The organism is Streptomyces sp. NPDC048349, from assembly GCF_040651925.1.
Lineage (GTDB): Bacteria > Actinomycetota > Actinomycetes > Streptomycetales > Streptomycetaceae > Streptomyces.
Map to the genome: position 1 here is coordinate 1 of NZ_JBEZLA010000048.1, position 55329 is coordinate 55329.

At 73.2% G+C, this 55329-nt stretch carries 55 protein-coding genes, 1 pseudogene and 1 riboswitch (1 of these 57 only partly in view); of the genes and pseudogenes, 22 read left to right on the forward strand and 34 right to left on the reverse strand.

Features of this window, described 5'->3' with window-relative positions; translation table 11 throughout:
- Positions 1-83: 83 nt before the first annotated feature.
- Positions 84-596, reverse strand: coding sequence for a rhodanese-like domain-containing protein (locus AB0D44_RS24240; protein WP_362594590.1), 513 nt, complete (start codon positions 594-596; stop codon positions 84-86).
- Positions 597-690: 94 nt separating this feature from the next.
- On the opposite strand from AB0D44_RS24240, the gene AB0D44_RS24245 reads away from it, so the two are divergent.
- Positions 691-1137, forward strand: coding sequence for an Lrp/AsnC family transcriptional regulator (locus tag AB0D44_RS24245; protein WP_362594592.1), 447 nt, complete (start codon positions 691-693; stop codon positions 1135-1137).
- On the opposite strand, the gene AB0D44_RS24250 is transcribed toward AB0D44_RS24245, so the two are convergent.
- The 3 genes from AB0D44_RS24250 to AB0D44_RS24260 all read right to left on the reverse strand — a co-directional run bounded on the left by AB0D44_RS24250 (position 1127) and on the right by AB0D44_RS24260 (position 6015).
- The gene (locus AB0D44_RS24250) at positions 1127-4138 is read right to left on the reverse strand and encodes an SMC family ATPase (protein WP_362594594.1); all 3012 of its coding nucleotides are present in this window, start codon (positions 4136-4138) and stop codon (positions 1127-1129) included. The genes AB0D44_RS24245 and AB0D44_RS24250 overlap by 11 nt on opposite strands.
- Positions 4135-5304 (reverse strand): exonuclease SbcCD subunit D, encoded by a 1170-nt coding sequence (locus AB0D44_RS24255; RefSeq protein ID WP_362594596.1) that lies wholly within the window; start codon positions 5302-5304, stop codon positions 4135-4137. Before AB0D44_RS24255 ends, AB0D44_RS24250 begins: the two co-directional genes overlap by 4 nt.
- A gap of 84 nt (positions 5305-5388) precedes the next feature.
- Positions 5389-6015 carry a YigZ family protein gene (locus AB0D44_RS24260; protein WP_362594598.1) on the reverse strand — a complete coding sequence of 209 codons (627 nt, stop codon included), beginning with the start codon at positions 6013-6015 and terminating at the stop codon, positions 5389-5391.
- Positions 6016-6200: 185 nt separating this feature from the next.
- Here AB0D44_RS24260 and AB0D44_RS24265 point away from each other — a divergent pair, with 185 nt between their 5' ends.
- Positions 6201-6605: a CoA-binding protein gene (locus AB0D44_RS24265; RefSeq protein ID WP_362594600.1), complete on the forward strand. Its 405-nt coding sequence runs from the start codon at positions 6201-6203 to the stop codon at positions 6603-6605.
- A 68-nt stretch (positions 6606-6673) separates the two neighbouring features.
- Here the strand turns inward: AB0D44_RS24265 and AB0D44_RS24270 are convergent, their stop codons facing one another.
- Positions 6674-7255 carry an XRE family transcriptional regulator gene (locus tag AB0D44_RS24270; protein ID WP_362594602.1) on the reverse strand — a complete coding sequence of 194 codons (582 nt, stop codon included), beginning with the start codon at positions 7253-7255 and terminating at the stop codon, positions 6674-6676.
- Positions 7256-7360: 105 nt separating this feature from the next.
- Between AB0D44_RS24270 and AB0D44_RS24275 the strand changes: the two genes are divergently transcribed.
- Positions 7361-8227, forward strand: coding sequence for a DMT family transporter (locus AB0D44_RS24275; RefSeq protein ID WP_362594604.1), 867 nt, complete (start codon positions 7361-7363; stop codon positions 8225-8227).
- Here AB0D44_RS24275 and AB0D44_RS24280 read toward each other — a convergent pair.
- Positions 8224-9159: an acyltransferase gene (locus tag AB0D44_RS24280; RefSeq protein WP_362594606.1), complete on the reverse strand. Its 936-nt coding sequence runs from the start codon at positions 9157-9159 to the stop codon at positions 8224-8226. The genes AB0D44_RS24275 and AB0D44_RS24280 overlap by 4 nt on opposite strands.
- 131 nt (positions 9160-9290) lie before the next feature.
- On the opposite strand from AB0D44_RS24280, the gene AB0D44_RS24285 reads away from it, so the two are divergent.
- Entirely contained in the window at positions 9291-9842 is a 552-nt protein-coding gene (locus AB0D44_RS24285) for a gamma carbonic anhydrase family protein (RefSeq protein ID WP_362594608.1), read from the forward strand.
- A gap of 92 nt (positions 9843-9934) precedes the next feature.
- Here AB0D44_RS24285 and AB0D44_RS24290 read toward each other — a convergent pair whose 3' ends face one another.
- The 4 genes from AB0D44_RS24290 to AB0D44_RS24305 all read right to left on the reverse strand — a co-directional run bounded on the left by AB0D44_RS24290 (position 9935) and on the right by AB0D44_RS24305 (position 14131).
- Positions 9935-10609, reverse strand: a complete 675-nt coding sequence (locus tag AB0D44_RS24290) for a DedA family protein (RefSeq protein ID WP_362594610.1) — start codon at positions 10607-10609, stop codon at positions 9935-9937.
- A 58-nt stretch (positions 10610-10667) separates the two neighbouring features.
- Positions 10668-13181: a glycoside hydrolase family 3 C-terminal domain-containing protein gene (locus AB0D44_RS24295; RefSeq protein WP_362594612.1), complete on the reverse strand. Its 2514-nt coding sequence runs from the start codon at positions 13179-13181 to the stop codon at positions 10668-10670.
- A gap of 115 nt (positions 13182-13296) precedes the next feature.
- Positions 13297-13497, reverse strand: a complete 201-nt coding sequence (locus AB0D44_RS24300) for a type II toxin-antitoxin system VapB family antitoxin (RefSeq protein WP_362594614.1) — start codon at positions 13495-13497, stop codon at positions 13297-13299.
- Between the two features lie 181 nt (positions 13498-13678).
- The gene (locus AB0D44_RS24305) at positions 13679-14131 is read right to left on the reverse strand and encodes a DUF4442 domain-containing protein (RefSeq protein WP_078904414.1); all 453 of its coding nucleotides are present in this window, start codon (positions 14129-14131) and stop codon (positions 13679-13681) included.
- 96 nt (positions 14132-14227) lie between these two features.
- On the opposite strand from AB0D44_RS24305, the gene AB0D44_RS24310 reads away from it, so the two are divergent.
- Both AB0D44_RS24310 and AB0D44_RS24315 read left to right on the forward strand, forming a co-directional pair.
- Positions 14228-15256 carry a hypothetical protein gene (locus tag AB0D44_RS24310; RefSeq protein ID WP_362594616.1) on the forward strand — a complete coding sequence of 343 codons (1029 nt, stop codon included), beginning with the start codon at positions 14228-14230 and terminating at the stop codon, positions 15254-15256.
- A 70-nt stretch (positions 15257-15326) separates the two neighbouring features.
- Positions 15327-16571: pseudogene (locus AB0D44_RS24315) on the forward strand (MFS transporter); the annotation flags it as partial.
- 36 nt (positions 16572-16607) lie between these two features.
- On the opposite strand, the gene AB0D44_RS24320 reads toward AB0D44_RS24315, so the two are convergent.
- The 4 genes from AB0D44_RS24320 to AB0D44_RS24335 all read right to left on the reverse strand — a co-directional run bounded on the left by AB0D44_RS24320 (position 16608) and on the right by AB0D44_RS24335 (position 20751).
- Positions 16608-17399, reverse strand: a complete 792-nt coding sequence (locus tag AB0D44_RS24320) for a fused MFS/spermidine synthase (RefSeq protein WP_362594696.1) — start codon at positions 17397-17399, stop codon at positions 16608-16610.
- Positions 17400-17466: 67 nt separating this feature from the next.
- A complete protein-coding gene (locus AB0D44_RS24325) occupies positions 17467-18312 on the reverse strand; it encodes a patatin-like phospholipase family protein (RefSeq protein ID WP_362594618.1) in 846 nt (281 codons plus the stop codon).
- A 136-nt stretch (positions 18313-18448) separates the two neighbouring features.
- The gene (gene tuf / locus AB0D44_RS24330) at positions 18449-19630 is read right to left on the reverse strand and encodes an elongation factor Tu (RefSeq protein ID WP_362594620.1); all 1182 of its coding nucleotides are present in this window, start codon (positions 19628-19630) and stop codon (positions 18449-18451) included.
- 404 nt (positions 19631-20034) lie between these two features.
- The gene (locus AB0D44_RS24335) at positions 20035-20751 is read right to left on the reverse strand and encodes a DNA alkylation repair protein (protein ID WP_362594622.1); all 717 of its coding nucleotides are present in this window, start codon (positions 20749-20751) and stop codon (positions 20035-20037) included.
- 49 nt (positions 20752-20800) lie between these two features.
- Between AB0D44_RS24335 and AB0D44_RS24340 the strand changes: the two genes are divergently transcribed.
- The 5 genes from AB0D44_RS24340 (at position 20801) to lnt (ending at position 24902) form a co-directional block, all read left to right on the forward strand.
- The gene (locus AB0D44_RS24340; RefSeq protein WP_362594624.1) at positions 20801-21529 is read left to right on the forward strand and encodes a VTT domain-containing protein; all 729 of its coding nucleotides are present in this window, start codon (positions 20801-20803) and stop codon (positions 21527-21529) included.
- A 48-nt stretch (positions 21530-21577) separates the two neighbouring features.
- Complete coding sequence (locus AB0D44_RS24345; RefSeq protein ID WP_362594626.1) at positions 21578-22456, forward strand: undecaprenyl-diphosphate phosphatase; 879 nt, start codon at positions 21578-21580, stop codon at positions 22454-22456.
- Positions 22457-22569: 113 nt separating this feature from the next.
- Positions 22570-22746: a hypothetical protein gene (locus AB0D44_RS24350; protein ID WP_361766639.1), complete on the forward strand. Its 177-nt coding sequence runs from the start codon at positions 22570-22572 to the stop codon at positions 22744-22746.
- A gap of 70 nt (positions 22747-22816) precedes the next feature.
- Entirely contained in the window at positions 22817-23284 is a 468-nt protein-coding gene (locus AB0D44_RS24355) for a nuclear transport factor 2 family protein (RefSeq protein WP_362594628.1), read from the forward strand.
- Positions 23285-23336: 52 nt separating this feature from the next.
- Positions 23337-24902, forward strand: coding sequence for an apolipoprotein N-acyltransferase (gene lnt / locus AB0D44_RS24360; protein ID WP_362594630.1), 1566 nt, complete (start codon positions 23337-23339; stop codon positions 24900-24902).
- Here lnt and AB0D44_RS24365 read toward each other — a convergent pair.
- Positions 24847-25752, reverse strand: coding sequence for a Gfo/Idh/MocA family oxidoreductase (locus AB0D44_RS24365; protein WP_362594632.1), 906 nt, complete (start codon positions 25750-25752; stop codon positions 24847-24849). The two genes, lnt and AB0D44_RS24365, sit on opposite strands and share 56 nt — an antisense overlap.
- Before the next feature lie 84 nt (positions 25753-25836).
- On the opposite strand from AB0D44_RS24365, the gene AB0D44_RS24370 reads away from it, so the two are divergent.
- Both AB0D44_RS24370 and AB0D44_RS24375 read left to right on the forward strand, forming a co-directional pair.
- Positions 25837-26364 carry a DinB family protein gene (locus tag AB0D44_RS24370; RefSeq protein ID WP_362594634.1) on the forward strand — a complete coding sequence of 176 codons (528 nt, stop codon included), beginning with the start codon at positions 25837-25839 and terminating at the stop codon, positions 26362-26364.
- A gap of 72 nt (positions 26365-26436) precedes the next feature.
- A complete protein-coding gene (locus AB0D44_RS24375) occupies positions 26437-26976 on the forward strand; it encodes a hypothetical protein (protein ID WP_362594636.1) in 540 nt (179 codons plus the stop codon).
- Between the two features lie 17 nt (positions 26977-26993).
- On the opposite strand, the gene AB0D44_RS24380 is transcribed toward AB0D44_RS24375, so the two are convergent.
- The 8 genes from AB0D44_RS24380 to AB0D44_RS24415 form a co-directional block, all read right to left on the reverse strand.
- Positions 26994-27506: a hypothetical protein gene (locus tag AB0D44_RS24380; protein ID WP_362594698.1), complete on the reverse strand. Its 513-nt coding sequence runs from the start codon at positions 27504-27506 to the stop codon at positions 26994-26996.
- A 95-nt stretch (positions 27507-27601) separates the two neighbouring features.
- Entirely contained in the window at positions 27602-28270 is a 669-nt protein-coding gene (locus AB0D44_RS24385) for a uracil-DNA glycosylase (RefSeq protein WP_362594700.1), read from the reverse strand.
- A gap of 100 nt (positions 28271-28370) precedes the next feature.
- Complete coding sequence (locus AB0D44_RS24390; protein WP_362594638.1) at positions 28371-29954, reverse strand: ABC transporter substrate-binding protein; 1584 nt, start codon at positions 29952-29954, stop codon at positions 28371-28373.
- Positions 29955-30106: 152 nt separating this feature from the next.
- Positions 30107-30871, reverse strand: a complete 765-nt coding sequence (locus AB0D44_RS24395) for an SDR family oxidoreductase (protein ID WP_362594640.1) — start codon at positions 30869-30871, stop codon at positions 30107-30109.
- A gap of 28 nt (positions 30872-30899) precedes the next feature.
- A complete protein-coding gene (gene fabG, locus AB0D44_RS24400) occupies positions 30900-31661 on the reverse strand; it encodes a 3-oxoacyl-ACP reductase FabG (RefSeq protein ID WP_362594642.1) in 762 nt (253 codons plus the stop codon).
- A 121-nt stretch (positions 31662-31782) separates the two neighbouring features.
- The gene (locus AB0D44_RS24405) at positions 31783-32166 is read right to left on the reverse strand and encodes a DUF3037 domain-containing protein (protein WP_362594644.1); all 384 of its coding nucleotides are present in this window, start codon (positions 32164-32166) and stop codon (positions 31783-31785) included.
- On the reverse strand, positions 32163-33008 hold the full coding sequence (locus AB0D44_RS24410; RefSeq protein ID WP_362594646.1) for a HipA family kinase: 846 nt from the start codon (positions 33006-33008) through the stop codon (positions 32163-32165). Before AB0D44_RS24410 ends, AB0D44_RS24405 begins: the two co-directional genes overlap by 4 nt.
- An 18-nt stretch (positions 33009-33026) precedes the next feature.
- Positions 33027-33641 (reverse strand): cysteine hydrolase, encoded by a 615-nt coding sequence (locus AB0D44_RS24415; RefSeq protein WP_362594648.1) that lies wholly within the window; start codon positions 33639-33641, stop codon positions 33027-33029.
- A gap of 75 nt (positions 33642-33716) precedes the next feature.
- Between AB0D44_RS24415 and AB0D44_RS24420 the strand changes: the two genes are divergently transcribed.
- Positions 33717-34190, forward strand: a complete 474-nt coding sequence (locus tag AB0D44_RS24420; protein ID WP_362594650.1) for a pyridoxamine 5'-phosphate oxidase family protein — start codon at positions 33717-33719, stop codon at positions 34188-34190.
- On the opposite strand, the gene AB0D44_RS24425 is transcribed toward AB0D44_RS24420, so the two are convergent.
- Positions 34187-35095 carry a LysR substrate-binding domain-containing protein gene (locus AB0D44_RS24425; RefSeq protein WP_362594652.1) on the reverse strand — a complete coding sequence of 303 codons (909 nt, stop codon included), beginning with the start codon at positions 35093-35095 and terminating at the stop codon, positions 34187-34189. The two genes, AB0D44_RS24420 and AB0D44_RS24425, sit on opposite strands and share 4 nt — an antisense overlap.
- A gap of 74 nt (positions 35096-35169) precedes the next feature.
- On the opposite strand from AB0D44_RS24425, the gene AB0D44_RS24430 reads away from it, so the two are divergent.
- Positions 35170-36135, forward strand: coding sequence for a DMT family transporter (locus AB0D44_RS24430; protein ID WP_362594654.1), 966 nt, complete (start codon positions 35170-35172; stop codon positions 36133-36135).
- Positions 36136-36177: 42 nt separating this feature from the next.
- Here the strand turns inward: AB0D44_RS24430 and AB0D44_RS24435 are convergent, their stop codons facing one another.
- Positions 36178-37512 (reverse strand): aminotransferase class I/II-fold pyridoxal phosphate-dependent enzyme, encoded by a 1335-nt coding sequence (locus AB0D44_RS24435; protein WP_362594656.1) that lies wholly within the window; start codon positions 37510-37512, stop codon positions 36178-36180.
- Positions 37513-37547: 35 nt separating this feature from the next.
- Here AB0D44_RS24435 and AB0D44_RS24440 point away from each other — a divergent pair, with 35 nt between their 5' ends.
- Positions 37548-38255, forward strand: a complete 708-nt coding sequence (locus AB0D44_RS24440) for a pyridoxamine 5'-phosphate oxidase family protein (protein WP_362594658.1) — start codon at positions 37548-37550, stop codon at positions 38253-38255.
- Here the strand turns inward: AB0D44_RS24440 and AB0D44_RS24445 are convergent.
- Both AB0D44_RS24445 and AB0D44_RS24450 read right to left on the reverse strand, forming a co-directional pair.
- Positions 38237-39304, reverse strand: a complete 1068-nt coding sequence (locus tag AB0D44_RS24445; protein WP_362594660.1) for an EamA family transporter — start codon at positions 39302-39304, stop codon at positions 38237-38239. The two genes, AB0D44_RS24440 and AB0D44_RS24445, sit on opposite strands and share 19 nt — an antisense overlap.
- Positions 39305-39630: 326 nt before the next feature.
- On the reverse strand, positions 39631-40611 hold the full coding sequence (locus AB0D44_RS24450; protein ID WP_362594662.1) for an EamA family transporter: 981 nt from the start codon (positions 40609-40611) through the stop codon (positions 39631-39633).
- A gap of 173 nt (positions 40612-40784) precedes the next feature.
- On the opposite strand from AB0D44_RS24450, the gene AB0D44_RS24455 reads away from it, so the two are divergent.
- The gene (locus tag AB0D44_RS24455; RefSeq protein WP_362594664.1) at positions 40785-41213 is read left to right on the forward strand and encodes an SRPBCC family protein; all 429 of its coding nucleotides are present in this window, start codon (positions 40785-40787) and stop codon (positions 41211-41213) included.
- A 100-nt stretch (positions 41214-41313) separates the two neighbouring features.
- Here AB0D44_RS24455 and AB0D44_RS24460 read toward each other — a convergent pair whose 3' ends face one another.
- Positions 41314-41934 (reverse strand): PadR family transcriptional regulator, encoded by a 621-nt coding sequence (locus AB0D44_RS24460; RefSeq protein ID WP_362594666.1) that lies wholly within the window; start codon positions 41932-41934, stop codon positions 41314-41316.
- A gap of 278 nt (positions 41935-42212) precedes the next feature.
- Between AB0D44_RS24460 and AB0D44_RS24465 the strand changes: the two genes are divergently transcribed.
- Positions 42213-43523, forward strand: a complete 1311-nt coding sequence (locus tag AB0D44_RS24465) for a S8 family serine peptidase (protein WP_362594668.1) — start codon at positions 42213-42215, stop codon at positions 43521-43523.
- Positions 43524-43857: 334 nt separating this feature from the next.
- Entirely contained in the window at positions 43858-44679 is an 822-nt protein-coding gene (locus tag AB0D44_RS24470; protein WP_362594670.1) for a PhzF family phenazine biosynthesis isomerase, read from the forward strand.
- Positions 44680-44691: 12 nt separating this feature from the next.
- On the opposite strand, the gene AB0D44_RS24475 is transcribed toward AB0D44_RS24470, so the two are convergent.
- The gene (locus tag AB0D44_RS24475; protein WP_362594672.1) at positions 44692-45513 is read right to left on the reverse strand and encodes a CPBP family intramembrane glutamic endopeptidase; all 822 of its coding nucleotides are present in this window, start codon (positions 45511-45513) and stop codon (positions 44692-44694) included.
- 58 nt (positions 45514-45571) lie between these two features.
- Complete coding sequence (locus tag AB0D44_RS24480) at positions 45572-47095, reverse strand: glutamate-cysteine ligase family protein (protein WP_362594674.1); 1524 nt, start codon at positions 47093-47095, stop codon at positions 45572-45574.
- 524 nt (positions 47096-47619) lie between these two features.
- On the opposite strand from AB0D44_RS24480, the gene AB0D44_RS24485 reads away from it, so the two are divergent.
- Positions 47620-48255 (forward strand): hypothetical protein, encoded by a 636-nt coding sequence (locus AB0D44_RS24485; protein ID WP_362594676.1) that lies wholly within the window; start codon positions 47620-47622, stop codon positions 48253-48255.
- Positions 48256-48527: 272 nt separating this feature from the next.
- On the forward strand, positions 48528-48734 hold the full coding sequence (locus AB0D44_RS24490) for a DUF5999 family protein (protein WP_285444628.1): 207 nt from the start codon (positions 48528-48530) through the stop codon (positions 48732-48734).
- Positions 48735-48819: 85 nt separating this feature from the next.
- Here the strand turns inward: AB0D44_RS24490 and gcvP are convergent, their stop codons facing one another.
- Entirely contained in the window at positions 48820-51714 is a 2895-nt protein-coding gene (gcvP, locus tag AB0D44_RS24495; RefSeq protein WP_362594678.1) for an aminomethyl-transferring glycine dehydrogenase, read from the reverse strand.
- Positions 51715-51909: 195 nt separating this feature from the next.
- Positions 51910-52008: riboswitch (glycine riboswitch) on the reverse strand.
- Between the two features lie 112 nt (positions 52009-52120).
- On the opposite strand from gcvP, the gene AB0D44_RS24500 reads away from it, so the two are divergent.
- Positions 52121-52486: a PRC-barrel domain-containing protein gene (locus AB0D44_RS24500; RefSeq protein WP_362594680.1), complete on the forward strand. Its 366-nt coding sequence runs from the start codon at positions 52121-52123 to the stop codon at positions 52484-52486.
- Positions 52487-52557: 71 nt separating this feature from the next.
- On the opposite strand, the gene AB0D44_RS24505 is transcribed toward AB0D44_RS24500, so the two are convergent.
- The 3 genes from AB0D44_RS24505 to AB0D44_RS24515 form a co-directional block, all read right to left on the reverse strand.
- Positions 52558-54012: a DNA polymerase IV gene (locus tag AB0D44_RS24505; protein ID WP_362594682.1), complete on the reverse strand. Its 1455-nt coding sequence runs from the start codon at positions 54010-54012 to the stop codon at positions 52558-52560.
- Between the two features lie 43 nt (positions 54013-54055).
- The gene (locus AB0D44_RS24510) at positions 54056-54694 is read right to left on the reverse strand and encodes a MerR family transcriptional regulator (protein WP_362594684.1); all 639 of its coding nucleotides are present in this window, start codon (positions 54692-54694) and stop codon (positions 54056-54058) included.
- A 189-nt stretch (positions 54695-54883) separates the two neighbouring features.
- Positions 54884-55329: the 3' portion of a bifunctional nuclease family protein gene (locus AB0D44_RS24515; RefSeq protein ID WP_007262890.1), read on the reverse strand. Its footprint extends 28 nt past the window's final position; only the last 446 of its 474 coding nucleotides appear in the window; its start codon lies off the right edge, out of view — the gene reads right to left on this strand; its stop codon occupies positions 54884-54886.

Here is a 55329-nt window from a genome sequence, read left to right on the forward strand (position 1 = left end):
CGCGCACCCCACGCTCGGCCCCGGGCCCGCCGCGCCGGGCCCCCCCCCCGGGGGGGCGGCCCTTCGCGGGTCGGGGCGGCGGTTCAGCAGCCGCAGTCGTCCGAGTCGGTGGGGGCGGTCAGCGGGTCGGCCTCGGCGCGCTGCCGGCCGCCCTGCCAGGTCTCGACCTCGAAGCCCTCGCGGATCCAGTACTCGATGCCGCCGAGCATCTCCTTGACCTGGAAGCCGAGTTCGGCCAGGGCCAGTGCGGAGCGGGCGCCTCCGTTGCAGCCCGGCCCCCAGCAGTACGTCACCACGGGCACGTTCTTGTCGAGGAGCCGCTCGGCCTGTTCGGGGATGAGCGCGGTGGGCAGGTGGACGGCGCCGGGTACGTGGGCCTGGTCCCAGGAGGGCGTGGAGCGGGAGTCGACCAGCTGGAAGCCGAGGTCGGCGCCCTGTTCGCGGTGGGCCTTGAAGGCGGCGGCGACATCCGACACGTCCGCGTGGAAGGCGAGGCTCGCCGCGAAGTAGGCGGCGGCCGCGGCCGGGGAGGCCGGGGCCACCCGCAGAACGGGGTTGGCGGCGGTCGCGGGAGAGGTGTTCCGTGTCGTGGTCATGGCTCAGAATCTACGATCTGTTGAACCAGGCGGACAGGGGATTTCCCCGGCCTTTTGCTTGTCCGGCCGGGGAAATCCCTGCTAGACCTCCGGCATGACCGACTATTCCCCTGACGCCACCGACTGGCGGATCCTCGAGGCCCTCCAGCGGGACGGCCGCGCCAGCTTCACCGAGCTCGCCCGCTCCGTCTCGATGTCCGCGAGCGCCGTCACCGAGCGGGTCCGCCGCCTCGAGGAGGTGGGGATCATCACCGGCTACACGGCCGTGGTGGACCCGGAGAAGCTCGGCAAGTCGATCCTGGCCCTGGTGCGGCTGCGCTACCCGCACGGCAACTACAAGCCGTTCCACGACTTCCTGGAGGCCGCCCCCGAGATCCTGGAGGCGCACCACGTCACCGGTGACGACTGCTTCGTCCTCAAGGTCGCCGCACGGTCGATGGGGCACCTGGAAGAGGTCACGGGCCGCATCTCCGGTCTCGGCTCGGTGACCACGAGCATCGTCTACTCCTCGCCCCTGCCCCGCAGGCCGCTCAGTCCGTGAGCCCCGCCGTGCGGTGGCGCACCACCGAGCCCGCGCGCTGTTTGACGATCTCCAGCTGTGCCTGCACCCGGGTCCGCAGGTCGGCCACGTGGCTGACGATGCCGACGCTGCGGTCCCGCTCGCGCAGCGAGTCCAGTACGTCGAGCACCTCGTCCAGCGCCTGGTCGTCGAGGCTGCCGAACCCTTCGTCGATGAAGAGGGTGTCCAGGCGCATGCCGCCCGCTTCGTCGGTGACCACGTCGGCCAGGCCCAGCGCGAGGGCGAGCGAGGCGAAGAAGGTCTCGCCGCCCGAGAGGGTGGCGGTGTCGCGTTCGCTGCCGGTCCAGGCGTCGACCACGTGCAGCCCGAGACCGGACCGGCCCCGTCCGCTCGCCCTGGCGTCGGAGTGGACCAGGGTGTAGCGGCCGCCGGACATGCGCAGCAGCCGGACCGTCGCGGCGGCGGCCACCTGCTCCAGCCGGGCCGCCAGTACGTACGCCTCCAGCCGCATCTTGCGCTCGTTGTCGGCGGAGGTGCCGGCGGTCAGTCCGGCCAGCCGCGCCACCCGTTCGTAGGCCTCGCGCAGCGGGCCCAGGGCGCGCAGTTCCTGCTCGGCCTGCCGGGAGAGCCGGTCCAGCTCCGCGCAGCGGACCCGTGCGGCGTCGAAGGCCGACCCGGCCGTACGGAGCTTCGCCGCGGCCCGGGCCGCGTACGCCTCGGCCCGCTCCGGTTCGGCCGGGGGCAGGGCTGCGGCAGCGGCCGTGTCGGCTTCGGCGAGGCGGTCCGCCAGCATGGCTTCTTCTGCCTGCCAGGTGTCCATCCGGCGCTGGAGGGCGGTGCGTTCGTACTCGGGGAGGACCGCGGCGGCAGCGGCCTCGACGGTGTCGAAGCCGGCCTTGAAGGCGGCATCGGCGAGCTGGTCGTCGGCCTCCTTCAGCCGGGCGGCGGTGGTCTCGGCGCGGCGCAGCGCGACCGCGGCCGCCGACACCATCCGGACCCGGTCCTCCAGGGTCCGGGCGCGGGCCGCGACGGTCGGCGCGTCGGCCCGTACGAGGGCGAGCTCGGCCTCCAGCGCGGCCTGCTCCCGGTCGAGTTGCTCGCGGTGGGAGGCACGGGCGGCGGCCCGGCGCTCGGCGTCGAGCCGGTCGGCGCTGCGTGCGGCGTGCTCCCGCTCGGCGCGGGCGAGCTGCTCGCGGGCCGCGTGGAGTCCGGCGGCCGTGGCGTGCGCGGCGGCGTGCCGGGAGCTCAGGTCCGCGGTCAGGGCGAGGAGTTCGGCGGTGGTGGCGTCCCCGGCGGCGGCCGCGGCCTCGGCGCGGGCCTGCTCGTCGGCGGCCAGGCGGCGCTCGACGGCGGCCCTGGCTTCCTCGGCCCGCTCGAAGCGTGCGTGGGCGGCGTCCTCGGCGGCGCGGTCCACGTGGCCGGGGGCCGGGCGGGCCGGAGCGGGGTGGTGCGACGATCCGCAGACGGCGCAGGCCTCGCCCGCCACCAGCGCTTCGGCGAGCTCGGAGGCGATCCCGCGCAGCCGGGCCTCCTTGAGCTCCAGCCAGCGCTCGCGGGCGGCGGCCGACTCCTCGCGGGCGCGCAGCAGTTCGGCCGCGGCGCGTTCCGCGGCGGCCGCCAGCTCGTCGCGCCGCCGGGCGGCGTTCAGCTGGAGCCGGGCCGGCTCCAGCCTGCCCGCGAGCTGTTCGGTCAGGGTCGCGGCCTGCTGGGCGGCGTCCGCGCGGGCCAGCAGGGCCGCCCGGGTGGCCTCCCAGCGCTCCAGCCACTCGGCGGACTCCCGGTGCTGCTCCTCGGCGGCCCGGGACTCCCGTTCCAGATCGGCCCGCTCGCGGCCGATCTCCGCGCTGCGCTGCTCGGCCCGCCGGGCGGCGCCCAGCGCGCCCAGCTCCTCGCGCAGCCGCTGCTCCTCGGCGGCCAGTTGCCCGGTTCCGGCCTCCTGCAGCGATACCGGGAGGGCTGCGCGGGCGGCCGTCTCCGCGTGCGCGGCGGCCAGGTGCCCGGCGGAGGCCGCGCCGCGCAGCTCCAGGGCGGGAGCCACCAGGGCGCCGCGACGGGCCCGGTCCAGGAGGGCGCGCACCCGCTCCCGCTCGGGGGCGGCCTCGGCGAGGGCGGCGACCCGGCCGGCGGTCTCCGCGTGGCGCCGCTGGAGCCGGTCGAGTTCCCGCGCGTCCTCGGCGGCCCGACGGGCGGCGGCGTACCGGCCCTCGACGGCGGCGAGGGCCCACTCGGCGACGGTGAGCCGTTCGCGCGCGGAGCAGCGCGCGACGGCGGCCCAGGCCCGCACGGCCCCGGCGAGTCCCGGGTCGCCGGGCTGGTGCCGGGGCAGCGGCCAGGCCCGCAGGTCCGCGCTGTCACCGGCGGCCTGGGCGAGCCGCTGGGCGGTGTGCAGCACCTTTTCGTCCCCGGCGCGCACGTTGGCCTCGGCGGCCCGGCGGCGTTCGCCGAGCAGGGCCTCGACGGCGGCGAAGCGGCGGGTGTCGAAGAGCCTGCCGAGGAGCCGGCCGCGGGCGGCCTCGTCGGCGCGCAGGAACCGCGCGAACTCGCCCTGCGGCAGGAGCACCACCTGGCAGAACTGCTCGCGGCTCATCCCGAGCAGCTGCTCGATCTCCTCGCCGATCTCCTGGTGGGAGCGGCTGAGCGGCTGCCAGCCCTCGGCGGTGTGCTCGCGCAGCAGGCTCTGCGCCTTGTCCTTGGTGGTGCCGGTGCCGCGCTTCTTGGGGCGGTCCTGTTCGGGACGCCGGGTGATCTCCAGGCGGCGGCCGCCCGCGGTGAGTTCGAGGGTGACCTCGGTCGGGGTGTCGGCGTCCGCGTGGTCGCTGCGCAGGCTGGTGCCGGGGGCCTGGCGGGCGCCGGGGACGGAGCCGTACAGGGCGTAGCAGACGGCGTCCAGGACGGAGGTCTTGCCGGCGCCGGTGGGCCCGTGCAGCAGGAAGATCCCGGCTGCGGACAGGGCGTCGAAGTCGATGTCCTGTGGCTCGGCGAAGGGGCCGAAGGCCGTGACCTTGAGCCGGTGCAGCCTCATCGGTGGGTCTCCTGAAGGCTGTCGCCGGCCCGCACCTCGTCGAAGGCGCCCTGCAGGACGGCCCGTTCGGCCTCGTCCGGCTGGCCTCCGCCGCGTACGTGGGCGACGAAGTCCTCGGCGATCTCCTGGTCGCTGCGCCCCTTGAGCCGCTGGGCGTAGGAGACGCCGGTCTCCTCTTCGCGGCCCTCGGGGTCGAAGGCGAGGCTGAGGGTGTGCGGGAAGCGGGCGGCGAGCCGGGCCATGGGGTCGTCGGGGCGGACGGCGTCGGTGAGGGTGGCCTCGATCCAGGAGTCCTCGTGCCGGGCGTGCGCCGGGTCCGCCAGCAGGTCTTCCAGGGGCCCGCGCAGCCGGGCCAGGGGCCGCGGTACGGGGGTGTCGATCCGCTCGGCGGCGGCGATCTCGCCGTCCCCGCCCAGTTCGATCAGCCACATGCTCTTGCGGTGGTCGGCTTCGGAGAAGGAGTAGGCCAGCGGGGAACCGGAGTAGCGGACCCGTTCGTTGATCGTCTGACAGCCGTGGAGGTGGCCGAGGGCGGCGTAGTCCACCCCGTCGAAGACGGAGGCGGGCACGGCCTCGACCCCGCCGACGGAGATGTCGCGCTCGCTGTCGCTGGCCTGCCCGCCGGTGACGAAGGCGTGGGCGAGGACGATGGAGCGGGTGCCGGGCGCGCGGGCGGCGAGGTCGGCGCGGATCCGGTCCATGGCCGCGCCCAGCACCGCCTCGTGGCTCACCTTCTCGGCGTCGAACTCGTCCTTGACCAGGGCTGGTTCCAGGTAGGGCAGCCCGTACAGGGCCACCTCTCCGTGTGCGTCGGCCAGCACCACGGGGTCGGCGCAGCCGGCCGGGTCGGTCCTGAGGTGGATCCCGGCCCGGTCGATCAGTCCGGCCCCGACCCCGAGCCGGCGGGCGGAGTCGTGGTTGCCGGAGATCAGCACGGTGGGCACCCCGAGCGCGGCGAGCCGGTGCAGGGCCCGGTCGTACAGGTCGACGGCGGGCAGCGGGGGCACGGCCCGGTCGTAGACGTCCCCGGCGACGAGGACGGCGTCGACCTCGCGCTCGCGGACCGTCTCGACGAGGTGGTCGACGAAGGCGGCCTGGGCGCCGAGCAGGTTCACGCGGTGGAACGACCGGCCGAGGTGCCAGTCGGAGGTGTGCAGGAACTTCACTTGCCGGCCTCGCCGCACATGCCGTCTCCCCCTGGTGGTCTCCCGCTCGTGAACCCCTCTACGCTAACGCCTCCGCCGCGCCCCTCAGGGCGCGTACGTCTCGCCGCCGAGGGTGAGGGTGGCGCTGCCCGCCGTGGTGTCGGCGAGCCAGGCCTCGAAGGCGGGCAGGTCCGCCTCCGGGAGGGCGACCTCGATCTCGACCGCGGCCCCGTAGCGCAGGTCCACCACGGTCCGGCCGGTGGAGCGCAGGTCGTTCTGGGTCTTGCCGGCGCGCTGGTGGTCGACGGTGACGGTGGCCAGCCGGTAACGGCGCCGGGTGACGGTGCCGAGCGCGTCCAGGGCCTCGCCGACGACTCCGCCGTAGGCCCTGATCAGACCGCCGGCTCCGAGCTTCACCCCGCCGTAGTAGCGGGTGACGACGGCGACCGCGTAGCGGATGTCCCGGCGCATGAGCATCTGCAGCATGGGCACCCCGGCGGTGCCACCGGGCTCCCCGTCGTCGCTGGCCTTCTGGACGGCCGCGTCGGCGCCGACCACGTACGCGAAGCAGTTGTGCGTGGCGGTGGGGTGCTCCTTGCGGATGCGCGCGACGAAGTCCTGCGCCTCCTGCTCGGTCGCGGCGGGCGCGAGCGAACACAGGAAGCGCGAGCGGTTGATCTCGGACTCGTGCACGCCCTCGCGGGACACCGTCACGTACTGGTCTGCCTTCACCGCTCCACCCTACGGGGAATCGGACATGTGTCCTTTCGGTTGATCCTGCTGAGCGCGGGGCCACGAGGCCCGCAGGGCGGAGGCTCGCGCGCTGAGCGGGCCCGAAGAGGCATGATCCCGCAGAGCACGATTTTCCGAAGAGCAGGGCCCGCAGAGCGGGGTCCGACCAGCAGGAGGCGGCACACGTGTACGGCGATCCGGCGACCATCCGCAAGATCCTCACCGAACTGGGCGACACCTGGGCCGTGGTGGGCCTCTCGAACAACCGCAACCGGGCGGCCTACGGGGTGGCCCGCGTCCTCCAGCAGTTCGGCAAGCGGGTCGTCCCCGTCCACCCCAAGGCGGAGACGGTGCACGGGGAGCCCGGGTACACCTCGCTGGAGGCGATCCCCTTCAAGGTGGACGTGGTGGACGTCTTCGTGAACAGCGAGCTGGCGGGTCCGGTGGCCGACCAGGCGGCGGCACTCGGCGCGGACGCCGTCTGGTTCCAGCTGGGCGTGATCGACGAGGCGGCCTTCGAGCGCACCCGCAAGGCCGGCCTGACGATGGTCATGGACCGCTGCCCGGCGATCGAGATCCCGGCGCTCTAGCCGGCGGCCCCAGGTCGTCTCTTTCGGATCTTGCCAGCGCGGGTCAGGCACGATCCGAAAGAGACGGCCTAGACGGGCGCGGAGACCGGCGGCACCGATACGGCGAGGGTCATCTCCATCGGCACGGAGCCGTCGTTGCGGTAGCCGTGCGGGAGGTTGGCCTCGAAGGCGGCCGCGGCACCGGCCGGTACGAGGAAGCGCTCCTCGCCGACCAGCAGGGTCAGCTCCCCCGCCGTGACGTGCAGCATCTCGATGGTGCCGGCGGGGTGGGGGGCGGATTCCGTGGCCTCGCCCGGCACCAGGTGCCAGGTCCACAGCTCCATCGGCCCGCGCTCGTCGGTGCCGATCAGCATCGTCGTCGAGCTGCCCGCCTCGCTCGACCAGATCCGTACCGTCCGGTCCGGCGGGACGATCCGTACCTGCGGGCCGCGGCCGTGGTCGAGGAGCGTGGAGATGCTGACGCCGAGCGCGTCGGCCAGCTTGACGGTGGTGCCGACGCTGGGGTTCGTACGGGCCTGCTCGATCTGGATGATCATCCCGCGGCTCACTCCCGAGCGGGCCGCGAGGGAGTCCAGCGTGAAGCCGCGCTCTGCGCGCCACCGCTTGAGGTTGCGGGCGAGTGTCTGGGTGAGCTGTTCGAGATCCGACACATTCCGTCCAATATTTTGGATGACACAGTCCAGTAGAGTGAACTACCGTGCGGAGTCTTCGATGCTGCACTCCACCGTTCACCGCACTGTACTGCGAGGCCTGCCATGACCGCCCTCTTCGCCTTGGCCACCGCCGTACTGTGGGGCCTCGCCGACTTCGGCGGCGGGCTGCTGACCCGCCGGATACCGGCGCTGACGGTGGTGGTCGTCTCGCAGGTCGCCGCCGTCCTCGTGCTCGGCGCGGTCGTCCTCGGCACCGGGGCCTGGCGCGAGGCAGGGCCGCAGCTGTGGTTCGCGGTCGGGGCGGGCCTGGTCGGACCGGTGGCCATGTTCAGCTTCTACAAGGCGCTGGCACTCGGACCCATGGGCGTGGTCTCCCCGCTCGGCTCCCTCGGCGTCGTCGTGCCGGTCACCGTGGGGCTGGTGCTGGGCGAGCGGCCCGGCCCCGGGCAGTTCGCGGGCATCGCCGTGGCCGTCGTCGGCATCGTCCTGGCGGGCGGCCCGGAACTGCGGGGCGCGCCCGTCCAGCGGCGGGCCGTCGTCCTCACCCTGATCGCCGCGTTCGGCTTCGGCGCGGTGATGGCCCTGATCGCCGAGGCCTCCGCCACCGTGACGGGGCTGTTCCTGGCGCTGTTCGTGCAGCGGGTGACCAACGTCGCCGTGGGCGGCGCCGCCCTGTGGGTGCGGACCCGGCGCGGCACCCCCGCACTCCCGTCGGGCACCGGCCCGCGCGTCCTGTGGGGGCTGATGCCCGCGCTGGCCTTCGTCGGCCTCGCGGACGTCGCGGCGAACGGCACCTACTCGATCGCCGCGCAGAACGGCCCCGTCACCGTCGCCGCCGTGCTGTCCTCGCTCTACCCGGTGATCACCGCGCTCGCCGCCTTCGCCGTACTGAAGGAGCGCCTGCGCCCGGTCCAGGCGGCGGGCGCCGGCCTCGCCCTGGCAGGCACGGCCCTGCTGGCCGCAGGCTAAACCGTCCCGGCCTTCTCGGCGTCCACGAGCCCGGCCTCCCCGACCTTGATCCGCGCGGGATCGCCCTGCGCCGGCTGCGCCTCGGCAAGCTCGGCCTGCTCCGGCCCGGCCTGCTCCGGCTCGACCTCCGCCGCCTCGGCCTGCGCCGGCTCGACCTCCGCCGCCTCGACCTCCGCCGCCTCGATCTCCGCCAGCTCCGAGTCCGTCAGCTCCGCCAGGCCGCGCAGCTGCTCCGGGGTCATCCCGTCGGGGATCGGCACCGGCGCCGGCGTGCGCAGGGGCGGCTGCCAGCCGGTCTCCGGCTCCCAGCGCCGGACCACGCGGGCCGGGGCACCCGCCACCACGGCGTGGTCCGGCACCTCGCCCCGTACGACGGCGCCCGCGGCCACCACGACGTTGCGCCCCAGCCGCGCGCCCGGCAGGACGACCGCGCCCGTGCCCAGCCAGCAGCCCGGCCCGATCTCGACCGGCGCGCTGCGCGGCCACTGCCTGCCGACGGGCTGGTGCGGGTCGTCGTAGCTGTGGTTCGTGGAGGTGATGTAGACCCCGGGGCCGCAGAAGGTGTCGTTGCCGATGGTGATCGGAGCGTCGGCGATCACGTGGCTGTCCCGGCCGATGACGACCCCGTCGCCGAGGACGAGCATCGGCTCCGTGCCGAGGTCCAGGCCCGGCATCATCCCGGCGGTGAGAGTGACCTGCTCGCCGATGATGCAGTGGTCACCGAGCCGGATCCACGCCTCGCCGAAGACCGTGCCCTGGGGGAAGGCGAGCCGGGTCGCGGGCCCGATCGCACCGAACCGCAGCCGCCCCGGGGTCTGCGCGGTGACCGCGCCGGCCTGCTGCATCCAGCGCCAGCCCGTGTGGACCGCCCGGTTCGCCAGCCGGCGGCGCAGGGCCGTCAGAGATGAGAACGTGTTCTGATTCTTCGGCACCCGGCCACGGTAGTCCGCCGGGAGCCGGTCGTCCGGACCGCGATCCTGTGATCTTCACCCCATCGCGGGCCCGGCCGGGTGCGTGCCCTACCGTGCCGGTAGCGCGGCTCACGGAAACAGAGGAAATGATCATGACGCAGCATGCGACGCAGGGCCAGGCACTCATCGCGGGCGTGGGCGGCAAGCAGCCGTCCGTCGACCCGACCGCCTTCGCCGCACCCACCTCCGTCGTCGTCGGCGAGGTCACCCTGGCCGCCGGCGCGAGCATCTGGTACTCGGCGGTGCTGCGCGCCGACTGCGGCCCGATCGCGCTCGGCGCCGACAGCAACGTGCAGGACAACTGCACGGTCCACGTGGACCCCGGGTTCCCCGTGTCGATCGGCGAGCGCGTCTCCATCGGCCACAATGCGGTCGTGCACGGCTGCACCGTCGAGGACGACTGCCTGATCGGCATGGGCGCGACCGTCCTCAACGGCGCGGTCATCGGCGCCGGCTCGTTGGTCGCCGCCCAGGCGCTCGTTCCGCAGGGGATGGTGGTCCCGCCCGGCTCGCTGGTGGCGGGCGTGCCGGCCAAGGTGCGGCGCGAGCTGACCGAGGAGGAGCGCGAGCACATCAGGATCAATGCCCAGATGTACGTGGAACTGGCCAAGCAGCACCGCGCCTCGGTGACCCCGGACGCCTGAGGCCCGCCCCGGCCGGCGTCCCGCGCCGCCCGGAGTGCGACAGGACACCCGTCGTACTCCGGGACGCGCGGGCCGGGCGCCGTGCGCGACGCTCAGTCGCGGACCGCCACCCGGGCCTCGGCCTGCGCGGGCACCCCGGACCCGGCCTGCGCCGATGCGGCCGCGGCCGCCTTCTTCATGCGGCTGCGCACCACGAGCGTCACCGCGAGCCCGAACAGCACCGCGAGGCCCAGTGCCAGCCAGGAGAACCGCTTCAGCCAGGGTTCGGCGACGATCCCGACCGAGTAGATGACGGCCGTGGTTCCGCCCGCCCAGAGGATCCCGCCGAAGATGTTGGCGATCAGGAACTTCCAGTACGGCATGTGCAGGACGCCCGCCAGCGGCCCGGCGAAGATCCGCAGCAGCGCCACGAACCGCCCGAAGAAGACGGCCCACATGCCCCAGCGCTCGAAGGAGCGTTCCGCCAGGGCCACCTGGTCCGGCCCGAAGTGCTTGGGGAAGCGCCGGCCCAGCTTCTCCAGCAGCGGTTTGCCGCCCCTGCGCCCGATCGCGTAGCCGATCGAGTCGCCCACGATCGCCCCCGTGGTCGCGCAGATGCCCAGCACCACGGGGTCGACATCACCGTGCTGGGAGGCGAGCAGGGCCGAGCTGACCAGGATGATCTCGCCGGGCAGCGGGATGCCGAGGCTCTCCAGCCCGATGACCAGGCCCACGAGGAGATAGATGCTGACCGCCGGAATCGTCTCCAGCCATTCCTGGATGTGCACCGGTACGTCCTCCCGAATCGTCCCCGGCGCGCCCCCTGTGACACGCCGAACGGGCAGCCTATCGGCTCCCCACCACCGCCTTTGACCTCAGTGGCAGTTCGCGCGAGGAACGGCCCGCGAACACCTCGCGGCGGCCGGAACCCAGCACCCAGGCGTGCCGTACCGGGTCCCACGAGGACAGCGTCCGGGCATCGATGTCGATGACGATCCGCTCCGCCTGCCCCGGCGCGAGGGTCAGCCGCCGGTAGCCGGCCAGCGCGCGCACCGGCTGGTCCAGCTCGAGCTCCGCCGACGGCCCCACGTACACCTGCGCCACCTCGGTGCCCTTGCGGCGGCCGGTGTTGCGGACGGTGAACTCCACGCGCAGACCGTCGGGCCGTCCCGCGACGGTGCCCGGCTGGACGGTCAGCCTCTCGTACTGCCAGGTCGTGTACGAGAGCCCGTACCCGAAGGGGAACAGCGGCGCCACGCGCTGCGCGTCGTACCAGCGGTGGCCGACATGGACGCCCTCGCCGTACTCCTGCCGGCCTCCCGCTCCCGGGTAGCGCTTGGGGTCCCCGCCCATCGGCGTCGCCTGCTCGTCGGCCGGGAAGGTCTGGGTGAGCCGGCCGCCCGGGTCCACGTCCCCGAAGAGGATGTCGGCGGTGGCGCCCGCGCCCTCCTGGCCGGGGTAGTACATCTGCAGCACCGCCCCGGTCCGGGCGAGCCACGGCATGGCCGTGCTCGAGGAGGTGTTGAGCACGACCGTCGTGCGCGGGTTGGCGGCGGCGACCGCCTCGATCAGCGCGGCCTGCCCGCCGGGGAGCGCCAGTGTGCTCCGGTCCCTGCCCTCGGTGGCGTCCTCGTAGGCGAACAGGACCACGCTGCGGGCCGCCTTCGCGGTCTTCACCGCCTCGGCGACATCTGCGGCCCGGGTGGCGCTCGTGGTGTGCCGCAGCCGCAGGCGCTGCCCCTTGTCCCCGCCCCGGGCGGTTACGGCGAGCCGGTGGACGCCCGCCTTCAGGGCGAGCGTGCGGCGCCGGACGCTCATGCCGTCGGGGGCGGAGCCGAGCAGTCCGCCGGCGAAGGACTCGGCTGCGCCCTGCCGGACGGGGAACAGCTCCTCCCCGTCCAGGCGCACGCCCGGCCGCTGCCCGGTGTAGTGGACGAGCAGGGTCCACTCGTCGTCGGCCGCGAGCCGGAACTCGCCCTCGTACCTCCACTCGCGCCCGGCGTCCACCGCCCGGTCGTCCAGCCCGGCGGGCGGCGAGAGCAGGGCCGCCGGCAGGGGCCGGCCGTACAGGTCCTCGCCGAGGGCGTAGCGCACGGCCGAGCCGTTCCCGGCGCGCTGCCGGATGGCGGTGAGCGGGGAGAGCGCCCCGTCGGGGATCACGTGGGCCCGCCCGCCCCCGCCGACGAAGGGGACCTGGCCGGTCGGTCCGATCACGGCGATCGAGCGTGCGGCGGCGCCGGTCAGCGGCAGGGTGGCGTGCTCGTTGCGCAGCAGCACCGCCCCGGCGGCGGCCACCTTGCGGGCCACCCGCGCCCCGGCGGCCGCCTCGCGGGCGGGCCGCGCGGCGGGCGGGGCGGTCAGCAGCCCGAAGCGGTCCATGGTGGTCAGGATCCGGCGCACGGCGAGGTCGACGGCGCCCTCGGGGACGGTGCCGGCGCGCACGGCCTCGCGCAGCGGACTGCCGAAGCGGGTGCCGGCGGGCATCTCCATGTCGAGTCCGGCGCCGATGGCGGCGACGGTGCTGTGGGTGGCGTCCCAGTCGGACACCACCCAGCCGCCGAACCCCCAGGCGTCGCGCAGCACGTCCTCGAGCAGGGGGACGCTCTCACTGGCGTGGACGCCGTTGACCTTGTGGTGCGCCCCCATCACGACGCCCGCGCCGGCGGCCGCGGCGGCCTCGAAGCCCCGGAACTCGGTCTCGTGGAGGGTCTGCTCGTCGGCGTAGACGTCGAGGGTCTCGCGGCCGTGCTCCTGGTTGTCCAGGGCGAAGTGTTTGACGGCGGCGATGAGCCCTTCGTCCTGGATCCCGCGGACCACTTCGGCGGCGAGGTCGGCGGTGAGGCGCGGTTCTTCGGCGAAGGCCTCGAAGTTCCGGCCCGCGTACGGGGTGCGGATGAGGTTGGCCACGGGCGCCAGGAGGACGTCCTGTCCGAGCGCGCGGCCCTCGCGGCCCAGGACGCGGCCGTACGCGCGGGCCAGCGCCGGGTCGAAGGCGGAGGCGAGCAGGACGGGGGCGGGCAGCGCGGTGGCGGGTCTCGCGACGCGCACCCCGGCGGGGCCGTCGGCGAGGCGCAGGGCGGGGATGCCCAGGCGCGGGACGCCGGGGACGTATCCGGCCTGTCCGAGGGGGGCCGGGTCCGGGCCGCCGTGGAGGAGGGCGGTCTTCTCATCGAGGGTGAGCCGCTCCAGGAGGGAGTCGATCCGGGCGGCGCCGGCGGGCCCGGCGGGCGGCGCGGGGGCGGGGGAGGCTCCCGTACGCAACTGCGCGCCCGTCGGCACGGTGGCCACGCACCCGCCCGCGCCCAGGCCCACCACGGCGAGCAGCCGCATCGCGGAACGTCTGGACACGGACTCGCTCATGCGCGCTCCCTGCGACGTCAGCCGGAGGGGGCGGCCCGCGCCGGACCGCCCCCCACCCACTGTGCGCCGCGCCGCCCGGAGGCCCCGGCATGACGCGCCACCGCGCCGCCCGGTTTCAGCCCTGCGGCGGCTGCGGCACGGGGTCGGCGTCCCGTCGGGGCTCGTCGCGCAACTGGACGCGTGCCTCGGTGCGGTGCCCGCGGGCGATGTAGTCGCGCACGACGGCCTCCACCGCGTCCTGCGGCGATCCGACCCCGGCGAGCACCATCACCTCCACCACGAGCTCGGCGTCGAGGCTGATGTTGACCTTGGCCACGGTTACCCCTCCATCGTCGTGCGAGGGACTCTAGCCGGGGCCCGCCGACGAATCCCGCGGTTCCCGCCCCGTCGCCTGGCCACGGGACCATGGTCTCCCCCGGCTGACCGGCCCCGTACTGGGCCCCCGCCCGGGAGGGGCGGGGGCCGTCGCGTTCTCCGTGCCTGCGCGGAAGGCGCGGTCAGGCGTTGGGGCGGAGGGTCCAGACGACGGTCATCTCGCCGGTGACGGCCTCGTCCTCGCGCTGGATGGCGATGGTGACCGGGAACTCGGGGCGGCCGCCCGCGTCGAGTTCGGCCACGACCTCCGCCGCCGGGCGGCCGAGGGTGGCGGTGGCGGTCACGACGCCCTTGGCGAGCTTCTTGTAGCCGATCTCGGCCTTGACGGCGAGGGGCACGGCGCGCGACAGCTGGTCGCCGAAGGCGGCCAGGACGATCGCGCCGCTCGCGGACTCGGCGAGCGTGAACATGGCGCCGGCGTGCGGGCCGCCGACGTGGTTGTGGAAGTCGGGCTGGTCCGGGAGGCGGACGACCGCGCGCTCGGGGGTGGTCTCCAGGAACTGGAGGTTCAGGGTCCGGGCCATCGGCACCGTCGCGGCGAGCAGTTCGCCCACGTTCATCTGATCTGCGCTCATGGAACGCGATGTTACCCGTGAGTAGACACCCTTGGCCAGAGCCGGACCGGGGGCGGCCGTGGCCCGCCGCGCCCGCTCCCACTATCGTTACCGGCCATGTGGCCAGGACAGCAGCAGCCGCCCGGGGGCGAGCAGAACCCCCAGGACGCGCACCAGAACCCGTACCAGCAGCAGCCGGCACAGCCGAACCCGTACCAGCAGCAGCCCGGTTACGGATACCCGCAGCAGCCGGGGTACCAGCAGCCCCCGACCGTTCCCGGCCAGCAGTGGGGGCAGCCCCAGCCGCCCCAGCAGCCCCCGGGGCAGCCGGGGCAACCGGGCGGCGGCGGGAGCCCCTTCCAGACCAAGACCGTGGCGATCGTCGCCGCGGCCGCCGTGGTCGTGGCGGCCGCCGCGACCGGCGCGTTCGTCCTGACCAGGGACGACAAGAAGATCGACGAGGCGGACTCCAAGCCCTCCGCCTCCGCCTCGGCGTCCGCCGCGCCGGCCCCCTCCGGCAGCGCCCCGAACCCGCGGGCCGAAGGCGACGCGAAGCCCGTGGTCGCCGGGTGGAAGGTGGTCATCAACCCCAAGCACGGCACCGCCTTCGACGTCCCGCCGGAGTGGAACGTGCTCGGCTCGGGCATGTCGGTGGGCTTCGAGGACGAAGCGAAGAAGGACGGTTCGGCCTTCGTCATGATGTCCGCGCCGGCCTACCTCAAGGAGGACTGGTGCAAGGTCGACTCCAACAAGGACGGCCGTGAGGAGACCACGTCGCTGGCCGGCACCGGCACCAAGGGCGGCCAGGGCGCGAAGGACACCGCCGAGCTCGCGCGCAACGCGGCCGGCAGCTGGGCGTACGGAGGGTACGGTCAGCCGCACCCCATCGAAGTCACCAAGATCTCCGAGGCCAAGGAGTACACCTCCCTCTCCGGCCTCAAGGGTCACATGGCCACGGCGACCGTGAGCGGCCTGGCGAAGGACAGCAAGTGCGACTCCGACGGCAAGTCCATCGCCTTCGCCTTCAAGAACGCCAAGGGTGACTTCGCCAGCTGGATCCTCTACAGCGCCGCCGGCGTCCCGGACGAGGTCAGCAAGGAAACGATGGAGAAGATCCTCAGCACGGTCCGCCTGTCCGGCGGCTGACTTCCTGCCCCTCTCCCCCCGGGCCCGTAATCCGTTTGGATTCCCGGCCCGGGGCGGGGATAGTCCGGGGGTGAGTTCTCCCCCCACCGCCGCCCCGCCCCGCACTCCCGCACGGCGCAGCAGGCCCGCCTGGGCCGGCCGCAACTACACCCTGCTGACCGGCGCGGCGGTCGTGACGAACCTCGGCAGCCACGGAGCACTCATCGCCGCCGCCTTCGCGGTCATGGACGCCGGCGGGTCCGGCTCCGACGTCGGCCTCGTCGCCGCGGCCCGCACGCTGCCGCTCGTCCTGTTCCTGCTCGTCGGCGGCGCGCTCGCCGACCGGCTGCCGCGCCACCGCGTGATGGTCGCGGCCAATGCCCTGAACTGCCTCTCCCAGGCCGCGTTCGCGCTGCTCGTCCTCGCCGGCGACCCCCGGCTGTGGCAGATGATGCTGCTCACCGCGCTGTGCGGCACCGGTACGGCCTTCTTCAACCCGGCAGCCGAGGGCATGCTGTTGGCCACCGTCTCCGGCGAGCACGCCAACCGTGCCTTCGCGCTCTTCCGCATGGCGATGAACGGCGCGGGCATCGGCGGCGCGGCGCTCGGCGGGGCGATGATCGCCGCGATCGGCCCGGGCTGGGTCCTGGCCGTGGACGCGGCCGCCTTCGCGGTCGCCGGCGCCCTGCGGGCCTTCCTCGACGTCGGCCACGTCCCCGACCGGGCGCCCGGCGGCGGCCTGTTGGCCGACCTGCGCGAAGGCTGGGTGGAGGTCAGGACCCGGCCCTGGCTGTGGAGCATCGTGCTCCAGTTCTCCGTGGTGGTCGCCGTCGTCGGGGCCGCGGAGGCGGTCTACGGTCCGCTGGTCGCCCGGGACCGGCTGGGCGGGCCCGCCCCCTGGGGCCTGGCCCTTGCCTTCTTCGGCGCGGGCACCATCGCGGGCGCCGTCCTGATGATGGCCTGGAAACCGCGCCGGCTGCTGCTGGTCGGCACCTTGTGCGTGTTCCCGCTGGCCCTGCCGTCGGCGGGACTGGCCGTACCCCTGCCCGTATGGGGTCTGTGCGCGGTGATGCTGGTCAGCGGCCTGGCCATCGAGGTCTTCGGCGTGAACTGGATGACGACGATGCACCAGGAGATCCCGGAGGAGAAGTTCTCCCGGGTCTCGGCCTACGACTGGTTCGGCTCGGTGTCGATGCTCCCGCTGGCCACCGCCCTCGCGGGCCCGGCCGAGTCGGCCTTCGGCCGCACCGGCGCCCTGTGGGGCTGCGCGGCCCTGGTGGTCCTGTCCACGGCGCTGGTCCTGCTGATCCCGGACGTCCGCCGCATGACCCGGCGTTGAGCCCGCCCGGGGAGCGGTGCGGCAGCCGCCCGCTCAGCCCAGGCTGAACGCCCCCTGCGGCGGCTGCGGCGACGCCACCGCGTCCGCGTCGCCCACCGGCAGCGCGCCCCGCATGAACCGCGCCAGCGGATCCCCGAACTCGACCCTGGCGGGGAACGCGTCCGCCGCGCACCGCCGGGCCAGCGCCGCCACCGGCAAGCCGGCGTCGGACGCCAGCAGCACCGCGTTGCCGAACCGCCGCCCCCTCAGCACCGCCGGCTCCGCGATCAGCGCGAGCTCCGCGAACGCGGCGCCGAAGTTGGCCAGCTGCGTCCGCAGGAACGCGAACGGAGCCCCGTCGGCCAGGTTCGCCGCATACACCCCGCCGGGCCTCAGCACCCGCGCCGCCTCCCGCGCGTACTCCACCGAGGTCAGCTGCGCCGGCACCCGCGAACCGCCGAACACATCGGCCACCACCACGTCCGCACTCGCGGCGGGCGCCGCCGCCAGCCAGGCCCGGGCCTCGGCCGCGTGGACCGTGACACCCGAACCCGTGGCCAGGGGCAGGTGCCCGGCGACCAGCTCCACCAGACCGGCGTCGAACTCCACCACCGTCTGCCGGGACCCCGCCCGCGTCGCCGCGGCATAGCGCGGCAGGGTCAGGGCGCCGCCGCCCAGGTGCAGGAGGTCGAGCGGGGCACCCGGCTCGGCCGCGCAGTCCAGTACGTGCGCGAGGCGGCGTGCGTACTCGAACTCCAGGTGCTCGGGGTCGTCCAGATCCACGTACGACTGCGGCGCCCCGTCGACGGTCAGCAGCCAGGCCCGCTCCCGGTCCACGTCCGGCATCAGCTTGGCGGTGCCCTGGTCCACGTCCCGGATCACCGGGATCTGCTCGTCGCTCACCGCACCATTGTCAGGCCGACCAGACCGCGGCCGCGTCGGCGGCGTGCGCGGGGGCCTGCGCCAGCCCGGCGCGCGCGGCCGGGTCCCGCCGGGCCGGATCCAGGACGTTGCGCCCGAAGGCCTTGCGGGCCGCGGCCGACGGGGTGATCAGCAGCACCCGGGCGCCCGCTTCCCGCAGCCTCGCCGCCTGCGCGGCGGGCGAGGGGACGAGCTTGGAACCGAGGGCGATGGGGGCGAGGATCACCACCCGCGCGTAACCGGCGGCGAGGTCCGCGTTGGTCGCCGACCGGGTCCCGCCGTCGATGTACCGCCGCCCGCCGATCGTCACCGGCGGCCACACGCCCGGCACCGCGCAGCTCGCCGACACCGCGTCGACCAGGCCGGTGCCGCTGTCCCGGTCGAAGTCGGCCGGCTCGCCGCTGAGCGCGTCGACGGCGGTGACGACGAACCGGCGCGCGGGCCACTCATGCGAGACCAGCCGCTCCGCCAGCACCTTGCGCCGCTCCGCCTCCTCGCCCGCGGCGGCCGCCAGCGCGAGGGCGCCGACGTGGCGGCGGTAGGCCGCCGCGTCCCGGGACCGCACCATGGCCATGGCGTAGCGGGCGATCAGGCCCGCCCCCAGCCTCGCGGCGCTCTCCGCCGTTGCGGCGCCGAGCTGGCGCTCGTAGAGCTCCTGCGGGGTGAGCAGCCCGGAGGTGAGCTGGGCGCCGACCACCGATCCCGCCGAGGTGCCGACGACGAGGTCGGCGGTGGTCAGGTCCACCCCCGCGCGGGCGAGCCCGTACAGGATGCCGCTCTCCCAGCCCACGCCGGTGAGTCCTCCGCCGCCGAGCACCAGTGCCGTGTCGCCGCCCATGTCCGTCCGCCCGCCCCTTCGCCGCATGCCTGTGGTGACGGCAGTCTCGCTCAGGCGGACTGCCGCCACCACGGCGGGGTCGGGGTCGTCCTGGACGCCCGCTCGGGCGGGACGACCGGTCAGGCGGGACGGCCGGTCAGCCGAGCACGGCCGTCACCGTCCCCGCGCCGACGGTCCGCCCGCCCTCTCGGATCGCGAAGCCGAGCCCCGACTCCAGCGGGACGTCCCGGCCGAGCTCGACGGTCATCGCGACCGTCTCCCCCGGCCGGGCCACGCCCGCCGCGCCCAGGTCCACGTCCCCCACCACATCGGCGGTACGGACGTAGAACTGCGGCCGGTACCCGGTGGCGACCGGGGTGGTACGGCCGCCCTCGCGCGCCGAGAGCACGTAGACCTGCGCGGTGAAGCGCCGCCGGGGCGTCACGCTGCCGGGCGCGGCCACCACGTCGCCGCGGCGCACCTGGTCGCGGTGCACTCCGCGCAGCAGCAGCGCGACGTTGTCGCCCGCCTCCGCGGACTCCATCGGCTTGCCGAAGGTCTCCAGCCCCGTGACCACGACGGGGTCGCCGGTGCCGTCCCCGCCCAGCAGGCTGACGCGGTCGCCGAGGCGGATGGTGCCGCGCTCCACGGCGCCGGTCACGACCGTCCCGCGGCCCGTGATCGTCAGCACGTTCTCCACCGGCAGCAGGAACGGCGCCTCCGTGTACCGCTGGGGCGTCGGCACGTACGTGTCCACCGCGTCCAGCAGCGCCCGGATCGCCTCGGTCCACCGTGGGTCGCCCTCCAGCGCCCGCAGCCCGGAGACCCGTACGACCGGCGCGCCGTCGCCGCCGTAGCCGTGCGAGCTGAGCAGCTCGCGGACCTCCAGCTCGACCAGGTCGGTCAGCTCCGGGTCCCCGGCGTCGGCCTTGTTGAGCGCGACCACGATGTGGTCGACGCCGACCTGCCGGGCGAGGAGCACGTGCTCGGCGGTCTGGGGCATGACCCCGTCGAGCGCGGAGACGACGAGGATCGCCCCGTCGAGCTGCGCGGCGCCCGTGACCATGTTCTTGATGTAGTCGGCGTGGCCGGGCATGTCCACGTGGGCGTAGTGGCGGGTGTCGGTCTCGTACTCGACGTGCGTGAGGTTGATGGTGATCCCGCGGCGGGCCTCCTCGGGGGCCCGGTCGATGCGGTCGAAGGGCACGAAGGAGGCGCCCCCGCGCTCGGCCAGGACCTTGGTGATGGCGGCGGTGAGGGTGGTCTTGCCGTGGTCGACGTGACCCATGGTGCCGATGTTGAGGTGCGGCTTGGTGCGCACGAAGGCCGTCTTGGCCATGATGTCTTCCCGTGTTCTTCGAAGCGTGAACGGGACCCCTGAGTCCGGCCGACCCTCCCCCTGCGGGGTCCGCCGGACGGTCCGGGAAGGGTCAGCTTCGTGCGCCGTCGAATGCGGCGAAGGGGAATGCCCCTGCGGGGACGGCAGCCTTCGGCGCGTCCGCGACTGCGGACGGTGCGACGGGGAAGGCGTACCGGGACATGCCCCTGATCCTGCCGGACGCCCCCCGGCCCGTCGAACGAATTACCGCCGCCCCCGACCGCGTCGCCCGAACGCCCGCGCCCGTACAGCGGCGCGCGGACCTCACCGTGAACGCCCGCGCCTGTACAGCGGCGCGTGGTCGTCACCGTGAACGCCCGCGCCTCTACGGCGGCCCGCGGACCTCACCGTGAACGCCCGCGCGCTCAGAGGTTCTTCAGCGCCTCCCGCACGGACAGCGGCGACAGAAGGTCCCCTTCGGACGCGACGAACGCGCGCACCGCGTCCGGGTCCGTCTTCGCGTACTCCCGCAGGCACCAGCCGATGGCCTTGCGGACGAAGAAGTCCGGGTGGCCCGCCTGTCGGCGGCAGTAACCGAAGAGGCGGCCGGTGTCCGTGGCGGACTTGTAGCGGAGCTGGTGGAGCAGGGCGGTGCGGGCGAGCCAGAGGTCCTCGTCGCCGATCCACTCGTCCATCACCGCCGCCAGCGCCGGGTCGGCGGCCACCAGCGGGCCGACCGTGTGCGCGGCCAGCAGGTCGACCGTGTCCCACCACGGGACGGTGGTGATCAGGTGCCGGACCACCGGCAGCAGATCCGAGGAGCACCGGGAGACGTGCCGGCGCAGGTAGTCCACCGCGAAGTAGTGGTACTCGCGCTCCGGCAGGCCCCAGCAGCGCAGCGCGACCGCCGCGCAGTCCGCCTCCGACGGCCGGGGCGTGTCCTTGGTCACCGTCTTGGACAGCTCGCGGCGCAGGGGGGTGGGGATGCCGAGGAAGGGCGCGACGTCCTTCATGTACGCGGCCATGACCCGGGCCCTCCCGGGGTCGGCGGCGCCCGCGTAGGTGCCGGTCAGCCGCTCCAGGAGGGCGTCCGCGAGGGCGCTGCGCGGCACGCTCGGTGGCCGCCGGTCGTTCCTGGGCATGAGGCCCAGATTACGGCGGACCGCCGCATGCGTCGGCTAGTCTCCCGGGATGCCTCTCCTCCTCGCGCCGTGGACCCGGCTGTCGCTGCTGGTCGTGCTGCTCGTGGCGGCCGGCGTGTGCGTGCTGCTGTACGAGCCCCAGCGCGTGCTGTCGGAGGGCTGGCCCCCGGGGCTCCCGGTGGGTACGGCGGTGGCGCTGTTCGCCGCGGGGTACGGCGTGTGCGCGGCGGCCTTCGTGCCCCGCCCCCTGCTCAACCTGGCCGCGGGCGCCGTCTTCGGCACCCAGTTCGGCCTCCTCGCGGCGGTCGGCGGCACCGTGCTCGGCGCCGGGATCGCCTTCGGCCTGGGCCGCGTCATGGGCCAGGAGGCACTGCGCCCGTACCTGCGCGGGCGCTGGCTCCGGGCGGCCGACGGGCAGCTCAGCCGGCACGGGTTCCGCTCGATGCTGGCCGTCCGCCTCTTCCCCGGAGTGCCCTTCGTGGTGGCCAACTACTGCGCGGCGGTGTCCCGCTGCGGGTGGCTGCCGTTCCTCGCCGCCACGGCGCTGGGGGTCGTCCCGAACACCACGGCGTACGTGATCGCGGGGGCCAGCGCCTCCTCCCCCGGATCGCCCGCCTTCCTCGTCTCGTTCGGCTTCATCGTGGTCTCCGTCGTGGCCGCCGGGGTGGTCGCCTGGCGCAAGCGGCACCGTCTGGCACCGGCCCCGATCCCCGCGGCGCCGTGCGAACTGGCGCCCCAGCACCCCCCTGTGGTCACCGGCGCCTCGCACGGGCCCTAGCATCGGACCCGAACTGCCCGACGATCACAAGGACGAGCGCACCCCGACATGAGCTGGTTCGAATCCCTAATCCTCGGTCTCGTCCAGGGGCTTACGGAGTTCCTCCCGATCTCCTCCAGCGCGCACCTGCGGCTGACCGCGGCGTTCGCCGGCTGGCACGATCCGGGAGCGGCCTTCACCGCCATCACGCAGATCGGCACCGAAGCCGCCGTACTGATCTACTTCCGCAAGGACATCGCGCGGATCATCTCCACCTGGTTCCGCTCGCTCTACACCGCGTCGCTGCGCTCCGAGCAGGACGCCAAGATGGGCTGGCTGGTCATCGTCGGCTCGATTCCGATCGGTGTCCTCGGCCTCGCCTTCAAGGACCAGATCGAGGGTCCGTTCCGCGACCTGCGGCTGATCGCCACCACGCTCATCGTGATGGGCATCGTGCTGGGCGTCGCCGACCGGCTGGCGGCCCGCGACGAGGAGGGCGGCCGGCACCGCGCCATCCGCGAGCGCAAGACCCTGCGCGAACTGGGCGTCAAGGACGGTCTGATCTTCGGCCTCTGCCAGGCGATGGCCCTGATCCCGGGCGTCTCCCGCTCGGGCGCGACCATCTCCGGCGGTCTGCTGCTCGGCTTCACCCGTGAGGCCGCGGCCCGTTACTCCTTCCTCCTCGCGATCCCGGCCGTGCTGGCCTCGGGCGCGTTCGAGTTGAAGGACGTGGCCGAGAACCCGGGCCACATCTCCTGGGGTCCGACGATCTTCGCGACGGCCATCGCCTTCTTCGTCGGCTACGCGGTCATCGCATGGTTCATGAAGTTCATTTCCACCAAGAGCTTCATGCCGTTCGTGATCTACCGGATCCTGCTGGGCATCGCCCTGTTCGTGCTGGTCGGCACCGACGTGCTGAGCCCGCACGCCGGCGAGTCCGGCCAGTAGGGGGACTGCGCTCACCACCCCGCATGAACCGTGGGCCGCCCGGGAACGTTCCTGGGCGGCCTCCGCGTCGTTGTGCCAGGAGAGAGCTGAAGGCGAGAAGCAGGGGGTGTCCCATGCGTCGGGTGGTTCTGGAGCGTTTTCCGGCCGGAAGTCCGCGGGGAAGCTGGCCCGCGGAGGAGTACGCCGCGCAGCGGATGCGCGAGGGCGTACCGGCCGAGGTGGTGATGGATCTGGACAGCGACGCGTTCCTCGTCGTGGTCCGGCAGCGGGAGGTGTATTCCGGTCACTGAGGGGCCCGGGCGAAGGTCCGGGGGGCGCACGCCCCTTGGCCTGGTGCCCCGGCAGCCCCACACTTGCCCGATGACGCAGCGTGTGGACCTCGCCACGGTCATGGACCGGCTGGCGATCGACGAGGTGGTCACGGGGTACGCGGTGGCCGTCGACGACGGCGACTGGGCGGCCTACCGCGCCCTGTTCACGGGGGCCGGCCGGGCCGACTACAGCTCGGCGGGCGGGATCGAGGGACCCGCCGGGCAGGTCGCCGACTGGCTCGCCGAGACCATGAGGCTCTTTCCGGTGCGTCAGCACCTGATCGTCAACCGGCTGATCCGGCTGGAGGACGTGTGCGGCTCCCCGGGCGACCGGGCCGAGGTGCGGGCGGACTTCCTCAATCCGATGCGGCTGGCGGGGGACGAGTTCGACGGTACGGTCACGGCGCCCAACTTCGTCGCCGCGGGGCGCTACGCCTTCGCGCTGGCCCGTACGCACGACGGGTGGCGGCTCACCCGCGTCACCGTGCACGAGAAGTGGCGGCACGTCTCCGCCTGAGCCCGGCCGGCCCGGTGGTCCGGCACTGCCACACTGGAAGCGGAGGCGCGCCATGGTCCCGAGCCGGGCTGGGTGGTACCCGCGGTGGCGTGCGCCGGCCGCCGTGGCCGCCGGTGCACTGCCGGCCCTCGCGTTCCCGGCGCCCGCGCTCTGGTGGTTCGCGTACGGGGCCCTCGTGCCCTGGATGCTGCTCCTGAGGTCGGCCCCCACCGGGCGCCGGGCCGCCCTGGAGGGCTGGCTCGGCGGCGCGGCCTTCATCGTGGCCGTCCACCACTGGCTGCTGCCGAGCCTGCACGTGTTCCTGGTGCCGCTGGCCGCGCTGCTGGGCCTGTTGTGGATCCCCTGGGCGCTGCTGGTGCGGGAGTTGCTGGGCGGGAGCCCCTCAGCGGGCCGGACGGCGGCCGCGCTGGCGGTCGTACCGGCGGGGTGGCTGCTGTCGGAGGTGGTCCGGTCCTGGCAGGGGCTGGGCGGCCCGTGGGGGCTCCTGGGGGCCAGCCAGTGGCAGGTGGCGCCCGCGCTGCGGCTGGCCTCGGTGGGCGGGGTGTGGCTGGTGAGCCTGTTGGTGGTGGCGGTGAACAGCGCGCTGGTGCTGCTGATCGCGGTTCCCCGGGCCCGGGTCCCGGCGATGGCCGGGGTGACGGGGTGCGCGGTGCTGACGGGGGTCGTGTGGCTCTGGGTGCCTGGCCCCCAGCCGTCGGGCGCGCTGCGGGTGGCCGTCGTACAGCCGGGACTGGTGCCGGACGGCCCGGACAGCGCGGAGCGGCGGTTCGCCGCCGGGGAGCGCCTGACCCGGGAACTGTCCGGGCAGGCGCCCGACCTGGTGGTGTGGGGCGAGAGCAGCGTCGGCGGGGACCTCACGGCCCGCCCGGACCTGGGCGGGCGGCTGGCCGCGTTGTCCGCGCAGGTCGGGGCCCCGGTCCTGGTGAACGTGGACGCACGTGGGGCCGACGGTCCCGGGATCCGCAAGAGCGCGGTGCTCGTCGGCCCGCAGGGCCTGACCGGCGAGCGGTACGACAAGATGCGGCTGGTCCCGTTCGGCGAGTACGTACCGGCCCGGGCGCTGCTCGGCTGGGCCACTTCGGTCGGCAAGGCGGCGGCCGAGGACCGCGTGCCGGGTGACACCCCGGTGGTGATGGACCTGCCCGGACGGCCGGACGGCCGGGCCGGGGTCCGCCTCGGCCCGCTGGTCTGCTTCGAGTCGGCCTTCCCCGACATGAGCCGGCACCTGACCCGCCAGGGGGCCGCGCTCCTCGTCGCCCAGTCGGCGACCTCCAGCTTCCAGGACAGCTGGGCCCCGGCCCAGCACGCCTCGCTGGCCGCGCTGCGGGCGGCCGAAACCGGCCGCCCCATGGTGCACGCCACCCTGACCGGCGTCAGCGTGGTGCACGGCCCCTCCGGGGAGCGCATCGGTCCCGCCTTGCCCACCTCCGCGAGCACGGCCCGGGTGTACGAGGTGCCGCTCGCCCGCGGGACGACCTTCTACGTCCGCCACGGGGACTGGCCGGTGGCCGCGGCCCTCGCCGCGCTGGCGGCATGCTGCGCGGTGGAGGGCCTGCGCTCGCTCAGGAGGCCTGCCCCAGAGCCGAGCTCACCACCCGCTCGCACAACTCGTGGGTGAGCAGCGCGTCGCGGGCGCTGAGCGGCTTGCCGGTCTCCACGGTCTCCAGGAAGGCGTCCACCACCTGCTCGATGCCGCGCTGGCGGGCGACCGGCACCCAGTCCCCGCGGCGCCGCAGGGTCGGCTGGCCCTTGTGGTCGATGACCTCCGCGAGGTTGACGACCTGCCGCTTCGTGTCCTGCCCGGACACCTCGAGGATCTCCTCGCTGGAACCGGAGAGCCGGTTCATGATGCCGAGCGCGGTGAAGCCGTCGCCGGACATCTGGAGCACCACCTGGTGCATCAGTCCCTCGCGCACCACGGCCCGGACGTCGATGTGGTCGGCCTCGCCCGGCAGCAGGAAGCGCAGGGTGTCGACGACGTGGATGAAGTCGTCCAGCACCAGCGTGCGGGGGTCCTCGGGCAGCCCGACGCGGTTCTTCTGCATGACGATCAGCTCGCGGGGGTGGTCGGCGCACTGCGCGTAGGCGGGCGCGTGGCGGCGGTTGAAGCCGACGGCGAGCGGGACCCCGCGCTCCTCGGCCAGTTCGACCAGCCGCGTCGAGTCCGCCAGCTCGTAGGCGAGCGGCTTGTCCACGTACGTCGGCACGCCGGCTTCCAGCAGCCGCGTGACGATCTCGGGGTGGGAGACGGTCGGGGCGTGCACGAACGCCGCGTCGAGCCCTTCGGCGAGCAGCGAGTCGAGATCGGAGTGCAGGCGCCCGGCCGGCACGTGGTGGATCGCGCCGACCCGCTCCAGCGTGGCCGGGGTGCGGGTCTGCAGGTGCAGCTCGACTTCCGGGCGGGTGGTGAGGACGGGCAGGTACGCCTTCTGCGCGATGTCGCCGAGTCCGATGCAGCCGACCTTCACCGGGAGCCTCCAGGTTCGTTGCTTGTGGGACGCCCGCAGCTTAATCCCTGGTGGCGGGGGGCCCGTTCGCTGAGGATGTCCGTCATGACGACCACGATTTCCGGATCCCACCGCGACGAGCCCTCCACCACCGCCGACGAGCGCGGCATGCTGGACGGCTGGCTCGACTACCACCGCGCCACGCTCGCCTGGAAGTGCGAGGGTCTCGCGGACGAGCAGCTGCGCCGCACGCCGCTCGCGCCCTCCGAGCTGAGCCTGATGGGCCTGGTGCGGCACATGGCCGAGGTGGAGCGCTACTGGTTCCGGGAGATCATGCTCGGCGAGGACCTGCCCGAGCTGTACTCCACGCGAGAAGACGTGGACGGGGACTTCCACTTCGGCGAGGAGGCCACCTGGGCCGAGGCGGAGCAGGTGTGGCAGACCGAGGTCGAACTGGCCCGCCAGGCCGCCGCGGGCCGTTCCCTGGACCTGACGTCGCGGCCCGACAGCCACCACCGCGGCGAGGTGTTCAGCCTGCGCTGGGTCTACACCCACATGATCGAGGAGTACGCCCGCCACAACGGTCACGCGGACCTGCTGCGCGAGCAGATCGACGGCGCGACCGGCGACTAGCCGTCACCCGTGCGGGGTGAATATGGGCTCCGGGTTTTCACAACGCGGTCCTCACGGAGCAGAGTTGCCCGGGTGCATCCAACCCGAACCACGACAAAGCTGCTGCTCGGAGTCGCCTGCGCCGTTTCGGCCGTCTCCGGTTGTGTGAACGTGAGCCCCGGCCCGGGCGCCGGGCGGCCGGCGGGGGCGCCCTCCGCCGGGCTGCCTCCGCACCACGAGCCGCGCGGCGGGCCGGGGGCCGCCCCCGTGGTCGTCCAGGCGCCCGCCCTGGAGGCGCTGAAGGCGGTCCCGGAGCAGCCGGCGCGGCCCGCGGCCCCCGGCCCGGCCCGCCGGTCCGCCGAGCGCGCCTCCCAGGGCGCCTCCGGCGGCCCCGTGAAGGCACCGCCGCCGGTGCCGGACATCCCGGAGCCGCGCACCCCCGACGGGGCCGCCTCCGGCCGTGAGGGCGGCGGCCGCCCGCACCACCCGCGGACCGGCGCCGCGGCGGAGCGGGAGCTGGTGAAGGAGCTGCCCGTACGGCCCGCCGACGTGTGCGCGCTGGGCCGCCGGCACGGCCGGTGGCACCCGGACAGTGCGGAGGCGCGTATCTGTGCGGGCGTCCAGGGGGACTGATCTCACGGGGACTGATCTCACGGAGACTGTTCGGGGAACGGCCGCGGCCCGCCGCCCGGTTCGGCGGCGAGCCGCCGCTCCAGCCGGGCGATGGCGTCCCGTACTCCGTTGCCGTACCCGTCGTCGGACAGCGCGCCGGTGGCGGCGCGGGCCCGCGCCAGGTGGACCCGGGCCGCTTCCGGCCGCTGGAGCTTCAGGTAGTCGGCGGCCAGGCTGAGGTGCAGGGACGGGTAGAACACCCGCATCGCCGGATGCTGCTCCCCCGGTGCGGGCGGCCCGTCCCGGAGCGCCTCGGCGGCCGTCAGGGCCCGCAGGTCCCAGGCCAGCTCGTCGGCGGGATCGTCCTGGGCGTCGGCCATGTAGTGGGCGAGCGTGCACCGGTGGAGGGAGTCGCCCTCCTCGCCGATCTCGGACCAGATCGCCCCGAGCCGGTTGCGGGCCTCCTCGCGGTCGCCGGCGTGCAGCAGGATGACCGCCTGGCCGATCCTGGTCATGACGGCGTCCTCCGACGCCTCCTGCTGCTCCGTCACCGCGGCCTCCGGCTCGTCCTGCCAGACCTGCTCCGGTCTGGTCGTCACGACGCTAACCGCAGGCACCTGCAATGGCGCCGAGGCGCGGTGTGCCGTCAGCCCAGGTCCGGGATCCGCCAGTCGATCGGCTCATGGCCCTGTGCGGCGACGGCCTCGTCGATCTGGGTGAAGGGCCGGGAGCCGAAGAACTTCTTGGCCGACAGCGGGGAGGGGTGGGCTCCCTTGACGATCACGTGCCGGTCCTGGTCGATGAGCGGGATCTTCTTCTGGGCGTAGGCGCCCCAGAGCACGAAGACGGCCGGGTCGGGGCGCTCGGACACCGCGCGGATCACCGCGTCGGTGAACTTCTCCCAGCCCTTGCCCTTGTGCGAGTTGGGCTCGGCCTCACGGACGGTGAGCACCGCGTTGAGCAGCAGGACGCCCTGGCGGGCCCACGGCATCAGGTACCCGTTGTCCGGGATCGGCAGGCCGAGCTCCTCCTTCATCTCCTTGTAGATGTTGCGGAGGGAGGGCGGGGTCTTGACCCCGGGCTGCACGGAGAAGCACAGGCCGTGGCCCTGGCCCGCGCCGTGGTAGGGGTCCTGGCCCAGGACCAGCACCTTCACACGGTCGAAGGGGGTGGCCTCCAGGGCCGCGAAGACCTGCTCGTGGGGCGGGTAGACCGGCCCGTTCGCCCTCTCCTTCTCGACGAACTCGGCGAGTTCCCTGAAGTAGGGCTGGTCCAGCTCCCCGCCGAGGACGGGGAGCCAGGACTCGGGCAGCATCTGGGTCACGGCGACAACCTCCGGTACAAGTTCGTGCAACTGCTCCAGAACCTACCGGGGGCCACTGACAACGCCTCGGCCGCCCGCCCCGCCGCAGCCGCTACCAGCTGGTCTTGCGGTAGAACTCCCACATCTGCATGACGGTCTGCGGGTCCAGCGCCCGCTCGGCGCCCGCGACGTCCTCGCGCGCGGCGACGTACAGCTTGCCCTGCCACAGGGGCAGCAGGCGGACGTCCTCGGCGAAGATCTGCTGGGCCCGCTCGAACTGCTGGACACCGGCCCCGCGGTCACCCTCGCGGCGGGTCTTGGGCAGCAGATCGGTCAGGATCTCGCCCGGCTCGTACGGGGTGCCGACCGCGTTCTCCTTGCCGACGAACGGCGCGATGAAGTTGTCGGGGTCCGGGAAGTCGGGGAACCAGCCTCGGCCGAAGACCGGGTACTCCTGGCCCTTGTAGCCCTCCTGGAAGGCCTTCCAGGGCTGGCTGCGCAGGGTGATCCTGAAGAGGCCGCTCTCGTCCAGCTGGCGCTTGATCTCGGTGAACTCCTCCGCGGTGGAGGAGCCGTACCGGTCGGTGGTGTACCAGAAGGTCAGGTCGACCTGCTGGTTGATCCCGGCGGCCTTGAGGATCTTCCGGGCCTTCTCGACGTCGGCGTGCCCGTACTTGTCGTAGAAGGGCGTCTTGTGGCCCACGACGCCCTTGGGGACCATCGAGTACAGCGGCTCGGCGGTGCCCTGGTAGACCTTGGAGACGAGCGAGCCGCGGTCGATGATCTGGGCGATGGCCTGGCGGACCGGGAGCTTGGCGACCGTCGGGTCCTTGGGGTTGAAGACCAGGTAGCGGATCTCGGCGCCGACGTTCTCGACGACCTGGACGCCCTGCCCGTGCGCGTCGGGGCTCTGCAGGTCCCTGATCTCCGGGGCCGACAGGCCTCGGTAGATCGCGTCGATCTCCTTGGATTTGAGGGAGGCGACCATCTTCGCGGAATCCGTGTAGTAGCGGATCGTCACGGCGTCGTTACGGCGGTTGGCGAAGCCCGTGTAGCTGCCGTTGCGGCCGAGGACGGCCTCGGCGCCCTCCTTGTACGAGTCGAGCACGTACGGGCCGGATCCGGTGACCTTGCCGTCCTCGCGCACCTTGTCGGCCGGGTAGTCCTTGGGCGCGACCAGCGAGGCGGCGGGCGAGCCGAGGACGAAGGGGAAGGTGGCGTCGGGGGTGTTCAGGTGGAAGACGACGGTCAGCGCGTCCGGGGTCTCGATCTTGTCGAGGGATCCGAAGAGGTCCTTGGGACCGACCTTGGAGCCGATGGTCCGGATCCGGTCCAGGGAGTGCTTGACGGCCTTGGCGTCGAGCGGCTCCCCGTTGGAGAACTTCAGGCCCTTGCGCAGGGTGCACCGGTACGACTCGTTCTGCGCGTCCGTGAACTCGCAGCTCTGGGCCGCGTCCGGCTGGGGCTTGGTGGAGCCCGTGGGGAAGGCCAGCAGGGTCTGGTAGACGTTCCGGTACAGCTCCCAGGAGCCGTCCCATGCCGCTGCGGGGTCGAGGATGCTGGGCGCGCTCGTGGTGCCGACGACGATCGGCTTCGTGTCGGCGGCACTGTCGTCCGAAAGCAGGCCGCAACCGGCGAGCAGGGATATGGACGCAAGGGCCGCAGTGATCTGCAGGCATCTGGTCCGGTTGAACACGTGCACGCTCCTCGATCAGCCAGGGGTGCGGCAGACCCTACCGCAGTGCCCCACGAATCCAATGGGCAGGTTTCGTGGGGCACTTGACCGGTTCCGTGCACATTAGGTATGCATTTGGCGCCCTTTTGGCGGCATATGCGTCCGATTATCGGTCAGTGCACTCCGGCATTGAGGAACATTCCTCCGTCGACGACCAGAGTTTGCCCAGTGATCCATTCCGCTTGTGCAGATGTAAGAAATGCCGCCGCGCCCCCGATGTCCTGCGGCATGCCGAGCCGGCCGAGCGGATAGGCGGCCGAGGCCTCCTGCTCCCGGCCCTCGTAGAGCGCCTGCGCGAACTGGGTCTTGACCACCGCGGGCGCGATCGCGTTGACCCGGACCCCGGGCGCCATCTCGTGGGCGAGCTGGAGGGTGAGGTTGATCATGGCGGCCTTGCTCATCCCGTACGCGCCGATGAAGGGCGAGGCGGAGACCCCGGCGATCGAGGCGATGTTCACGATCGCCCCGCCGTTGTCCTTCTGCCAGGCGTGCCAGGTCCGCTGGGCGAAGCCGAGCGCCGAGACCACGTTGGTCTCGAAGACCTTGCGGGCGACCCCGAGGTCCAGGTCCGCGATCGGCCCGAAGACCGGGTTGGTCCCGGCGTTGTTGATCAAGAAGTCGACCCGTCCGAAGGCCTCCATGGTGCGCTCGACGGCGAGGGCCTGGTGGGCCTCGTCGTGCGCCTTGCCGGCCACCCCGATGACCCGGTCGGCGCCGAGCCGCTCCACGGCCTCCTTGAGGGCCTCCTCGTTGCGTCCGGTGATGCACAGCCGGTCGCCGCGGGCGACCAGCGCCTCGGCGATGCCGTAGCCGATGCCCCGGCTCGCCCCGGTGATCAGCGCGACCTTGCCGCTGTCGATGCCGTTGTACGTCGTCATGGCGTACGCCCTGCCTCTCGTGAGCTCGTCAGTTGAGCGGGCCGCCGGCCACGTACATGACCTGGCCGGAGACGAAGCCGGCGGCCTCGCCCGTGAAGAAGGCGATGGCGTTGGCGATGTCGTCCGGGCGGCCCACGCGCTGGACGGGGATCTGGGTGGCGGCCGCCGCCTGGAAGTCCTCGAAGCCCATGCCGACGCGGGCGGCCGTCTGGGCGGTCATCTCGGTGACGATGAAACCGGGGGCGACGGCGTTGGCGGTGACGCCGAACTTGCCGAGCTCGATGGCCAGGGTCTTGGTGAAGCCCTGCAGACCGGCCTTGGCGGCCGAGTAGTTGACCTGGCCGCGGTTGCCGAGCGCCGAGCTGCTGGAGAGGTTCACGATGCGGCCGAACTTGGCCTCCACCATGTACTTCTGACAGGCCTTCGACATCAGGAAGGCGCCGCGCAGGTGCACGTTCATGACCGTGTCCCAGTCGGTCTCGCTCATCTTGAAGAGCAGGTTGTCGCGCAGCACGCCCGCGTTGTTGACCAGGATGGTCGGGGCGCCGAGCTCGTTCGCCACGCGCGTCACCGCCGCCTCCACCTGCGCGCCGTCGGAGACGTCGCAACCGACCGCGAGGGCCCTTCCGCCGGCCGCCGTGATCGCCTCCACGGTGTCCTTGCAGGCCGCCTCGTCGAGATCGAGTACGGCGACGGCCCGGCCCTCGGCGGCCAGGCGTACGGCGGTGGCCGCGCCGATGCCCCGGGCCGCCCCGGTCACGATCGCGACGCGCTGCTCGGTGGTGGACATGCTGGATCTCCTCGCCCTTGAGAAGCGGCCGCCCAGAGATGAGCAACCGCTTAGTAGCTTCAGCTGAGGAGACGCTAGGAGTCCTGGCACTCGGTGTCAACGGGGGCCCCGGCCCGGCGTGCTACCGGACCAGCAGGTCCAGCAGCCGCTCCACCTCCGCGGCCGGGTCGGCCGTCAGGCCGGTGTGCACCGGCCCCGGCTGCACCACCGTGCTGCGCGGCGCGATCAGCCAGCGGAAGCGGCGCCCGGCGTCGTCACCGGCCGCCTGCCCCGCCGCGGCGCCGCCGCTGCACACGCCCTCGACCCCGCGCAGCGCCGCCCGCACCCCGGCCACATCGGCCTGCGGGTCCAGCGCGAGGAGCTTCGCCTCGTCGAGATGGGTGCGCGCGGCGACGTACGCGTGCGCCCGGCAGTAGACGATCACGCCCGCGTTGAAACACTCGCCGCGTTCCATCCGGGGCACCACGCGCACCAGCGCGTACTCGAACACGTCCCGCTTGGTCACTCGCCGTCGCTCTTCTTCTTGGTCTTGTGGGGCCATTCCGTCAGGTGGTCGGTGAGCCAGCCCGGCGGCTTCTGGGGGGCCTTCACCTCGGCCTCCATCGAGATCCTCTCGTGGATCGTGGCCGCGCGCGGCAGCAGCGCCTCCACATAGGCGCGGCGCAGCGCGTCGGTGGAGCCGAAGCCGGGCTCGTCCACGAGCCATTCGTCGGGCACGTCGGCCGCGACCTCGGTGAGCAGCTCCTCGGTGACCAGGGGCGCGAGGGCGGCCGCGGCGGCGGCGATGTCCGGTCCCGCGGGGGCCAGGACGTGGTCGGAGGCGTTGTACGGCTTGGCGGCGGCGGCCTGGGCGGTGGGCCAGTTGTGGTGCCAGATCATGGTGGCGCCGTGGTCGATGAGCCACAGGTCCCCGTGCCAGACCAGCATGTTGGGGTTGCGCCAGGACCGGTCGACGTTGTTGATCAGGGCGTCGAACCAGACCACGCGCCCCGCCTCGACCGGGTCGACCTGGTAGGCGAGCGGGTCGAAGCCGATCGACCCGGGCAGGTAGTCCATGCCGAGGTTGAGCCCGCCGCTGGCCTTGAGCAGCTCCTGGACCTCCTGGTCGGGCTCGCCGAGCCCGATGACGGGGTCGAGCTGCATCTGCACCAGCCGCGGGACCCGCAGGCCCAGCCGCTGGGCCAGGCGGCCGCAGATGACCTCGGCCACCAGGGTCTTGCGGCCCTGGCCGGCGCCGGTGAATTTCATGACGTAGGTCCCGAGGTCGTCGGCCTCGACGATCCCCGGGAGCGAGCCGCCCTCACGCAGGGGCGTGACGTAACGGGTCGCGATCACTTCGGACAGCATCCGCCCAGGTTACGGGGGTCAGGGCGCGGGAGCCCACTGCTCGAGCAGCGCTCCGGCGGTCGTGATGGTCGCCACCAGCGCGAGGGAGTTGCGGATCACCTCGGCGGTGCAGGAGGCGGGCACCCCGGCGATGGCGTCGGCCGGGACCACGACCTGGTAGCCGAGGTTCACGGCGTCGAAGACGGTGTTCGGGATGGCGATGTTGGAGGAGACCCCCGTGACGACGAGGGTGCGGACGCCGAGGTTGCGCAGCAGGGCGTCCAGATCGGTTCCGGCCATCGGGGACAGACCGTGCAGGCGGCGGACCACCAGGTCCTGCTCGGCCACGGCGAGGGGGGCGGCGAGCCGGACCGCCTCGGTCCCGGAGATCTGGCGCACGGGCAGCTTCCCGGCGGCGCGGAACAGCCGGGCGTTGGTGTTGGCCCCGCGCCCGTCCGGCCGCCGCTCGGCGACGGCGTGCAGCACCTGCACTCCGGCCCCGCGCGCGGCCTCGGCCAGCGCCGCCACCCGCTCCAGCATGCCGGAGTCCCGGGCCTCCTTCGCGAGCTCGGGCAGCGCGCTCTCCTCGCCGACGACGCCGTTCTGGCACTCGACGGTGAGCAGCGCGGTGGTGGCGGGATCGAGATCCGGCATGGCTCCCCCTGGCGTATCGGCCGACGAGCCCGCATGATTCCTGACACACAGTCAGATGTGAAGGGGTGCGGACGGATGGACGAGACGGGCCCGGCAAGGGCGCAGCGGCGGGGTCGCCGGATCATGATGAGCGACGGGGAGGTGGACGCCTTCCTCCGCGAGCAGCGCACCTGCCGCGTGGCCACGGTCTCCCCTGACGGCCGCCCGCACGTGGGCGCCCTGTGGTTCGCCTGGGACGGCAGCTCGCTGTGGCTGTACTCGATCACGCGCAGCCGGCGCTGGTCCGACCTGCGCAAGGATCCGCGGATGTCGGTGGTCGTGGACTGCGGAGAGGCCTACGACGAACTGCGCGGCGTGGAGCTGTCCGGCAGCGCGGTCTTCGTGGGCGAGGCCCCGCGCACCGGTGAACCCTGCCCGGAACTGGCGGAGGCCGAGCGGATCTTCCCCGTCAAGAACTTCGGCATCGAGGAGATGCCGCACGACGGACGGCACGCGTGGATCCGCCTGACCCCGGAGTCGATCGTCTCCTGGGACTTCCGCAAGCTCTAGACGGTCCGCAGACCGATGCCGGCCTGCTTCAGCGCCTCGACCGCGGCGCGGATGGAGGGCCGCCGGTCGGCGTCCGCACGCCAGACGGCGTAGACGTGCCGGCGCACGGAGTCGCAGACGGGCAGCAGCCGCACCCCGTCCGGCACCGGGCCGCGGCCCAGCTTCGGCGCCACGCACACCCCGAGCCCGGCCTCGACGAAGGCCAGCTGGGTGTGGTGCTCCTCGGCGATGTGGGCGATGCGCGGCTCGATTCCCGTGCCGCGGAGGGTGAAGACCAGCCATTCGTGGCAGAACTGGCCCTCGTTCCAGGAGATCCAGTCGTCGTCGGCGAACTCGGCGAGGGAGATCTGCGTACGGTCGGCCAGCCGGTGGCCGGCCGGGACCGCGATGTCGACGGAGTCGTCGAGCAGGTGGGTCCGGGTGAGTTCGGCGGGCACCGGCATCCGCTTGTTGTGCCAGTCGATCGCCAGCGCCAGGTCGAGGTCCCCGCGCACGACGGCGGCCATGCTCTCCTCGGGCTCCTGCTCGCGCACCCTCACCCGCAGGTCGGGGTGGCCCTCGCGGAGGGCGGACAGGGCCCGCGGCAGCAGACCGCGCATGGCGGTCGGGAAGGCCCCGATGCGCAGCTCGCCGACCGCGCAGCCGCGCTGGGCCTCCACGTCGGCCTGGGCGAGCTCCACCTGGGAGATGATCCGGGCGGCGTGATCGGCGAGCAGCCGGCCGGCGTCGGTGAGCCGGACCCCGCGCCCGTTCTTGGTCAGCAGGGGCTGGCCGACCTCGCGTTCGAGCTTGGCCATCTGCTGGGAGACCGCGGAGGTGGTGACGTGGAGGCCGTCGGCCGCGCCGCTGACCGAGCCGTGGCGGGCGAGGGCGTCGAGGGTGCGCAGGCGCTCCAGGTTCAACATGTAAGCAATGCTACGCCGCCACCCACAGAAACTCTCGCTTGTCCTACGAAGTTGATACGCGCACAGTAAGGGTCATGAGCGCACCCACCACCCCTCGGCCGGCCCTCTCCACGGCCGCCCCCTCCGCCGGCCCGGCCGCCACCCGGCGGGGCGTCCTGCTGGACTGGCGCGTCCGCTTCGCGATCCTGTCGGTCATCTGGGGTTTCAGCTTCCTGCTGATCAAGGTGGGCACCGAGGCGTACGCACCGTTCCAGGTGGCCCTGGGCCGGGTCCTGTTCGGGGCGCTCGCCCTCCTCGCGGTGCTGCTGGTCCGCCGCGAGCCGCTGCCGCGGGGGCTGCGCACCTGGGGCCACCTCGGCGTGGCGGCGCTGCTGCTCAACACCGCCCCCTTCTCGCTGTTCGCCTACGCCGAGCTCAGCATCCCCTCCAGCCTGGCCGGCATCTGCAACGCCACCTCCCCGCTGTGGGGGATGGCGCTGTCCCTGGTCGCGCTCTCCGAGGACCGCCCGACCCGCCGCCGCGTGGCCGGTCTGGGGTTGGGCTTCCTCGGCGTGCTGACCGTCCTGGGCGCCTGGCAGGGCTTCTCGGGAGTCGACGCCAAGGGCACCGCATTCGCCCTGCTGGCCTCGCTGTGCTACCCCGTCGGCTGGATCTACGTCCGCCGCACCCTGGCCGGGACCCCGGGTTCGCCGGTGGCCCTGACCGGCGGCCAGCTGATGGTCTCCACGCTCCAGCTCGCCCTGGTCAGCGCCCTGTTCACATCGGCCCCGACGTCGTTCCCGCTGTGGCCGACCCTGTCGGTGATCGCCCTGGGCGCCCTCGGCACGGGCATGGCTCTCCAGATGCAGTACGGCCTGGTCACGGAGGTCGGCCCGACCACGGCCCAGATGGTCACGTACTTCATCCCGGTCATCGCCACCACGGCGGGCGTCCTGGTCCTCGGCGAACAGCTCCACTGGAACACCCCGGTCGGCGCCGCGATCGTCCTGGCCGGCGCCGCCCTCACCCAGGCCCGCCCCACCCCCCGCAAGCCCGCGTAGCGACTGTCACGGGCCGGGCCCGCCGGGGACCGGCCCGCGGGGTCAGATGTAGCGGACCCCCGCCGCCCCCGGCCGGACCGCGGCCGCCACGGCGTCGGCCAGGCCCGGGACCTCCCCGAGCGCCAGCCTCGAGACCGTCAGCCGCACGCCCGGTTCCGACTCGACGCGGAACCGGGCTCCGGCGGTCACCGCCCAGCCCGCGGCCAGCAGCCGCGTCACCACGCCCGTCTCGTCGGCCACCGGCACCCACACGTTCATCCCGCTGCGCCCGTGCGCCCGTACGCCCCGCTCGCGCAGCGCCGCGACCAGCCCGTCCCGCCGCTCCCCGTACGAGCCCGCCACCGCGACCCGGTCCACGGCACCCGAGGTCCACAGGTTTACCACCGCGTACTGCAGCAGCCGGCTCACCCACCCGGGGCCCAGCCGCTGCCGCCCGCGCACCCGGTCCAGCGTCACCGCGTCCCCCGTCAGCACCGCCAGCCGCAGGTCCGGCCCGTACGCCTTCGCCGTCGACCTGACCAGCGCCCAGTGCCGGGTGGCCCCGCCGAGCGGGTGCAGGGGCAGGTCCACGATCCCGTGCCCGTGGTCGTCGTCGATCACCAGCACCCCGGGGTGGCCCGCCAGCAGGGCCCGCAGCTCCCCGGCCCGCTCCGCGCCGACCGCCGCCCCGGTCGGGTTCTGGGCCCGCGAGGTCACCACCAGCGCCCTCGCCCCGGCCTCCAGGGCCCGCGCCACCGCATCGGCGCGCGGCCCCTCGTCGTCCACGGCGACCGGCAGCACCCGCAGCCCGAGCGCCGGGACCAGGTCCAGCACACTGCCCCAGCCCGGGTCCTCGACCGCGACCGGGTCCCCGGGGCGCAGGTGCGCGGCCAGCACCCGTTCGATCCCGTCCAGGGCGCCCGAGGTCAGGGCGATCGGCCCGGCCGGCACCCCGTCCGCGTCGAGATCGGCCCGCGCCAGCCGCGCCAGCTCCGGATCGACCGGGTCCTGCCCGTAGAGGGGCGGCGCCTGCGCGTACCGCCGGGCCGCCGCCGCCAGCGCCCCGTCCAGCGGCGGCAGCAGCGACACGTCCGGGTTGCCGTCCGCGACGTCCCGCGCGCCCGCCGGCACCGCCATCCGCAGGGCGTCGCGCGGCGCGCTCGAGGGGCGGGCGCGCACCCGGCTGCCGCGCCGGCCGTCCGTCTCGATGACACCGCGCTCGCGCAGCGAGCGGTACGCCGCCGCCACGGTGTTGGGGTTGACCCCCAGCTCGGCCGCCAGCTCCCGCATAGGCGGCAACAGCGCTCCCGGCGCGAGCGCGCCCGCCGCCACGCCCGCTTCGACACTGGCGGCGATATCCGATGCGCGCCGCCCGACGATCCGATACTCTCCTAGCACAAACCAAATTATGCACTAGTACAACGGAGCACGCAATGACCGCCACGCCCGCCACCGAAGCGCCCGCCTCGTCCGGGCCGACCACCTCGCCCGACGCGTACGAGCCCACCGACCGCACGGTGCCGACCCGCTCCCGCGACCGGGCGCGCTACGACCGCGAGACGGTGCACTCGATACTCGACCAGGCCTACATCTGCCACCTCGGCTTCGTCCGCGACGGCGCCCCGGTGGTGCTGCCGACGCTCTTCGGCCGGGTCGGCGAGTCGCTCTACATCCACGGCTCCACCGGTTCGCGCCCGCTGCGCGCGGCCGGCCAGGCCGACCCGGGACTCCCGGTCTGCGTGACCGTGACGCACGTCGACGGCCTGGTGCTGGCCCGCTCGGCCTTCCACCACTCGCTCAACTACCGCTCGGTGGTCGTGCACGGCACCGCCTACCAGGTCACGGACGAGGAGGAGTGCCGGATGGCACTGGACGCCCTCGTCGACCACGTGGTCCCGGGCCGCTCCGCCGACTCGCGGCCGGCCAACGCCAAGGAGCTCGCCGCCACAGCGGTGATCCGCCTGGACCTGACCGAGGTGTCCGCGAAGATCCGTACCGGCGGCCCGAACGACGCCGCCGAGGACATGGACCTGCCCTACTGGGCGGGCGTGGTCCCGGTCGCACCGGCGTACGGGGCGCCGATCCCGGCGGCCGAGCTGGCCCCCGGGATCGCCGCTCCGGACTACCTCGCGGCGCTCTGAGGCGAGGGTCCGGGGGCATGGACGGGCCGCACCGCCGGCCCGTCCGACAGCCCCTCCGACAGCCCGTCCGACAGCCGGTCCGCCGGCCCGTCCGACGCCGCCACGTCCGCCGCACCGCCCACGGACCCGTCCGCCGGCCGCCGCGCTTCCGCCGCGATCAGCGCACCCACGGCCGCCAGGAGCAGTACGGTGCCGAGCACCACGGCGCCGGTCAGCCGCTCCCCCAGCACCAGTACGGCGATCACCGCCGCGCTCACCGGCTCGATCAGCATGATCACGGACACGGTGGCGGCCCGCACGGCGGCGGCACCGGTGAAGTAGAGCGCGTACGCCAGGGCCGTCGGCACGGTGGCGACGTACGCCAGCAGCCAGAGCACCCGCCCCGGTTCGGCGGTGTGCGGCAGCAGCCCCTCCGCGGCGGCGAGCGGCAGCAGGCACACCGTGCCCACCGCGACCGACCAGGCGGTGGTCACCAGCGGGTCCCCGCCCTCCCCGCGCCGCCCGAGCCGGCGGGCCCGCAGGGTCATCCCCGCGTACCCGGCGGCGGACAGCAGCGCCCAGCCGACGCCGGCCGGGCGCACCTCGCCGCCCCCGCTGCCCAGGACCAGGACGGCGAGCCCGGCGAGCGCCCCGGCGACGGCGGCCGCGCCGCCCTTGCCGAGCCGCTCGCCCATCCAGTACCGCGCCCCGAGCGCGATCAGCACGGGCCCGGCGCCGAGGGTGACGACGGTGCCGACCGCGAGGCCGGTCTCCCGCACGGCGGCGAAGTAGGCGGCCTGGAACAGCGTGAACAGCAGTCCGGTCGCGATCAGCGAGCCGGCCGGGGGCCGCACCCGCCCGAGCCCGGCCCGGCGGCGGGGCCGGCGTACGGCGAGCACCCCGAGCAGCACCGCGAGCCCGCCCGCGCACCGCCAGAACGACAGGGCGAGCGGACCGAGGTCACTGGCGAGGAAGAGGAGCGAGGCGGCCGCCCCGGCGGTGCCCCAGGCGGCTCCGGCGACGACGAGGTACAGCAGACTGCGCCCGGCAGCGGGCGAGTGGTTCGACACGTGGTTCTCCGCGCATGCGTGAAGGATGAGGACAGCAGGTCATCGCTTCGCGGGCAGCGCTCACCCGCCCGGGGACGCCCCGGGCAGGGGTGCTCGTGGCAGGAGGGGCCGCCCGCGCTAGGCGGAGGCGGGAGGCGGAAGCACGGTCGACGGCATGAGCGCCACCTTAGCGCTCTGACCGGAAAGGTTCACCGCCTCACGACGCCCGGCACGGCACCTCGCCGCGTTGTCCGGCCCCGCACGTACGTCCAGTACGAGCCGCGGCCCTCCGCCTTACGATGCACCGCACCGGACGCCCTGAACGGCACACCTTTCCGGTCAGAGCGCTAGGCCCTGGTGGCCTCGCGGTCCACCACGGCCGGACCGGCCGCTGCCACCAGGGCGGTGGGCGGGGTGGTGGGCGGGGCCGGCCGCGAGGACTGCGCGATGAACGCACCGCCCAGCACCAGCCCGCCGCCGACGATCTGCCAGGTGGAGAGGTGCTCGCCGAGCAGGATCCAGGCCAGCACGGTGGCGACGACCGCCTCGAGGAAGGCCACCACGCCCGCGATCTGCGGCGAGAGCCTGCGCACGGAGACCACGCCGGTCAGGTACGCGAAGACGGTCGCGACCAGTACCACCCAGCCGAGCAGCACCGGCGCGGGGACCAGCGTGTCACCCACGGCGGCCTGCCCGCCCAGCACCTGCCAGTCGATTTCCCACGGCCGGGCGATCACCGTCATCACGAGGGCGCCGACGAGCATGCCGTACGCGATCACCCCGAGCGGGTCGGGGGCGTCCTCCCCGTCCGCGCCCTGGTCGGCGAAGACGAAGTAGAAGGCCTGGCACAGCGCGGCACACAGGCCGAACAGGACGCCGAGCGCGTCGAGCCGCAGTCCGGCCCAGATCTCGACCACGCAGGCCAGCCCCACCACGGCGACGGCCGCCCCGGCGGCGGCGCCCCGCGTCACCGGCTTGCGCTGCACGAAGCGGATGTAGCCGAGCAGCAGGGCGGGGCCGAGGTACTCCAGCAGCAGGGCCACGCCGACCGGGATCCGGGACAGCGAGGCGAAGTAGAAGGCCTGGACACCGGCGACGGCGACCAGTCCGAAGCCCGCGAGCAGCGCGGGCCTGCGCAGGACGAGGGCACGGTGGCGCCAGGCCAGCGGGGACAGCACGACCGCTGCCCCGGCCACCCTGAGCCAGACCATGTGGAGGGGGTCCAGACCCGCCTCGATCAGCGGCTTCGCCGCCACTCCGGAACCACCGAACGCGACCGCCGAGACGAGGGCGAGACCCAGTCCGGCGTTTTTCCCTGACGCTTGCATCGGGCCATCATGACAGGCGCTCGTCAGGAGCGTCACGAGGATGACGCCTGTTGAGACGCAGACGGGACCAGGGCTCGTACACCCCTCCCATATCTGACAGGTCGTCAGTATTGAATGTTCCGCCCACCGGGGCTACGTTCCGCCGCACGTACCCGACGAGAAGGGGTGGTCGCATGGCCGAAGTCACCGCGGAATCACGCATCGAGGCGTCCGCCGCGACGCTCTGGTCCCAGCTGACGGACTGGGACGCGTACGGCCAGTGGAGCATGACCCACACCAATTTCCCCAAGGGCGGCCCGGAGACCCTCGCCATCGGCGCCACCTTCGCCGAGAACATGAAGATGATGGGCTTCCCGGCCGAGGTCCTGTGGACCGTCTCGGAGCTGGAGGAGGAACGCGTCTTCGCCATCACCGGCAAGGGCCCCATGGGCGTGGCCGTCCTCACCCGGTACACCCTGGTCCCGGACGGCGGGGCCACCACCGTCCGCATCGACGGCGAGTTCACCGGAGCGGCCGTCTCCCTGATGGCGGGCAAGCTCAAGGACTCGGCCACCGCCGCGCTCAACGAATCGCTGCGCAAGCTGGCAGGCCTGGTCGTCTGACCTCCCCGCCACCCTCCTCGGGCTCCGCACGCGACGGCGCGCCCCGCGAGTGACTCGCGGGGCGCGCCGTTGTGATCGTCCGGGCCGCCCGGCAGTTCGGTCAGTGCTCGTCGGCCAGGATCAGGTAGAGCTTCTTGCGGGCGTCGTTGATGACGGCGACGGCCTTTTCCCGCTGTTCGGGGGTGCCGGTCTTGAAGACCTGGCCGAAGGCCTCCATCAGGCCGACCCCGGCCGCGCGGACCTCGTGCATCGCCTCGAAGTCGAAGCCGCGCCCGGCGTCCGCCCAGGGGGCGTCCGGGCCCGACTCGGCCTCGCCGCGGCCGGCGTCGGTGAGCGTGAACAGCTTCTTGCCGCCCTCGCTCGCGCTGGTGATGAGCCCCTCGTCCTCGAGCAGCTGCAGGGTCGGGTAGACCGAGCCGGGGCTGGGCTTCCAGGCCCCGCCGCTGCGCTCGCCGATCTCCTGGATCATCTCGTAGCCGTGCATCGGCCGGTCGGCGAGCAGCGCCAGGATCGAGGCGCGCACGTCGCCGCGCCGGGCCCGCCCCCGCGGTCCCCCGCGGCCGCCGCGCCCTCCGAAGGGCCCGCCGCCGAAGGGCGGCCCGAACGGTCCGAAGGCGGCGCGCCGCCCTGTGAACTCCTCCCGACGATCGGGCCCGCAGTGGCCGTGGCCCCGGCCGTGTTCGTGTCCGTGGCCATGTCCGTGCTGTCCGTGTGAACGCATGGCTGCGCTCCTTTCGTCTCGTCACGTGGTCTTCGTGTCGTATCGGTTGTCCGATGTATCCACTATCGATGAACCATCGCGATGCGTCAACGATATATCGGAAACATTCTCAGCGAACAGCCAGGGCCAGTCCGGTTGACCCTCTGGTCGGGTGAAACGCCGTCGCGGCGGCCTGTTGGTCCGCCGCGCCCGCGTGCATGCGCCTCGCCGTCCCGCTTACGTGGTCGCCGCGAACCAGTTCGCGTTCGTTGAGCCCGAAGGAAAACGAGGTGTTCGGCATGGCGGGACGAGTCCGGGTCGCGAGTCCGGCATACCGGCTCGCGGCGGTGTCCGCGGCTGCGGTGGCGTTGTTGGCGGGCGGTCACACGGGGGCGGAGGCGACGGGGCGGACGGCCGAGACGGTGGGGCGGTACGTGATCGTCCTGGAGGACTCCGCCCGTGACCGGCTCGAAGCGGTCGTGCGGGCGCACGGACGGGACCACGGGGTGCAGGCGGGCTTCCGGTACCGGCATGCGCTGGTCGGGTACTCGGCGGTGGTGCCGGAGTCCCAGGTGGCGGCGCTGCGGGACGACCCGAACGTGAAGGCGGTGGCTCCCGACCGGCCGGTGCAGGCCACCCAGCAGGTGCTGCCGACCGGCGTGGACCGGATCCAGGCCGACGTGAGCAGTACGGCCTCCGGGAACGGGACGGGGACCGTCGACACTGCGGTGGCGATCCTCGACAGCGGCATCGACGAGCGGCACGCCGATCTCAACGTGGCCGGCGGGTTCAACTGCATGGATCCCCGCCGACCGGGGGCGTGGCGGGACAACAGCGGCCACGGCACCCACGTGGCCGGTACCGTCGCCGCGCGGGACAACGGCGACGCCGTGGTCGGGGTCGTGCCCGGCGCCCGCCTCTACGCGGTGAAGGTGCTCGGCGCCTCCGGCAGGGGCTCCGCCTCCAGCGTCCTGTGCGGGCTCGACTGGCTGGCGGACAACGCCGCCCCGCTCGGCATCAAGGTCGCGAACATGAGTCTCGGCGGCGACGGCGCCGACGACGGCAACTGCGGGTTCACCAACAACGACCCCGAGCACCAGGCGATCTGCAGCGTGGTCAACGAAGCCGGCGTCACGGTGGTGGTCGCGGCCGGCAACGAGGCCGGCGACTTGGCCAACCACACCCCCGCCGCCTTCGACGAGGTCCTCACCGTGACCGCCATGGCCGACTTCAACGGGCAGCCCGGCGGCGGCGCCGCTCCTACCTGCCGGACCGACGTCGACGAGACCGCTGCGGACTTCTCCAACTTCGCCGTGAGCACCGCGGACGCCGCCCACACCATCGCCGGACCGGGAGTGTGCATCGAGTCCACCCGCAGAAGCATCGGAACGACGGTCTACTCCGGCACCTCGATGGCCTCGCCGCACGTGGCCGGCACGGCCGCGCTGTGCCTCACCGGGCCGTGCGCGGGCATGACCCCGGCCCAGGTGGCCGCCAAGCTCCGTGACGACGCCGCGGCCCAGCCCGCCTCGTACGGCTTCGCGGGCGACCCGAACGCGCCCGTCAGCGGGCGCTACTACGGACACCTCGTCCACGCCGGCGGCTACTGAGCACGCCCACGCCCACGACCGGGTTCCGTATCAGCCGGCCAATGCCCTCCTCCGCCCCGTCCCGCTGTGGCCGGACGGGGCGGAGACGGCACTCCTCGTCGCCACGCCGATCCTGCCCCCGGTGATCCTTCTCGCTCCCGTCCTCACCGGCTCCGTCCGGTGGAGTCGCCACAACCCAGGTGCAGGAAGCTGCGCGCGGCGACCGGCAGCCGAACCGGTCGAAGTCCGGTGAGACCGGTCAAGCTTCGGTGAGACCGGTCAGCTTCGGTGAGAGGGGCCAGTCACCCCGGATTGGCCTTTGGCGGTGCTCCGGGCGCCGCCCTACGGTCGGTCCATGCGCATCCGAATCGTCGACGCCTTCACCGACCGCCCCTTCCACGGCAACCCCGCCGGAGTCCTGCTCCTCGACACGGCGTTCCCCCCGGACTCCTGGCTCCAGCAGGTCGCCTCCGAGGTGAACCTCTCCGAGACCGCCTTCGCCCACCCCCTGCCACCCGGCTCGGACGCCGACTGGGCGCTGCGCTGGTTCACCCCGGCCGCCGAGGTCGACATGTGCGGGCACGCGACCCTCGCCACGGCGCACGTCCTCGCCTCGAACGGCCTCGCCGACGGGCTGATCCGCTTCACCGCCCGCTGCGGCATCCTCACGGCCGAAACCGCCGGGGACGGGGCCGTCACCTTGGACTTCCCGACGTCCTCGCTCACCCCGACCGCCGCTCCGGCCGCGGTGGAGCACGCGCTCGGCGGCGCCCCGATCCTGTCCGTGCACGACACCGCCGCCCACATCGGGGACCTGCTGATCGAACTCGCCGACGAGAAGACGGTGAGCGAGCTGGAGCCGGACCACGCCGCGCTGCGCGCCTTCGCCAGGCGCGGCGTGATCGTCACCGCACCGGCCGAGGACCCCTCGCGGGGGTACGACTTCGTCTCCCGCGGCTTCTTCCCGGCCTTCGGGATCGACGAGGACCCGGTCACCGGCAGCGCCCACACCGCGCTCGCCCCGTTCTGGGCCGAGCGCCTGGGCCGCACCGAGCTGACCGGCCTCCAGGGCGGCGCACGCCGGGGTCTCGTACGGGTGAAGCTGGCGGGCGCGCGCACCCTGCTGACGGGCCACGCGGTGACCGTCCTGGACGGGGAGCTGCTCACCGCCCCCTGACGCGGCGGCCCCTCACGGCGTCGGCAGCCAGCCCACCTTGCCCGCGAGCAGCGCGTACCCGCCGAAGGCCACGATGTCGAGCAGTGCGTGCGCGACGACGAGGGGGCCCACCCGGCCCCAGCGGCGGTAGGCCAGGACGAAGACGACGCCCATCACCACGTTGCCGATGAAGCCGCCGATCCCCTGGTAGAGGTGGTAAGAGCCGCGCAGCAGCGAGCTGGCCAGCAGCGCGGCCGTCGGCGACCAGCCGAGCCCGTCCAGCCGCCGCAGCAGGTAGGCCAGCACGATGACCTCCTCCACCACGGAGTTCTGCACCGCGGAGAGGATCAGTACGGGGAACTTCCACCACACGTCGGGCAGGGCCTCCGGCACCACCGTGAGGTTGAAGCCGGTGGCCCGGGCCCCCAGGTAGAACAGCAGCCCGGCGCTCCCGATCCCGGCCGCGACGAGCGCGCCCCGCCCCAGGTCCCCCGCCGGCCTGGTGCGGTCGAAGCCGAGCACCCGCAGCCCCGGCGCACCCTCGCGGGTCAGCAGGTGCGCCACCAGCAGGACGGGGACCAGCGCGGTCGCGATGCCGAACAGCTGCCAGGCCAGGTCCAGCCAGGGCCGGCCGGGGGCGTAGGAGCCGTTGAGCGTGGCGGCCTGGTCCGCCAGCCCGCCCGGCTTGGTGAGCGAGCCGAGGAAGCTGATGAGCGCCGAGACCCCGCTCGCGCCCAGCGACAACGCCAGTACGAGCAGGGTCTCGATGCGCAGGACACGCCGCGGCCCGTCCGTATCCAGCTCCACGACCACCGGCTCCGGCTCCGCCCGCACGCCCGACTCCCGTCCTGCCATTTCGTTGCGACCACCCCATACTGCCTCCTCGGCGGGCGGGCCGAGCGGCACGGGGGGCTCAGGCTCCGGCCGGCACCTCCCCCTCACCCAGCCCCACGGGCCAGGTGTGCACGGGATCCCCCTTGTGCATCAGCTCGCTGTAGCGCCGCGTGGTCGCCGCCAGGGCAGCGTCGCGGTCCAGCCCGGAGGCGAGCGCCCGGTGATAGGTGTCCACCTGCCAGGTCGCGCCGTTCACGCGCCGCCGGCAGCGCTCCTCGATGATGCCGAGGTAGCGGTCCCGGTCCGCGGGCTCGATCCCCCAGGCGTCCAGGCCGGCCGCCGCCATCGGCAGCAGCTCGTCCAGGACCAGCCGGACGGCGGGCACGCCGGCCAGTCCCCCGGCCCGGCCCCGGCGCGGCCAGCGCAGCCGCGCGTCGATCCCGTACCGGCAGGCCGCGTCGAAGTTGGCCTCCGCCTCGGCGAAGGGCAGCCGGGTCCACACCGGGCGCGGCTCGTCGGCGAGGGTGCGTACGAGCCCGTAGTAGAAGGCGGCGTTGGCGACGACGTCGGCCACCGTGGGCCCGGCGGGCAGCACCCGGTTCTCCACCCGCAGGTGCGGGACCCCGTCGGCCACCCCGTACACGGGCCGGTTCCACCGGTAGACGGTGCCGTTGTGCAGGACCAGCTCCTGGAGCCCGGGCACCCCGCCCTCGGCGAGGACCCGCAGCGGCTCCTCCTCGTCGCAGATCGGCAGCAGGGCGGGGAAGTAGCGGACGTTCTCCGCGAACAGCTCGTACGCCGAGTCCACCCAGCGCTCCCCGAACCAGGTGCGCGGCCGCACCCCCTGCGCCTGGAGTTCGGGCGGCCGGGTGTCGGTGGCCTGGGTGAACAGCGGCGGCCGGGACTCCCGCCACAGCTCGCGCCCGAACAGGAACGGCGAGTTCGCACCGACGGCTATCTGTGCGGCGACCACCGCCTGGGCCGCGTTCCACACGTCCGCGAACCGCGCCGGGGTCACCTGGAGGTGCAGTTGCACGGAGGTGCAGGCGGCCTCCGGGACGATCGACCCGGTGTTCCACACCAGCCGTTCGACGCCGTCGATGTCGAGCGTGAAGTCCTCGCCGCGCATCATGAGGATCTGCTCGTTGAGCAGCGAGTAGCGGTCGACCGCCGAGAGGTTGGCGGTGACCAGGTCCTCGCGGGTGATCGTCGGGAGGATGCCGATCATCACCACCCCGGCGTCCATCTCCGTGGCCTGCCGGTGGGCATAGCCGAGACCCGCGCTGAGTTCCTCCGCGAGCTGGTCGAATACGCGTCCGCCGAGACGGTGCGGAAGGACGTTCACCTCCAGGTTGAACATTCCGAGTTCGGTTTGGAAATCGGGGCTCGCTATCCGCTCCAGCACCTGGGCATTCACCATTCTCGGCAAACCGTCGGCGCCCGCGAGATTCAGTTCGATCTCCAGTCCCATCATGTTCTTGGGACGATCGAACCTCTTCTCCGCCAGAAGTCGCTCCAGTCCCTCCAGGCACTCGTGAAGCTTCCTTCGATACCGCTGCCGATCGGACAGGTCGAATCCGCCTGCCACGACCTTCTCCCCCATCGAAGCGTCCCTCCCTCGAGTGGGCCTGGCCGGGTGCACCCAGGCGCGCATGTACGGTCGATGATGCCCCGGCGGCGTGATCCATAACGCGGCGGGGGGTGTGCGTGGCGAGGAGCGCGCGCCGGTTTGGCCGACGGGCGTTTTGGCACATTCATCTGGCAAGTCGTTTCGTGCACATTCTTGTGGCACCCCGCAGCCAGAGCCGGGAAACGTCGACTGGAACCGTCCGGATAACCGACGCTTTCCAGCCGAGCCCCTTTCCGGTAACCTCCGAGGTCAGCACGGCATGTTCGCGCCTATCCGGCATGAATGCCATGTCAGCGGGACCGGTAAGCGCCTTGCCGGCAATAGGCGGGACAGCTAGCCGAAACACTGCGTGAACACATGTCGTATAAACTCCGCAAACGAGGCAGAGAGTTGGCGCGCGGCCATTGCCCCTCAGCCCCCCTCTGGCCCCAGAATGCGACAGCTCCGTCCGCACCTGCCCCCGATCCACAGGTCTCCCAAGTGAGAGGCGACCCACCATGCCGCTGCATGTCCCCCCGGCCCCCGCGCCCGCCCTGCGCAGCGTCCTCGCGGCTCTCGGTTCCCCCACCGCCGTCCACGAGGCACATACCCCCGCCCTGCGCGCGCTCCAGGGGCCGGTGACCGCCGAACTCCCCCTTCCGGTCCACGTCCTCGACCGGTTGAACATCTCGGACCGGGCGTCCGGCGGCAGGCCGCCCCGTACCCGCCTCACCGCCTGGCGGTTCCTCATCCGCAGCGGGGACCGCTACGTCGCGGCCGCCGACACCCGTCTCACCCCGGACGGCTGGGCCTTCTCCCACTTCTTCGAGGGCCCCTACGTGGCGGCCACCGAACGCGCCCTGCGCCAGGCCGAGTCGCTGGGGACGGCGTACCAGCCGCGGCTGCTGTCCGTACCCGAGCTGTACATGCTGACCCTGTGGCTGCACGGGGCGGTGGGCGCCGACGCCTCCGCCGGCCTGCCCGCGGGCGAGGACCTGCTGGTCCCGCTGGCCCCGGCCCCGCCCGGCATCGCGGCGTACCGGCCGCATCCGGTCTCCGAGCTGCTGCCCGTCATGACCCACCGGCTGACCCCCGCGGCGGCGCCGGCCCCGTCCACACCGGCCCCGCCCACGCTGGCCGCACCGGCCGCCTGACCGGGCCTTGGCCCGAGTGACCCATTCGGCCTAGTCCGCTCGGGCCACCGGTGAACCATCCAAAATGACAGGGGAGTTGGCCTGAACCGCCCGCACGAGTGATGCGTCATCACTCTATGAGGACAGCTGCCGGGAAATACCTGCGAAGCGGCTGTCATGGGGGAAGACTGAGGACAAGCTCCCCGCGGGTGCGGGGATGACCCAGGGGGACGGCCATGAACGACGCATCGTGCCGTAGCACGCAGACCACACCGCAGCGAAAGAACGCATCCATGTGCCAGCACCAGCCAGCCTGCCCGTCAGCCGAATCCGCCGACCGGGAGGCCGCGCTCCCGGTGGCCAACCACCCGGAACAGGGCTGGAGCCTGCTGTGCAACGGCGTCCTGCTCTTCGAGGACACCGGTGAGCTGCTGCCGGACGGCCAGATCATCGCCCCGCACCGGCCGCTCGCGGCCGCCCAGGTGATGAAGGCCGCCTAGACGGCAGCGGCGACCGGCCGCGGCGGCGCGGCGACGACGAAGGGGCCGGTCCGGGAGGATTCCCGGGCCGGCCCCTTGTTCATGCTCAGTTGTCGTACTCGTCCAGCGGCGGGCAGGAGCAGACCAGGTTCCGGTCGCCGAACGCACCGTCGATGCGGCGCACCGGCGGCCAGTACTTCTCCGCAGCCGTGACCCCGCCCGGGAAGACGGCCTCGTCACGCGTGTACGGGTGGTTCCACTCGCCGCCCAGCGCCGCCGCGGTGTGCGGGGAGTTGGCCAGCGGGTTGTCGTCCACCGGCCACTCGCCGGCCGCGACCTTCTCGATCTCGCCGCGGATGGCGATCATCGCGTCGCAGAAGCGGTCGATCTCGACGAGGTCCTCGGACTCGGTCGGCTCGATCATCAGCGTGCCGGCCACCGGGAAGGACATGGTCGGCGCGTGGAAGCCGTAGTCGATCAGGCGCTTGGCGATGTCGTCCACGCTCACGCCCGTCGCCTTCGACAGCGGACGCAGGTCGATGATGCACTCGTGCGCGACCAGGTTGCCCGGGCCCGTGTAGAGCACGGGGTAGTGCGGCTCCAGGCGCTTGGCGATGTAGTTCGCGCCGAGCACCGCGACCTGGGTGGCGCGCTTGAGGCCCTCGCCGCCCATGAGGCGCACGTACGACCAGGAGATCGGCAGGATGCCGGCCGAACCCCACGGGGCGGCCGAGATCGGGCCGACGCCCGTCTCCGGGCCGGCCGTCGGCTGCAGCGGGTGGTTCGGCAGGTACGGGGCCAGGTGCGCCCGGACACCGACCGGGCCGACGCCCGGACCACCGCCTCCGTGCGGGATGCAGAAGGTCTTGTGCAGGTTCAGGTGCGAGACGTCGCCGCCGAAGTGACCGGGCTTCGCCAGGCCCACCAGGGCGTTGAGGTTGGCGCCGTCCACGTAGACCTGGCCGCCGGCCTCGTGCACCTGGGCGCAGATGTCGGCGACGTGCTCCTCGAACACACCGTGCGTCGAGGGGTAGGTGATCATCAGCACCGAGAGCTCGTCGCGGTACTGCTCGATCTTGGCGCGCAGGTCGTCCGCGTCCACCTCGCCGTCGTCGGCGGTCTTGACGACGACGACCTTCATGCCGGCCATCACGGCGCTGGCGGCGTTGGTGCCGTGCGCGGAGGACGGGATGAGGCAGACGGTGCGCTGCTCGTCGCCGTTGGCCCGGTGGTAGGCGCGCACGGCCAGCAGGCCGGCGAGCTCACCCTGGGAGCCGGCGTTCGGCTGGATGGAGACCTTGTCGTAGCCGGTGACCTCGCAGAGACGTTCCTCCAGCTCGTTGATGAGCGTGAGGTACCCCTCGGCCTGCTCGACCGGGGCGAACGGGTGCAGCTGGCCGAACTCGGGCCAGGTCACCGGCTCCATCTCGGTGGTCGCGTTGAGCTTCATGGTGCAGGAGCCCAGCGGGATCATGCCGCGGTCCAGCGCGTAGTCCTTGTCCGAGAGCTTGCGCAGGTAGCGCAGCATCGCGGTCTCGGAACGGTGCTGGTGGAAGACCGGGTGCGTCAGGTAGTCGTCCGAGCGCAGCAGGCCCTCGGGCAGGGTGTCGACCGTGGTCTCGTCGAGCGCCTCGATGTCCGCGGCGGAGCCGGGGACGCCGAAGGCGGCCCAGACGGCCTCGATGTCGGCGCGCAGCGTGGTCTCGTCGCAGGCGACGGAGACGTGGTCCGCGTCGGCCTGGTAGAGGTTGACCCCGCCGCGGCGGGCGGCGGCGACGACCTCGGCCGCGCGGCCCGGGACCCGGGCCGTGATCGTGTCGAAGTAGGCGCCGTGCACGATCTCGACCCCGCCGGCCTGCAGGCCCGCGGCGAGCAGGGTGGCGTAGCGGTGGGTGCGGCGGGCGATCGTCCGCAGGCCGTCCGGGCCGTGGTAGACGGCGTACATGGCGGCCATGACGGCCAGCAGCACCTGCGCGGTGCAGATGTTGCTGGTGGCCTTCTCGCGGCGGATGTGCTGCTCGCGGGTCTGCAGGGCCAGGCGGTACGCCTTGTTGCCGTCCGCGTCCACGGAGACGCCGACGAGACGGCCCGGCAGCGAGCGCGCGTGCTTGGCCTGGACGGCCATGTAACCGGCATGCGGTCCGCCGAAGCCCATCGGGACACCGAAGCGCTGCGTGGTGCCGACGGCGATGTCGGCGCCCAGCTCGCCCGGGGAGGTCAGCAGCGTCAGCGCGAGCAGGTCGGCCGAGACGGTGACGATGGCACCGAGCTCGTGCGCCTGGTCGATCAGCGGCTTGATCTCCCGTACGGCACCGGAGGCGCCGGGGTACTGGACCAGCACGCCGAAGACGCCGCGCTCGGCGATCTCGGCCGGGATGCCGTCCGAGAGGTCCGCGACGACGACCTCGACACCCGTGGGCTCGGCGCGGGTCTCGATCACGGCGATGGTCTGCGGCAGCGCGTCCGCGTCGATCAGGAAGACGCCGCCCTTGACCTTGCCCACCCGGCGGGCGAGCGACATGGCCTCGGCGGCCGCGGTGCCCTCGTCGAGCAGCGAGGCGCCGGAGGTCGGCAGGCCGGTGAGGTCGGCGACGACGGTCTGGAAGTTCAGCAGCGCCTCGAGGCGGCCCTGGGAGATTTCGGGCTGGTACGGGGTGTAGGCCGTGTACCAGGCCGGGTTCTCCATCACGTTGCGCAGGATCACCGGCGGCGTGAAGGTGCCGTAGTAGCCGAGGCCGATCATCGAGGAGAGGACCTGGTTGCGGTCGGCGAGCGAACGCAGCTCGGCCAGCACCTCGGCCTCGGTCCGCGCCTCGGGCAGGTCGAGCGCTGCGGCGGTCTTGATGACATCCGGCACCGCGGCGGCGGTCAGTTCGTCCAGGGAGCCGTAGCCCACGTGGGCGAGCATCTTCGCCTGCGCCTCGGCATCCGGGCCGATGTGGCGCTGCTCGAAGGGGATGCCTCGCTCCAGCTGGGAGAGCGGAATGCGGTTGGCGGTCATGTACGGAGGCCTCCTGGTCGTATGACCTGCGAGGGGCACCACGGCGCGGGCACCCGGACGGCCTCCCCCTCTGTCATCTCAACCTGAGAGTTTCACCGGGAGTCGCGGGAGAACCCGAGAGCCCGGCTTTCACCGTCGGTGAGGAGGGGAACCGGCACTGCGCGCCCGGTACCCGCCCCTGCTTTCCAGAGTGGCCTCGTCCGTGCGGTACGTATGCCTGAGAGATTCCGGGGAGGATTTGCTCCTTCGGCGCCTCCGTCGCGTTCGCTCGGAGGACTCTCCCGCACAGGGTCGACAGCCATCACCCAGCCTACCAGCGAGGATCTGGACCCTCCCCGAGTGGCCTCCTTTCCCGATATGCCCTTCTGTAGTCATTACGGAGGAGTTGCGACCATTTGGAGGGACCGTGCAGACCGACATCGATCCGCGCAGCCTGATCGGCCGCAAGGCGTTCGACCGCAATGGCACCAAGATCGGCACGATCGACGAGGTCTACCTCGACGATGCCACCGGAGTTCCGGAATGGGCGGCGGTCCGGACCGGCCTCTTCAGCCGGGACGCCTTCGTCCCCCTGGAGCCGAGCGAGGTGGTCGGCGACACCCTGCGGGTGCCCTTCGACCGTTCCCTGATCAAGGACGCCCCCGATTTCGGCGTCGGCCGCCATCTCTCCCCCGAACAGGAGCTGCAGCTCTACCACCACTACGGCCTGGACGTGACCCTGCCCAGCGACTTCCAACGCGACTTCGGCCGCCTGGCGGGCGAGGAGGGCTAGCGGGCACGGGAGCCCGGGAGATCGTAAGGCGAGGACACCAGGGGAGACCGGGAGACGGAGAGCTCAGGAGCTCAGGAGCTCAGGAGGCCGCCGGCAGGCGGCTCCTCCCCCACCAGCGGCAGCGGATCGGACGGCTCCAGCTCGGGGTCGTCCACCCGGAAGGTCCGCACCCGGCCGGGCTGCGATCCGGGCTGCTCGAACCGTACGGTCACCCGCCCGACCCCGCTGCCCTGCACCCATCCGGGCCCGTACACGGCGTGCCGTACGTCGCTCCCGGCCCCCCAGCTCCGCTCGGGAGCGGCCTCGGGCCCCCCGGGCCCCCCGGAAGGCTCCGCACCCTCCACGCCCTCCACAGGCCCCGCGACGGCCCCACCGGCCCCGCCCGCCGCCCCGGTCTCGGCAGCCCCCTCAGGCCCGGCGGACTCCCCCGCCCCGCCGTGCGCCGGGTCGGCGGTGAGCGACTGCGCGAACAGGTCCTCCTGCGTGTAGTCCGCCAGCCCGGTCACCCCCACGCCCAGCAGCCGCACGCCGCCCGTGGTGTCCACGCCCTCCAGCAGCCGCGCCGCGGCCTCGCGCACCACGGAGGAATCGTCGGTGGGCCCGCGCAGCGTCTCGGAACGCGTCAGCGTCGAGAAGTCGTACCGGCGCACCTTCAGCACGATCGTGCGCCCCGAGTGCCCCGACCCCCGCAGCCGCTGCACGCACCGGTCCGCCAGCCGCTGCACCTCGGTCCTGATCCGCACCCGGTCGTGCAGGTCCACGTCGAAGGTGTCCTCCACCGACACCGACTTCGCGTCCCGCTCCGCGACCACCGGCCGCTCGTCGATCCCCAGCGCCATCCGGTACAGACCCACCCCGTGCGAGCGCCCGAGCATCCGCACCAGCTCGTCCTCCCCGGCCTCCGCCAGGTCCCCCACGGTGGTGATCCCGGCGCGCCGCAGGTGCTCTCCGGTGGCCGGCCCCACCCCGGGCAGGGTGCGGACCGACATCGGCGCAAGGAGCTCGCGCTCGGTCCCCGGCTCGATCAGCAGCAGCCCCGCCGGCTTGGCCTCCTCGGACGCCACCTTGGCCAGCATCTTCGACCCGGCCAGCCCCACCGACCCGCTGAGCCCCGTCGCGGCCCTGATGTCCGCCCGCAGCCGCTCCCCGGCGGCCCGGGCGGCCGACGAGTCGAAGGCCACCCCGCCCGCCTCCAGGTCCACGAAGGCCTCGTCCAGACTGAGCGGCTCCACCAACGGCGACAGCTCCCGCAGCAGGGCCATCACCACATCGCTGACCTGCCGGTAGAGCGTGAAGCGGGGGATCAGGTAGGCGCCGTTGGGGCAGAGCCGGCGCGCCTGGGCCATCGGCATCGCCGAATGCACCCCGAAGCGCCTGGCCTCGTACGAGGCGGTGGCGACGACCCCGCGCGGTCCGAGGCCGCCCACGATGACGGCCTTGCCCCGCAGGCTCGGCTTCGACGCCTGCTCCACGGACGCGTAGAAGGCATCCATGTCCAGATGCAGAATGGTCGGCGCGGCTCTCACATGCCCGATGCTGCCCTACGGGACTGACAGGGCCGCGGCCCGGTCAGCCGGCCCGGTTGCGCCGGGCTGCCAGCTCGTCCGCGGGATTGTGCCCGACCAGCGTCTCGCCGGTGTCCACGCGCTCCCCGTGCAGCTGCGACAGCGCGCTCTCCACGTCGCGCCAGACCACGCCCACGGCGATGCCGAAGACACCCTGCCCGCCCTGGAGCAGGCTCACGACCTGGTCGGGCGACGTGCACTCGTACACGGTGGCGCCGTCGCTCATCAGCGTCATCCGCTCGAGGTCCGAGAAGCCCCGGTCACGCAGGTGCTGTACGGCCGTACGGATGTTCTGCAGCGCCACCCCGGTGTCCAGGAAGCGCTTGACGATCTTGAGGACCACGACGTCGCGGAAGCTGTAGAGCCGCTGCGTCCCCGAACCGTAGGCGGGGCGCACGCTCGGCTCCACCAACCCCGTCCGCGCCCAGTAGTCGAGCTGCCGGTAGGTGATGCCGGCCGCGGCACACGCCGTCGGCCCGCGGTAGCCGACCTGCTCGGGCGCCGGGTCTGCGCCCACCGGTCCGACCGGCGCCGACTCCGGCTGACGGCGCGCGGAACCGGCCGCACTGCCGTGCAGCGGGTACGGTCCACCGTCACTCCGTGCGGGGATGCCCCCGGTCGTACCGTCGCCCGTGATCCTCACGCCGACCCTCCGTCCTTGACCTGCCACCTTGAAGGTAGGCAGTCACCAGGGGTGCGTCAACGATCGCCACACTCGGCACGCCGAGTGATAATCACCCTGAGAGTGGTTTCCCGTATCCCTTTGCGGGGAAAGGCTACTCGAATGGGCTGACAGTCCCCGTGGGACGACGCGGCCGAAGCGGCCGTCGACTCACTGCGGGCCGGTGCCGAAGTCCTCGGGCGAGATCTGGTCGAGGAACTCGCGGAACTTCTCCACCTCGTCCTCCTGCTCGTCCGGTATCGCGATCCCGGCGTCGTCGAGCACCCCGTCACTGCCGTAGATCGGCGTACCGGTGCGCAGGGCCAGTGCTATGGCGTCGGAAGGCCGCGCGCTCACCTCGACCCCGCTGGCGAAGACGAGCTCCGCGTAGAAGACGCCTTCCCGCAGATCCGTGATCCGTACCTCGGTGAGCTCCTCGCCGACCGCCTCGAGCACGTCCTTGAACAGGTCGTGCGTCAGTGGTCGGGCAGGGGCCATGCCCTGCTGCGCGAAGGCAATGGCGGTCGCCTCCCCAGGACCGATCCAGATGGGCAGGTACCGGTCGCCTCCCACTTCACGCAGGAGCACGATCGGTTGGTTGGAGGGCATTTCCACCC

Coding starts and splice junctions, on each gene's coding strand:
- AB0D44_RS24240 (WP_362594590.1), bottom strand. CDS start 596: ATGACCACGACACGGAACACCTCTCCCGCGACCGCCGCCAACCCCGTT.
- AB0D44_RS24245 (WP_362594592.1), top strand. CDS start 691: ATGACCGACTATTCCCCTGACGCCACCGACTGGCGGATCCTCGAGGCC.
- AB0D44_RS24250 (WP_362594594.1), bottom strand. CDS start 4,138: ATGAGGCTGCACCGGCTCAAGGTCACGGCCTTCGGCCCCTTCGCCGAG.
- AB0D44_RS24275 (WP_362594604.1), top strand. CDS start 7,361: ATGACCGCCCTCTTCGCCTTGGCCACCGCCGTACTGTGGGGCCTCGCC.
- AB0D44_RS24285 (WP_362594608.1), top strand. CDS start 9,291: ATGACGCAGCATGCGACGCAGGGCCAGGCACTCATCGCGGGCGTGGGC.
- AB0D44_RS24295 (WP_362594612.1), bottom strand. CDS start 13,181: ATGAGCGAGTCCGTGTCCAGACGTTCCGCGATGCGGCTGCTCGCCGTG.
- AB0D44_RS24305 (WP_078904414.1), bottom strand. CDS start 14,131: ATGAGCGCAGATCAGATGAACGTGGGCGAACTGCTCGCCGCGACGGTG.
- AB0D44_RS24310 (WP_362594616.1), top strand. CDS start 14,228: ATGTGGCCAGGACAGCAGCAGCCGCCCGGGGGCGAGCAGAACCCCCAG.
- AB0D44_RS24320 (WP_362594696.1), bottom strand. CDS start 17,399: ATGCCGGACGTGGACCGGGAGCGGGCCTGGCTGCTGACCGTCGACGGG.
- AB0D44_RS24325 (WP_362594618.1), bottom strand. CDS start 18,312: ATGGGCGGCGACACGGCACTGGTGCTCGGCGGCGGAGGACTCACCGGC.
- tuf (WP_362594620.1), bottom strand. CDS start 19,630: ATGGCCAAGACGGCCTTCGTGCGCACCAAGCCGCACCTCAACATCGGC.
- AB0D44_RS24335 (WP_362594622.1), bottom strand. CDS start 20,751: ATGCCCAGGAACGACCGGCGGCCACCGAGCGTGCCGCGCAGCGCCCTC.
- AB0D44_RS24340 (WP_362594624.1), top strand. CDS start 20,801: ATGCCTCTCCTCCTCGCGCCGTGGACCCGGCTGTCGCTGCTGGTCGTG.
- AB0D44_RS24345 (WP_362594626.1), top strand. CDS start 21,578: ATGAGCTGGTTCGAATCCCTAATCCTCGGTCTCGTCCAGGGGCTTACG.
- AB0D44_RS24350 (WP_361766639.1), top strand. CDS start 22,570: ATGCGTCGGGTGGTTCTGGAGCGTTTTCCGGCCGGAAGTCCGCGGGGA.
- AB0D44_RS24355 (WP_362594628.1), top strand. CDS start 22,817: ATGACGCAGCGTGTGGACCTCGCCACGGTCATGGACCGGCTGGCGATC.
- lnt (WP_362594630.1), top strand. CDS start 23,337: ATGGTCCCGAGCCGGGCTGGGTGGTACCCGCGGTGGCGTGCGCCGGCC.
- AB0D44_RS24370 (WP_362594634.1), top strand. CDS start 25,837: ATGACGACCACGATTTCCGGATCCCACCGCGACGAGCCCTCCACCACC.
- AB0D44_RS24385 (WP_362594700.1), bottom strand. CDS start 28,270: ATGCTGCCCGAGTCCTGGCTCCCCGTCCTCGGCGGGGAGCTGGACCAG.
- AB0D44_RS24395 (WP_362594640.1), bottom strand. CDS start 30,871: ATGACGACGTACAACGGCATCGACAGCGGCAAGGTCGCGCTGATCACC.
- fabG (WP_362594642.1), bottom strand. CDS start 31,661: ATGTCCACCACCGAGCAGCGCGTCGCGATCGTGACCGGGGCGGCCCGG.
- AB0D44_RS24410 (WP_362594646.1), bottom strand. CDS start 33,008: ATGCTGTCCGAAGTGATCGCGACCCGTTACGTCACGCCCCTGCGTGAG.
- AB0D44_RS24415 (WP_362594648.1), bottom strand. CDS start 33,641: ATGCCGGATCTCGATCCCGCCACCACCGCGCTGCTCACCGTCGAGTGC.
- AB0D44_RS24420 (WP_362594650.1), top strand. CDS start 33,717: ATGGACGAGACGGGCCCGGCAAGGGCGCAGCGGCGGGGTCGCCGGATC.
- AB0D44_RS24425 (WP_362594652.1), bottom strand. CDS start 35,095: ATGTTGAACCTGGAGCGCCTGCGCACCCTCGACGCCCTCGCCCGCCAC.
- AB0D44_RS24430 (WP_362594654.1), top strand. CDS start 35,170: ATGAGCGCACCCACCACCCCTCGGCCGGCCCTCTCCACGGCCGCCCCC.
- AB0D44_RS24440 (WP_362594658.1), top strand. CDS start 37,548: ATGACCGCCACGCCCGCCACCGAAGCGCCCGCCTCGTCCGGGCCGACC.
- AB0D44_RS24450 (WP_362594662.1), bottom strand. CDS start 40,611: ATGCAAGCGTCAGGGAAAAACGCCGGACTGGGTCTCGCCCTCGTCTCG.
- AB0D44_RS24455 (WP_362594664.1), top strand. CDS start 40,785: ATGGCCGAAGTCACCGCGGAATCACGCATCGAGGCGTCCGCCGCGACG.
- AB0D44_RS24460 (WP_362594666.1), bottom strand. CDS start 41,934: ATGCGTTCACACGGACAGCACGGACATGGCCACGGACACGAACACGGC.
- AB0D44_RS24465 (WP_362594668.1), top strand. CDS start 42,213: ATGGCGGGACGAGTCCGGGTCGCGAGTCCGGCATACCGGCTCGCGGCG.
- AB0D44_RS24470 (WP_362594670.1), top strand. CDS start 43,858: ATGCGCATCCGAATCGTCGACGCCTTCACCGACCGCCCCTTCCACGGC.
- AB0D44_RS24475 (WP_362594672.1), bottom strand. CDS start 45,513: ATGGCAGGACGGGAGTCGGGCGTGCGGGCGGAGCCGGAGCCGGTGGTC.
- AB0D44_RS24480 (WP_362594674.1), bottom strand. CDS start 47,095: ATGGGGGAGAAGGTCGTGGCAGGCGGATTCGACCTGTCCGATCGGCAG.
- AB0D44_RS24485 (WP_362594676.1), top strand. CDS start 47,620: ATGCCGCTGCATGTCCCCCCGGCCCCCGCGCCCGCCCTGCGCAGCGTC.
- AB0D44_RS24490 (WP_285444628.1), top strand. CDS start 48,528: ATGTGCCAGCACCAGCCAGCCTGCCCGTCAGCCGAATCCGCCGACCGG.
- gcvP (WP_362594678.1), bottom strand. CDS start 51,714: ATGACCGCCAACCGCATTCCGCTCTCCCAGCTGGAGCGAGGCATCCCC.